Below are 57671 nucleotides of genomic sequence, written 5' to 3'. Positions count from 1 at the left end.
GAACCTTTGCGGAAAATACAAACCTTTATTTCTAGGTTAGAAGAAAAGGAGGGTGCTAAATTTTCAGATTCAGGACGTCTATATTTAGAGCGTATTAAATCAGCAGCTGCAAGGATGCGTTTATTAATAGATGATTTACTTCAGTTTTCAAGAACCAATAAGCCTGATAAGGAATTTGTAAGTGCAGATTTAAATGATCTTTTTGAAAATGCCAAACAGGATGTGGCCGAAATTATTTCAGAAAAAAAAACAAAAATTACATGTGACAACTTGCCAAAAGCTACGGTGATAGAATTTCAGATACAGCAATTATTCTCAAATTTATTAAGTAATTCTTTAAAATATAGTAAGGAAGAAACGGTACCAATTATTAAAATAAACTATACAAAAGTAAAAGCAAACGATACCCCTGATTTATTAAAAGCGTCTAAAAGTTTTTACCATAAAATTACTTTTACTGACAATGGCATTGGTTTTGACCAAAAGTATGCCGAAAAAATATTCGAATTATTTAATAGACTTCATAACAAAAAAGAATATTCAGGTACTGGTGTCGGGCTTTCAATTTGTAAAAAGATTGTTGATAATCACAAAGGGTATATTTTTGCCAAAGGCGAGATTAATGTGGGCTCTGTTTTTACTGTTTATCTTCCAGTTAATTAAAATTTTATACTTCACATCAATTTTTGAAAAGTCCTAAAGTCCTTAAACGTGGGCTTTTTTGAGGCATTTTATATTCTCAATCACAGAAAACAATTTTAAAACCAGCTTTGAATAGGAATTCTGTAAGAATCAACCAAAATACTGTAACATAAAACCCTTCTTTCAGCATCACCTTTGTAGTATTCTTATATTAAGATATAGGACCGAAAAATAATGAACAAATCAATTTTTGCATCAGACACTATAGCATCAAATAAGTTATATGCCAATACAATGAAAGCAAACTTAAAAAGCAATACCACCCAAGTTTATAAATGGACCATAGAAACAAAAATGGGAGTTTTTACAGGGACTAGTCTAAGTATAGAAGATGTAAATAAAGAAATAACCATGTTAACAAACAACGCTAGGATTATAAAAAAGAACATTATTCCAACGTCTTCAACAAATGAGAATGAAGAAGTTAAAATTTATACATGGAATGTGATAACCAATAGCGGTAAAGCATCAGGTATATCAACAAGTTTAAAAGAAGCACAAAGCGCATTAAATTCATTCGGAACTACAGAGGTAGTAAAATCAAATATTATTGAATCAATTAACATATCAAAATAATTATTAACCTTTAAAAACATAACAAAATGAGAAGCTTATTATACATAGTTGCTGTAATACTTGTAATTGGTTGGGCATTAGGATTTTTTGTCTACAGTGTCGGTGGAATAATACACATCTTATTAGTGCTGGCCGTTATAGCCATACTATTTAGATTGATAGGAGGCAGAGGAATCTAACTACAACAATAATTCAAAATTATCAATACCATTAAAATTTAAAAAAAGATGAAATCAAGTAACACAATACTAGGATTAGTTGCTGGCTTAGCAGTAGGAGCAACATTAGGAATATTATTAGCTCCAGATAAAGGAGAAAAAACCAGAAAAAAAATGGTCTCGAAAACCAAAGAAACAAAAGACAAACTAAAAGACAGTTTTGATGATTTTCTTGATACGGTTTCAAAAAAATACGGGTCAATAAAAGATCAAGGAGAAGAATTGCTGAAAAAGGAAAAAGAGGAAATAAAGGAAAGGATGAAAAAGGCCTAATTAAAAATAAATGGAAACTGCGGCAAAACACATAGAATTGCTTTATGAAAAAGTTAAAGAATATACTGAAACCAGTTTAGAGTTGTACAAACTGAATGCTATAGACATTACGGCTGATGTTGTATCGTCTTTAGTATCAAGAATAGCACTGGTTTTAGTATTTTCTTTATTCACGCTCTTTGTTAACATTGCCATTAGTTTATTAATTGGGAATTTAATTGGGAGTTATTACCTAGGGTTTTTAATAGTATCAGGTTTCTATTTAATTATTACCATACTCATTTATTTTTTCAGTAATAAATATATCAAAATACCTATAACAAACCTTGTGATTGCAAAATTGTTAAAATCCAGAAGAAATGAAAACATAGAATCTAAGTTCGGACAAGATGAAAAATTATAGAAATCAGAACCAAATTCTAGAAAGCAAAATCATTAATCTGGAGAATAAAAGAAGTGAGAATCTTAAGGAACTAAAAATTCAGTTTGACACTTCCTATCAAGAATTAAGACCTTCAAGATTATTAATAAGAGCTTTGAATGATATTAAAGAAGAGCCTGAAGTTAAAAGCAATTTATTTGAATCTTTAATAAGTTTAGCTGGAGGCTATCTATCAAAACAACTATTGGTAGGCAAATCAAAATCAATTATTAAAAACCTATTGGGGTTTACATTACAATATTTTACAACAAAAATTATTTCAAAAAACATTTAAAATTAAAATTATGAAAACATTAAAAATTTCAATCGTAATATGCACATTAGGCTTACTCTTTACATCATGTAAAGATGAAAAACAGGAGGCAGCCAAACTAAAAGTAGAAGAGTATGCAAGCTATGTGGATTCAATTTCCAATTTAGATCTTGCCGCAGCCAATTCAAATTGGAATAACATTGAAAATGGGTACACTACCTATAAATACACTGCCAATGAAAATATAAAAGACCTTAAAGAAAGTGAAGCTTTAAAAAATGACATAGATGATTCAACATTAAAGTTTGAAGATTACAAAGCACAGTTAGCTGAAAAAAGACACCAAGACATGCTAAATGCAAAAAATAATTTAAGATTAGCTCTTTTAGGAAAAAACTATATGAATGATGATATGAAATTTGAGTGGATAAACAAAGATAATATTTTAAGTGTTTACCAAAATTTCGTGGATACGGTAGAGAAAAATAAAGATTCATATTCAAGAGAAGACTGGGATGAGATTAAATTGATTTACGAAGCGATTGATACTCGAAAAAATACAGTAGAAAAAGAAGGCTTAACAAGCTCCGATAACAGAAAAATTGCAGGCTTGAAATTAAAATTTGCTCCCATGTACACATTAAATAGAATGGGCGCGAAATCTGAAGAAAATGCAGAAGCAAAAAAATAATATTAACTAGATAATTAAAAAATAAATAGATGAAAAAATTATTAATAACAGGTGTAATAGTATTAATTGCTAGTGTATCAATGAACGCTCAAGAAATTTCGAAGAATGCATTAGGATTGCGATTAGGTGATAATGATGGTTTTGGAGGAGAAATATCATATCAGGCACGTTTAAGTACAGACAATAGACTGGAGCTGGATTTAGGATGGAGAAATGGAAATAACTATGACGGTTTTAAACTTGCTGGTTTATACCAATGGGTTATGCCAATAGAAAACCGATTTAATTGGTATCTAGGTCTTGGTGGAGGTCTAGGGTCATATGGTTACCATGACAATAATATTAACAATGGAAACGATTATACCGACACTTTTGTATTTGCAGCGGGCGATATAGGTATAGAATATAATTTTGATATCCCACTTTTAATTTCATTGGACTTTAGACCAGAAATAGCTTTTGGTGATGAACGTTATAACAATGATGATTTAGGATTGGATATAGCATTGGGTTTAAGATATCAGTTTTAAGAATAAATAACTTTAAAAATTAAAAAAGATGAGAAAATTAATATATGTATTTTCACTATTGATGTTAGTTGGAACTATTGCAACTAGTTGCAGAGAGAAAAAAACGGCAGGAGAAAAGATTCAAGATGGTGTAGAAGAGGTAGGAGATGGTATTGGTGATGCGGTAGATAACACTGTTGACAAAGTTGATGATGCCGTAGAAGAATAATTTAGTTTAAAATACTTAATAAAAAAAAGATTGCTTGAAAAGGCAGTCTTTTTTTTATACATAAAACAATGTTATCTAAATATCTTTATTTCAGATGTAACATTTTTATCAAATTTTCTACTTATAAATAAAGCAGCTTTTTACGATTGTTAACTGATAATCTTGAGCTAATCTCAAATTAGTCTTTTATATTTTTTGTTGAACAATGATAAATTTAAGTTTATTAATTGTTCATGTGTCTACAAAATTTATGTATTGAAATCTTCAATACAGTATTAACTTAAAACTTAGAAATCATGGGAGGAGAAGGATCAATGATGGCTGCTAATAATTCATTAAAAAACAATAGAAATCTCGTAGCTAAAAGAAAAGAAAAAAGAGCTCTTTCTGGGAATTATTCAGCTGTTCAATTAGCAGAATTTCCAAAAGCAACTCCAGAACAATTGGATAGGATAAAAGAAAAGATTCAAAGAGAAAACAAGCAACTACGGATAAAGCAAATTATAATAGTTTCAATTCTAATTTGTATGATAGCTTTTGTATATATATCACTGAATTTTAGTAGCTTTTTAAAGAATGTATAGAGTCAAAGTTTAACATTAAACGTATTTTATAATTTACCTTTGTAAGGTAGTTAAAAATTCAGTTTAAATTATACCAAATTTTTTGGCTTCTTTTATTAAATTTGTATTGGTATTACTTTCAGGGATTAAAAGACTTTTTAATTTGCTTTTTCTTACTTCAATGGTTCTATGTGAAAATGGTACGAATTTACTTATATCTTTTGTTTTTTCACCCATAGATAAATGATACAATATTTGTCTATCAAAATTGTCAATTTTAATACCTTTAAAATTTAGTTTATTGGCATAAAACTCTATAGTTTTGCTTTTAAAATTTTTACTTTTCAAAACTAAATCTACAACATGTTTCAAATCTTTTGTATCAATTTCTGATTTCATAGCAAACCCTTCAGGATTTAAATTATTAACAATATTAGTAATTCTTAAAGAATCAGAAACATTAGTTAGAATAATAATTTTAGTATTTGGTGACGCTTTTCTTATTAAAAGGCCTAAATCTTCTCCATTTAAATAACGATTACTTTTTGAAACAGGAAGTTGTAAGTCCAACAATACTAACTGAAAGGTTTTATTGTGTATATGTGTTATAGCTTCATCACAATTGGTTGCGAAACTTATAATAAAGGAAGTTTTAGTCATGCTCTCTAAAATAATTTTATAAGCATCGGCTATAATACTGCAATCCTCTACGATAAGTAAGTTAATTTGCTTTTTAAGAAATGGCATTTTTGCGGTATTAATTACAAGGAAAGATAAACATTAAATATAAAATTTCTTAGTAAAATTTAAAAAATGTGGTAAAACCACATTACAAATTTAGAAAAATTGGTTTTCTTTGATTAAATAAGGAGTTAACCGAAAATCCTAAAAATAGAGTAGGTGTATAACTTAAAATTTATATTTTTATGGGAACATTAGAATTACAAAAAAAGGATATTGCTTGTAGCACACATGCATTATCTTTTTCAGAAATGGAAGAAATTATTGCAGGAAAAGAATGTGGGCAGTATGTTGTAGATTGTTTAGGAGATGCATATAGCAATCATGGGTGGGTTTCTGTATGGGCAATAGTTCAAAGTGCTTTTATTCCTGAAACAGCTGTAGCATTGGCAGTAGCTTGTTACATAGATTGTTAGTGAGGTGATTTTTTTAAAAACTTAATATTATGAAAAATTTATTAGTCTATTATTTTCAAATTTTATTGCCAATTCCTTTGTTATTTTTAAGTGTTAAAAGTAATAATTCTACCTTATTTATAACCTTATTGGTGTTTTATTATATATATAGAATTTTTACAGACTATTATAGACTACTTAAAAAAGATGTTGTTAAGAAAGAAGCTTTTTTGTTTTTCTTTATACCTATTTGGAGAATAAAATTTTTTAAGGAATTATATTTTGAAAAATAAATTTCTCTAATTCTTTTAAATTCTCTACAAAAACAAAAAATAATAATTGATTGAATAACTTTTTAAGGTTCTTTTTACTTTGTATTGGCACAATTTTAATGATAGAAATTGTTCAGTATAATTTGGATGTTAGGAATATAATTTACAACACTCTAGCTGAACAATTAACTGATAAACAAGTTCAAAGATATTTTGAGTTTCAAGACAATTTACTTTGGGTAAGGTATGCTATTATTTGTATAGTACTTCTTATAAAAACTATTGTAATAGCGGCAATTCTTGATATTGGTATTTTTTTTGCATTCAAAAATAAGCCCATAATTGGTTTTATCCAATTATGGGTTTTTGTGATAAATGCAGAGTTTGTGTTTTTGTTGACAGGTATTTTGAAAATTTGTTGGTTTTTCTTCTTTCAGACTAATTATAAATTAGAGGATATCATTAATTTCTATCCGTTATCTGCTTTAAATATTGTAGGTTATAAAGATTTAAATAATTGGTTTATATATCCTTTACAAACAATTAATTTATTTGAATTAGCTTATTGTCTTATTTTAAGTTATTCTATTTCTAAAGCTATTAAAGTTACAATGGATAAAGGTTTTATTATTGTTGTTAGTAGTTATGGCCTGAGCTTACTGATTTGGGTAGTAGCTGTTATGTTTTTTAATTTGAATATGAATTAATTGGTCTTTTAGCTATTAGAGATTGTTATATAGAGTTGGTAAATTATGAAAAAAATACTCAAAGTAATTATTATTGTATTTATTTTTTCTTTGTTAAGCTATTTAGTTTACAATGTTTATGACAAAATGCAATATAAGAACAATATTGAAAAGAGTTTGCAAATTATTCCAGAATTCAGTTTTAAAACTCTGGAAAATAAAGATTTTACTAAAGCAGATTTAGCTTTAAATATACCTACTATTTTTATTTATTTTAACACTGAGTGTGATTATTGTCAACACGAAGCACAAAATATTAATAAAAATATTGAATTTTTTAAAAATTGCCAAATTCTTTTTGTTTCAACAGAGGATATCAAAAGCATTAAAGAATTTGGAGATAACTATAATCTTTCACTTCATTCTAACATTACTTTTTTATATGATAGCAGTAACACTTTTTCGAATCGCTTTGATGCTACCTCTGTTCCTTACATTCTAGTTTATAATATGAATCAGGAATTAATAAAAAAACATAAAGGGCAGTTAAAAGTAGAAGTGCTTATTAAGCTTCTTGAAAATAAAAGTCATTTTCAACAATATAAATGAAAATTAGTAGAGCTAATCTTTCGCAAAAACAATTAAGAAGAACTTTTGTAATACAACACGACCAAAGCGATTGTGGAGTTGCTTGTTTACTATCCATAATACAATATTACAAGGGTTCAAATTCTTTAGAAAAGTTACGAGAGTTAAGCGGCACCACAAAACAAGGAACCACGCTTTTGGGTTTATTTCAGTCAGCCAATCAAATAGGTTTTACAGCACAAGGTAATAAAGCAGATATACAAGCTTTAATAGAATATAAAGAACCATTAATATTGCATGTGCTTATTGAAGATCGTTTACAACATTATGTGGTTTGTTATGGTTTTGAAAATGGTAAATTTATTATAGGCGACCCTTCAAAAGGCATTTCGTATTACTCAAAAGAAGAATTAGCTACAGTTTGGAAATCAAAAACCTACTTAACTATAAGTCCTAACGAAACTTTTAAAAAGGCAGATACTATAAAGGCAAATAAAAAACAATGGTTTTTAAGTTTGTTAAAAGACGATTATAAATTATTGTCATTTAGTGTGTTTCTTGGTTTTGGTATTGCATTTTTAGGTATGGCCATGGCTATTTTTTCTCAAAAGCTAATTGATGATATTTTACCTTCTAAGGATTTTAATAAACTTATTATGGGAATTATATTAGTTACTTTTTTACTGTTAGTACGAGTGTTATTTACAGCATTGCGTGATTATTTTTTAATTACTCAAACCAAAGATTTCAATAATAGAATCATTGATATTTTTTACACCTCCTTATTACATTTACCAAAACCTTTTTTTGATACTCGTAAAATAGGTGAATTAGTCGCAAGATTAAATGATACTCAGCGTGTTCAACGTGTTATAAGTATGGTTGCAAGTAATGTTATTATTAGTTTTTTGATTACTATTGTATCATTAGCATTTTTATTCTATTATTCTTGGCAAGCTGGTTTAATCGCATCTATAAGTTTGCCTTTTTACTTTCTATTACTCTATAGCTTTAATAAGCGAATTATATCTGCACAAAAGGAAGTGATGCAGGGTTATGCATTTAGCGAAAGTAATTATATAACGTCTATGCAAGGTATAGCAACAATTAAAAATAATAATAGGCAAGCTATTTTTAAAAAAATGAATCAGCTTATTTATGGAAACTATCAAGAGAAGACATTTAATCTTAGTAAAATAAATGTAAGGCTTTCCGTTTTTTCTGGAATTTTTAGTGTTCTATTTTTAATGGGTATTTTGGTGTATACTTCGATTCAAGTTTATAATGAAGTAATTCAATTAGGAGAACTTATGGCAATTTTAGGAATAGCGGGAAGTTTGTTGCCAGCTGTAGCTAGTTTAGCTTTAATTACTATTCCAATAAACGAAGCTAAAGTAGCATTTAATAGAATGTATGAGTTTGCTTCTATGGATAAAGAGCAGTTAGGCGAAAAGGAACTTAAAACCTTTTGGTCTTTAAAAATTGAAAACCTATCCTTTCGTTTTGCTGGAAGAAGTCAATTATTAAAAAATATAAATTTAGAAGTAAATAAAAATGAATGTATTGCTATTGTAGGTGAAAGTGGCTGTGGTAAAAGTACTTTAGGGCAAGTTCTTCAAAAATTTTATCCATTCGAAAAAGGAATGATAATTATCAACAATGAACTTCATTTAAAAGATCTCAATACAGAAGATTGGAGAAGTATTGTTGGTGTAATACCTCAAGATATTACAGTTTTTAATGGTAATATAGTTGATAATGTTTTGCTAGGTAAAGAAGATGATCCAGAAAACATAGTTAAGTTTTGTAAAGATTATGGTTTTGAAAAATTCATATGTGAGTTACCACAAAGATATGCAACTATTTTGGGAGAAGAAGGTGTTAATTTATCTGGAGGACAAAAACAATTACTTGCATTTATGCGTGTTTTGTATAAAAAACCTCAACTTTTATTGTTAGATGAATTTACGTCTGCTATGGACAGAAAAACTGAGCAATTTGTTTTAGATTTATTAATAAAATTAAAGAAAGAAATGAGTATCATTTTTATTTCCCATAGATTACATTCTTTAAAACATTTAGCAGATAGAATTTATATTATTGAAAATGGTAACTCTAATGTTTTTGGAACACACAATCAATTACTTGAAACAGAGAATTTCTACAGTCAATTCTGGAATAATTTATTTTCATTAAAAAGCCACTAACAACAAATGGCTTCTTTAATTTTATAAATCAGAAATTAGCTTAAAGCTTCTTTTATACGTTTAATGGCTTCAATAATTTGTTCTTGAGACGCAGCATAAGAAATTCGAATACAATCAGGATTTCCAAAAGCACCACCATCAACAGTGGCTACTAAAGCTTCTTCTAATAAATACATAGAAAAATCAGAGGCGTTGTTTATGGTTTTACCTCGAAGCGTTTTTCCAAAGAAATGAGAAATATTTGGGAACACGTAAAAAGCTCCTTCTGGAGTATTGGTTTTAAACCCTTCAATCTCATTTAACAAACTTAAAATTAAATCACGACGCACTTTAAACTCGTCAATCATGTATTTAACTTTAGACGGTTCTGCGTTTAAAGCTGTTATGGTTGCACGTTGTGCAATACAGTTAGCTCCACTTGTAATTTGTCCTTGCATTTTATTACAGGCTCTCGCTATTTTTTCTGGACCACCAATATATCCAATACGCCATCCTGTCATTGCAAAGGCTTTTGAAACACCATTAACCGTGATAGTACGATCATACATGTCTTCAAATTGTGCTATACTTTCATGACCTCCAACGTAATTAATGTGTTCGTAAATTTCGTCTGAAACCACATAAATATCTGGATATTTTACTAAAACATCGGCTAAACCTCTTAGTTCTTCTTTACTATAAATTGAACCACTTGGATTGCAAGGCGAACTAAACCAAATCATTTTAGTTTTTGGTGTTATAGCTGCTTCCAATTGTTCAGGAGTCATTTTAAAATCTGTAGCAATCGTTGTTGGTACTTCAACAGGAATTCCTTCATTTAGTTTTACAATATCAGCATAACTTACCCAATATGGACATGGCATAATAACTTCATCACCTTTGTTCACCATAACCGCGGCAACATTAGCTAAAGATTGTTTGGCTCCAGTAGAAACGACTATTTGAGTTGGTGTATAGGTTAAATTATTATCACGTTTAAACTTTGTGATAATGGCTTGTTTTAAATCTGCATAGCCATCAACAGGTGAGTATGAGTTGTAATTGTCATTAATGGCTTGAATTGCTGCATCTTTAATGAAATCGGGCGTGTTAAAATCGGGTTCGCCTAAACTTAACCCAATAATATCTTTTCCTTCAGTTCGTAATTCTCGTGCTTTTGCAGCCATGGCTAGCGTTGCAGAGGTAGCCATATTTAAAATTCTATCAGATAGTAATTGCATGTTGTTTGTAAAAGTATTTTATGGTTAGGCTAAACTAGGTTTTTGCCCTAGTTCTTTTAATTGGTTATAATGTTCAGTAACGGCTTTCCAGAATGTTTTGTATTCATTATACGGTAAGCTAAATTCGCGAGCAGTTTCCTTAACTATTTTAGCTATTTTACTGTAATGAACATGACTAATATTTGAAAATAAATGATGTTCAACTTGTCTGTTTAAACCACCTGTATAAAATTCAACAATCCAGCTTTCAGGTGAAAAATTTGAAGTAGTAAACAATTGATGAATAGCCCAAGTGTTTTTCATATTACCATCTTCATCTGGTACAGGCATTTCCGTATTAGGCATCACGTGTGCTAATTGAAAAATGACACTTAAAATAATTCCTGCCGTGTAGTGCATAATAAAGAAACCAATTAAAACCTCCCACCATGCAAATCCTAAAGACAATGGTAATACAATCCAAACGGAATAATAAATTATTTTTCCAATAATCAATTTAGTCCATTGTGTTGCTGGATTTGGAAATTTACCATAAGATAGCTTTCTCTTTAGGTATTGATACGTTTGAATAAAATCGGTAGTAATGGCCCAATTAGCCGTTAATAACCCATATAAAAAGAAGGCATAATATTTTTGATACTGATGAATTTTAAGCCATTTAGTATGCTTAGAAAATCTAATAATTCTACCAGCATCAATATCCTCATCGTGTCCTTGTATATTGGTATAGGTATGATGTAACACATTATGCTGTACTTTCCAATTATAATCGTTTCCAGCCAAGATGTATATACTACTGCCCATTAATTTGTTAATCCATTTTTTACTTGAAAAAGAGCCATGGTTTGCATCATGCATTACATTCATTCCAACGCCGGCCATTCCAATGCCGACAATAACCATAAATAGAATTTGTGTCCAAACAGGTAAATCTACAGTTAAAACCAAGACAACTGGAACAATAAATAAGGTAAACATTATAATTGTTTTAATATATAATTTCCAGTTACCTGTACGTTTAATATTATTCTCTTTAAAGTAATCGTTAACTCGTTTGTTGAGTGTTTTAAAAAATTTTGCTGAGTCCGTTCTAGAAAAGGATAGAGCTTGTTTTGTCATGCTATTAATTTAAAAGGTATTGTTAAATTTATTCGATTTATAATACACTTGGCAAAGATAACTATAAACCAAGTGAAGTAATAACGTTTTTTTGTAAAAATATGGATATAAAAACTATATTTTTGTTGAAAATTTAACACAAATGGAGCTGATTTTAAAATATTTCCCAAATATTACGGAAGATCAAATTTTAAAATTTAAAAAATTAGAATCTCTTTATCAAGATTGGAATTTAAAAATAAATGTTGTGTCTAGAAAGGATATCGATGAATTATATCTGCGCCATGTGTTGCATTCTCTAGGTATAGCAAAGGTAATAACTTTTAAGGAAGGTTCCAAGTTATTGGATGTTGGCACTGGTGGTGGATTTCCTGGTATTCCTTTGGCAATCCTATTCCCAAATTGCTCATTTCATTTAGTTGATAGTATTGCTAAAAAACTGAAAGTAGTTGATGAGGTTGTTGAAGGTTTAGGGCTAACCAATGTTAAAACAACCCATAGTCGCGTTGAAGAGATTCAGGGGACTTATGATTTTATAATTAGCAGAGCGGTTGCCGCTATGCCCACCTTTGTGCATTGGACTAAAGGAAAAATTGCCAAAAAGCAAAACCACTCGCTAAAAAATGGTATCTTATATTTAAAAGGAGGTGATTTGTCAGAGGAACTTAAAGATTATAAAACAACTACTATTTATAATTTAAGTGATTATTTTAATGAAGATTTTTTTGAAACTAAAAAAGTGGTGCATTTGCCTATAAAATATAAATAATCAAATTCTCTATAAATTATTTAAGGTTTCAAAATCTTTTTTGAGTGCATATTGTTGCTTTTGAAACCAATAGGTGTCTTTAAAAAGATTTATGCCGTCATCTTCATCTAAAGCAGATTCTTTAAGCAGGTTTTTAGCCTTTTGAAAGTACAGTTTTGTGTTGGGAAGATCTTTTAAATGATAATACGTTAATGCAAGTCCAATGGCGGCATCAATATCTGTAGCATCATATTTGTAAACTTGTGAAAAATAATTTAATGCTTGGTCAAATTCACCTAAAAAATAATAAGAGACCGCTGTAAAAAAGAAGGCAGGTACATTGGTGTTATCTAAAGACGCAGACATGGTAAAATCTTCATTGGCATTTTTATAGTAGTTTATTCCCATATAAAACTGACCACGAGCATAAAAAGTTTGGGTGTCAGGACTATTTAAAACAGCTGAAGTATAGCTTAGTAAAGCATTTTTAAAATCATCAAGAGCCTCATAAGATTGGCCCAGAAGCATAAGAATATTTGGCGTTTTAGGATTCATTTTTTTTAAGTCTAAAATAGCACCTTCATAATCTTCTAGATTAAACTTAGTGACGGCCAAACTGTATTTGGCTTGAATAAAGCTGGTATCTAGTTCTATCGCTTTTTCAAAATCTTCTTTGGCTCCAAAATAATCCATCAAACTGTATTTTGAATTACCTCTATTAAAGTAGACGTCTGCACTCGGACTAAAAAAAATCACCTTAGTATAATCCATTATAGCACCATTGTGATCTCCTATATTGTCTCTAGTCACACCTCTGTAAAAATAAGCATCAAGATTTTCTGGCTCTAATTTAATGGCTTCAGAAAAAAGGCTGATTTTCTCTTGAGGGTCTGTGGCTCTTTGACCTTTTCGTATGAATTTATTAGCTTGAGTAAAGCCAAATAAGGGTAGCAAAATTAGGACAAGAATAGTAAGTTTTTTCATTATAACCAGTGGGTTAAAAAATCTATGTTGCTTGAAATAAACAGTTGAATCATCAACATCTAAATTAAGCAATATTATTTAACCTCAAAATAGTTTTTTTAATAATGATTTTAAAATATTGGTAGATGATTGGTGTTTTAAGAAAAGTTTTTAATTCTCAGGATATATGAGATATTTTGCTCTTGTTTTGTTGAATTTAGTTAAATCTTTTTGCCAAGAAGCTCTTATTTCTTCCATGCTTAGCCCTTGTTCAATTTGTTGTTTAAGCAAGATGTTTCCTGCTAGTTTGTTGAAAGCTTTATCTCTAAAAAAGTCAGTTTTCATCGTTGTTGAGCGATAAGCATCTATGAGCCAACTAAAATTTATACTTTGTAGGTTGTCTGCTTCTGATAAATCCAGTCCATAACATTTTTCATTTTCATGTTTTGGGTTTTTTGAACCGAAATTTGGTTTAGGTACAAACGAAAAGTTATAGATATTACTAGGGAGATAAGGCGATCCAAATATTTGAAATTGCATTTCTGTACCTCTTCCACAACTAACGTTGGTTCCTTCGAAAAGGCATAAACTTGGATATAAGTTTATTGATTTATCATTGGGAAGATTAGGGGAAGGCCTTAACGGTAAGCTATATGTGGACTTATGTGTGTAATTTTTTAATCGGATTACTTTAAGGTTGCATTGAATACCATTATTTAGCCATTTTTCGCCATTTGTCATTAAAGCATATTCGCCAATGGTCATTCCATATACTATTGGTATGGGGCCGAGTCCAGCATAACTTTTTGTGTTTTCTTCTAAAACAGGCCCATCAACGTAATGACCATTTGGGTTTGGTCTATCTAAAACAATAAGAGGGATGTTATTTTCGGCACAGGCTTCCATAACATTATGAAGTGTTGATATATAGGTGTAAAACCGTACTCCAACATCTTGGATGTCAAACACAATAGCGTCGATGTTATTTAATTGTTCAGGCGTCGGTTTTCTGTAATTATATATTTGTTTTTTTGTTGGATTTTTATTTTCCCCATACAGCGATATTATTTGTAATCCTGTTTTAGAATCTATGGTATCGGTTAAATCTTCTCCTGCATCAGCTGTCCCTCTAAAACCGTGTTCTGGTGCAAAAACTTTTGTGATATGAATCCCCAGTGATAATAAAGAATCAACCAGATGGGTATAACGTGCGGTGTCGTTTTTAAAAATAACAGACGTGTTGTTTGCTACAACAGCTATGTTTTTACCTTTTAAAAGGTTTATATAGTTTTCCGTTTGATTAGCTCCAACAACAATGTTCTTCTTTTCTTTTATAGATAAATCTTTTTTGTCTTTATTTGGTGTAAAGCAACTAAGGGTTAATAATAACAATATTAACGATGAAATAAGGGTAATACGCTTTATCATTTCTTAATATTTTATTAGGATTATTTTTTTAAAAAGCTTCTGATATTAATTGATATTATTGTCATATTAATATGTTTTCTTTAGCAAAATAGTACTTAATTGACTCTTGTACAGCTTGCAGCGAACTATATCTTGGATTGTAATTCAGTAATTTCTTTGCTTTTACAATACTGCCATTAGGGCTATGGCTAATGTGATCCCATGTTAATTCAGCATCTTTTTTGCTAACTATTTTTTTCCATTCATTATATGGTAAAAAGCTAAGCTTAGTTTCTTGTCCAAACCATTTAGCCATGGCATTAGCATACCCTCTTAAAGTAATTGCTTGTTCTGAGACAACATGAAAACTTTCTCCTATTGAATTTTGCCTGTTTTCAATACTATTAACGAATGCCTGCGCAACATCATCTGCATGTACATGATGGACAGTTTCCATTCCAAGATTTGGTAAAATTATTTCTTTGCCTTTAGCTAATTTTATAAATGTTTCTGGATTTTGGTTGCCTACGGGATTAATGGGTAGCCAACCAGGTCCAGTAATATGTCCGGGATGTAATATAGTAACTGGAAATCCTTTTTGTTGGGACATTGAAATTAAATATGATTCAATATTCGCTTTATTAATACCATATTCACCGAAAGGGCTGCGCTCTTGACTTTCATATGTAGGGACTTGAGAGCTATGTCCATGTACCCACATAGAGCCGCAGTGTATAAAATGTTGAATATTTCCTGCAAGAGCTTTTACAAGCATGGATGCACTTTCTGGTGTAAAACAAATGAGGTCTATTAATATGTCGGCTTTTAAGTCTTTAATTTGCGAGCCAAAGATACCTTGTCGTTCTGCTTTGTTTCTATCAATAGCCATTTGTTTCACAAATTTCCATACGGGAAGCATGTCATATGGCTGTCTCTTTTTCCGACTTATACAGACAACTTCGTGTCCCTTCATTACTAAACGAGGAATCAAATAAGTGCCAATGTGTCCAGTTCCACCTATGATTACGATTTTCATTATGTCATCATGGGTACATTAAATACTTTTTTCTTATTGTTTTAAAAGCTTCTAAATCTTTTTGCCAAGATGCTCTTATTTCTTCCATGGTTAGCCCTTGTTCAATTTGATTTTTAAGTTTTTCTGAACCAGCTAGTTTGTTAAAAAATTTATTAAAGAATACATCTTTCTGAGACGTTGCATGATATGCGTCAATAAGCCAAGAAAAATTTAAATGGTCTAAATCCTTAGTCTTAGACAAGTCTAAACCATAACATTCCTGTCCCATGTGTTTTGGTTTTTTTGATCCAAAATTAGGTTCAGGAGTAAAGGTGAATTTATATGAGTCTTTTGGTAAACTTGGAGAACCAAATATTTGAAATTGCATTTCGGTACCTCTTCCACAACTAACGTTAGTTCCTTCAAACAGGCATAAACTAGGATATAGATTTATAGATTTATCATTAGGAAGATTAGGTGAGGGTCTTAATGGTAGGCTATAAGTGGAGTTATGTGTGTAATTTTTTAGAGGAATTACGGTAAGATCACAATGAATACCATTGTCTAACCATTTTTCGCCGTTTATCATTTTAGCATATTCGCCAATAGTCATCCCATAAGCTATTGGAACAGGATGCATTCCTACAAAACTTTTAAAGTCACTTTCTACAATAGGGCCATCAACATAATGACCGTTTGGGTTTGGTCTGTCTAAAACAATGACTGGAATTCCGTTTTCCGCACAAGCTTCCATAACATAATGTAAAGTAGATATATAAGTGTAAAACCTTACACCGACATCTTGAATATCAAAAACTACCATATTAACGTTTTTTAAAACTTCAGATGATGGTTTTTCGTTTGCTCCGTATAATGAATATACAGGTAATTTAGTTTTACTGTCTATTGAATTGGTAACAACTTCGCCTGCATCGGCCTTTCCCCTAAAGCCATGTTCTGGTGCAAAAACCTTAGTAATATTAATGTGTAATGTTAACAAAGAGTCAACTAAGTGTTCGTATTTAGATGAGTCATTTTTAAAAATGACTGAGGTGTTATTGGCAACAACTGCAACATTTTTATTTTTTAATAAACCTAAATATGCTTCAGTTTCATTGGCTCCAACAATAATGTTTTTATGTTCATTTAAGGCTGGTTTTTGAGTTTTATTTTTTTTCTGACAGCTTACCGAAATGGACATTAAAAATAATAATGAAAGAAGGAAACTACTTTTAAAAATTTTTTTGTGTATCATTTTTTTTGTTTTTTAAACGAAGTACTTTAATAATAAACGGTCCTTCGTTGAGTTGTTATATTATAATAAGTTTACACCTGCAGAAATATAGTCTTTAAGTTTTGGATCATCTGAATTTAAATCAGTTACTACGGTGTCAATCTCGTTAAGATTACAAACATCATAATTATGTCTTAAGTTTAATTTGTTTGAGGTAGCTAAATAAACAATATGTTCGGCGGCATTTATCATCGCTTTTTTTATTAGGGACACTTCATAACCCTCGTCTGTAATACCTTGTTCTAAACTTAAGCCACTAACCCCCATAAAACAAATATTCACTCTAATATTAGATAAATATTGAATAACGTCAATACCAGTGGTAACCATAGAACTTCTGTGTATTTTGCCTCCAATAAAAATAGTTTCAATTAAAGGATGTTCGGTTAATTGCATAGCTATAGGTAGGCTGTAAGTATATACAGTTGCTTTTAAATCTTTTGGAAGTAATTTAGCGAGCATTAAATTAGTGGTTCCTCCACTAATAATAATAACCATACCATCTTCAATTAAAGAAATAGCTTTTTGTGCAATACTAATTTTATTTTCTCTATTATATATAACGTCCTCGTTATAATGATAGAGTTTCTGAATAGTTGAAATAGCGCCTCCGTGTACTTTAGTAATTAAACCTTTAGCATCTAGCTGTTTAATATCTCTTCGTATAGTGTCTTCAGAAACGTTTAATTTTTCAGATAGAAAACTTGAGCTAACTTTTCTGTTAATGCTTACTTCGTCAATTACTTTTTGTTGTCGCTCCTTCTTTTTCATAAAGTTGATTTAATCAAAAATAAGATTTTATTGCTTATAAACATAATTTTTTTTCTGTAAAATGCATTTTTATGCGGTTTTTATACCTAAAAATAAGCAAATAAAAATAAAACAAGCAATATTATTGCAAAAAAATGCGTGTTTTAATTTATTTTTTATATTTTTATCTCAAATAACTTAAACACTATACTCGTATGAAAAATTATTATTGTCAATTAATCACCTTTATGGTGTTGTTTTTTGCTCAAAGTTCTTTTGCGCAATCAGTCACTATATCGGGTGTTGTTACAGAAAAAGGAACGGATATGCCTTTAATAGGTGTAAATGTGACTATTGAAGGTACATCAAAAGGGGCTGTTACAGACTTTGATGGTAACTATTCTATTCAGGCTGATGATGTTAAAGATAAGTCTCTTGTCTTCAGTTTTCTTGGTTTTAAAACCGTTTCAGTTGTACTGAAAGGAGGAAATCAAGTTGTCAATCTTGCCTTAGAAGAGGATGCAACCAGCTTAGATGAAGTGGTTGTAACGGCCTTAGGAATTAAAAGAGAAGCTAAGGCTTTGGGATATTCATTAACTGAAGTTAATGGTGATGAGATGTCCCAGGTTAAAACAACAAGCGCTGTTAATTCATTGCAAGGACGAGTAGCAGGGGTGAACATTTCTACAAGTAGTTCAGGTGCAGCTGGTTCAAGCAGGGTCATTATTCGTGGTGCAAGTTCATTGACAGGTAATAATCAGCCTCTTTACGTAGTTGATGGTATTCCTATTATTAACAATACCAATGGTTCTGTTGTGGGGCCTACAAATGATGGGACCGGAGATGGTGGAGACGATATTTCGACTATCAATCCAGATGATATTGAATCTGTATCCATATTAAAAGGAAGTTCGGCAGCAGCCCTTTATGGGTCTTTAGCTTCTAATGGAGTTATTATGATAACTACAAAATCGGGCAAAGGTAAAGAAGGTTTTGGTGTAGAATATTCTAGTTCTTATACATTTGATAAAATTAATACTGACCTTCAAGATTTTCAAACTACATATGGACAAGGGCGCAATGGGTTAAAACCAGGATACGAATATGATTCTGGAGGGAATCCTGTAGAGATAGCCGATACAGAAAGTGCAATTAGTGATGCTTTTAATAGTACACTGCAATCTTGGGGAGCTCTAATGGATGGATCTTCTGTTTATAACTGGGATGGTGTTAAAAGACCATATTCTTATACTGGAAATAACTTAGATAAATTTTATAAAACAGGAACTACTGCTGTTAATTCTGTAGCAGTATCTAAAGGAGCAGATGGTTATAATTACCGTTTATCTTTTTCTAATTTAGAAAATAAAGATATATTCCCAAAATCTACAATAGGCAGAAAGTCATTTGCAATAAATGCTTTGGCAAAAATAAATCCTAAGTTAACATCAACTATCAATGCAAAGTATGTTATAGAAAAGACGCATAACCGCATTAATATTGGAGATACTCCAGGAAATGCAAATGCAACGGCATACAGATTGCCAAGCAGTTTGAATATTTATGATTTAAAACCTGGGTCTAATGATGAAGGAACCGAGCTTTTATTCCAACCAAGTCAATTTAACACAAATCCTTACTGGGTAGTTAACGATTTTAATAATGACGATAAGAGAAATAGATTGACAGCATCAACCACATTACGATACGATATAACAGATTGGTTGTATGCTACAGGTAGAGCTGGTTATGATACCTATGATTTATCTAGAAGAAGAGTAACGCCTTATGGAACTGCATATCGCCCTGCAGGTGAATTTTCTCAAAGTAAGTCTACTTATTCATCATTTGATGCCGATTTTATGCTTGGTGTAGAAAAAGCTATAACAGACAAAATTTCTACGAATACTATAATTGGTGCCAACACCAGATCCAATACATTCGAATCGCTTAGTGCAACAGGTAGAGGGTTCATTGTAATAGGCTTAGAAGACATTAATAATACTACTTTACCAGAACCAAGAAATAGTTATTTTAAAACAAAAACAAATTCATTATATGGTTCGGTTGAGGTTGACTATAACCAATTCTTTTATCTAACCTTTACAGGAAGAAACGACTGGTTCTCAACATTGTCTTTCCCTGGTAAAACAACACCAAACAATGATTTTTACTGGTCGTTAAGTGGAAGTTTATTGTTAAGCCAAGCTTTTGAACTGCCTAAAGCTATTAATTATGCCAAATTAAGAGCTAGTTATGCACAAGTAGCTGGTGGTGCTCAAGATGCTTATGCATTAAATTTAGACTATGCAGTTACTGGATCATTTCAAGGACAATCCTATGGACAGTTAAATGCTAATACTATTCCTAATCCAAATTTAACGCCATTTCAAAAAAATGAATATGAAATTGGACTTGAAGGCAGATTTTTAAATAATCGGTTAAATCTTGATATGGCATATTATTCAAACAGCACAACAAATGATATAGTTAATGCTGCAGCTTCACTACCATCGGGCTATACGTCATCAATATTGAATATTGGTGAATTGCAAAACAAAGGGATTGAATTATTGATTGGTGGTACGCCAATCAAAAATGAAAAATTCTCTTGGAATACGTCATTTAATTTAGGATTTAACGATAGTAAAATTATAGCTACTGATGATCAAGATACGCCTATTAATGTTGATGGAAGTCAAAGTCGAGACAGAACTGCGATTATCTCCCACATAGTTGGCGAACATTATGGTGTAATTTGGGGATCGTCTTATAAAAGAGATGAAAACGGAAATATATTGTATGATTTATCAAGTTCAGTTCCAAAACCTATTCAAGGAGAAAACAAGATATTAGGACAAGGTGTTGCGCCATACACTATGGGATTTTCCAATACGTTCAAATATAAAAACGTAGCGTTAAGTTTTTTAATAGATGCAAAATTTGGCGGATCAGTATATTCAGGTACAAACCACGATATGACGGTTTCTGGATTAACCAAAAAAACGTTGGAAGGACGTGATTCAGGTTTAGTTGTAACAGGAATTGATAATGCAACAGGACAACCCTTTACAACAACAGTTTCACCATCAAGCATAGGAAATTATTGGGGTGTAATAGGAGCAGAAACTACAGGAATAGCAGAAGAATTTGTTTATAGTACAGATTTTATAAAGTTTAGAGAGTTAAGCTTATCGTATAATTTACCAAAAAATATTTTAGAAAATATTTTCATTAGTGATTTAAGAATCTCTTTAATTGGTAGAAACTTATTCTTTATATCCAAAAAGATTGACAATGTTGACCCAGAAGCAGCTCTAAATAATCTTAATTCACAAGGAATTGAGAGATTTGGACCTCCATCAACTAGAAGCTATGGTTTTTCTGTAAATGTTAAATTTTAAAAAAATTGAAAATGAAAAAAATACTTATTTTACTATCAATAGCATTAATATTAGGATCTTGTGATAATGGCTTTGAGGAAATTAATGTAAACCCTACAAAACCAACACAACTGGACCCATCAACAAAATTGACGTATGTTCAATTATATACAGCAGGAAGTGGTTATGCTTCATATTTGTTTTGGAATGTGATTCATTTAATGCAAAATGTTCAACAATTAAATGAAACCTCTTATGGTAACGCTTTCTTGTATCAAACGAATAATACGCATTGGCTGTTTGAAGAACAATTTAAAACTACAGTTAAAAATATTGTGGATTTAGAGACACAACTAGAAACAAGTGAAGACCCAACCGCAGCTGTAGACTTGGCTATAGCTAGAGTGCAAAAGGTTCTTATTTTTAGCAGAATAACCGATGTTTATGGAGATATCCCTTATAGTGAAGCTGGCAAAGGGTTCTTAGAAGGAATTCGTTTTCCTAAATACGATAAGCAAAGTGATATATATGCCGATATGTTGGCAACCTTAGAAAGCGCTGCAGCAACATTAAGTTCAGGAGGGGCTAGCTCTTATGGTTCTGCAGATTTATTATTTGCTGGGGATACTGCAAAATGGGAAAAATTTGCCAATTCATTAATGTTGCGTTTGGCAATGCGTATGGTAAAGGTAGATAATGCTGGAGCACAAGCATGGGCAACTAAAGCTATTTCTGGTGGTGTTATGACGAGTAATGATGATATTGCCTATGTGCAATATGAAAACAATGCAAATGATGGAGGTCCCAATGTAAATCCACTTACAAAATGTTTTACATCAAGATCAGCAAATCAAAATAAAATTTCTAAAACCTTTATGGATTTCATGAAAGATAGAAATGATCCTCGTGTTTCTGTTTTATGTTCTACTACTGCTGGAGAAACAGACTTTGCATTACAATCTGGTCAAGATATAAACGACTTTACCCAAAGTTCTGCAAACTCTAAACCAAATGTCAATATTTTTGGAGGAGCATTAAGTGATGGGTCTAGAATTATTATTTATGACGCTCCTTTTTTCTACCAGACCTATGCTGAAGTAGAATTCATGTTGGCAGAAGCTGCCGAACGTTGGGGATTAGCAGGTGGTGATGTAGAAGCTCATTATAATGCAGGTGTTACTGCTGCTATGCAATATTTATCAATGTATGGTCATGGTGTAAATATTACCCAAACACAAATTGACGATTATTTAACGGCTAACCCGTTTGTTCCTGCAGAAGCATTAAAAATGATAAATGAACAATATTGGGTTGCAACTTTTGGAAATGCTAATGAAACCTTTGCAAACTGGAGACGTTCTGGATATCCTGTATTGATACCAGCAGATCTTGCAGATGTTTATACAGGTGGAGAAATACCAAGAAGATTGAATTACCCAGGATCTGAAAAATTGAATAATCCTGACAATGTAGAAGAAGCCATTTCTAGACAGGGAGGAGATCTTTTAACTACAAGAATGTGGTGGGATGCAAATTAATAAAAAGATATAAGTAATTATAGGGTGAAGTTTTTCACCCTATAATATAATAGTTAATTGTTTAGTTTAATTAAGTTGAGTTAGTTTTTTTTGAGGTAAGAGGAACAAAAACAAGTACTCTTACCTCAAATTTTTAACTTTTTGTTTTTAAATTTAAAGAGTTTATTTTGAGAAAAGTAAGTACAGGTCTAGATGTGTTGGTCAAGGATGTTAATCTACAAGAGGCATTTAACGGGAATATTGGTCTATTGTGCCATAATGCATCGGTTGATTCTGCCTGTGTCCATGCTACATTAAGATTTAAAGAACTATTTGGGGATAGGTTTATGAAACTATTTGGTCCGCAACATGGTTTTACTACAGATGCTCAAGATAATATGATAGAAACCAATCACTATAAGCATCCGTATTTTAAGATGCCGGTATATTCACTGTATTCTGAAACACGCATTCCAACAGATGAAATGTTAGAAGGTATTGATCATTTATTTGTCGATTTACAAGATGTTGGGTGTAGAATGTATACCTATATTTATACGCTTACTCTTTTGTTAGAGAAATGCAGTAATAAAGCTATCGAAATAATTGTTTTAGATCGTCCTAATCCTATAAATGGAATTGATATAGAAGGAAATGTATTGGATTTAGAATTTAAATCTTTTATAGGAAGACATGCTATTCCTGTGCGTCATGGAATGACTATAGGAGAAGTAGCATTAATGCATCAAAAATTTTGGGTTAAAGATAAAGCTAATTTAAGAGTCATTAAAATGCAACATTGGGAACGATATATGTGTTTTCAAGATACTAAGTTGCCATGGCTGCTACCATCTCCAAACCTTGCTAGAGCAGAAAGTACTTTTACATTTCCTGCCACTGTTTTATTTGAAGGAACTATTTTAAGTGAAGGTCGCGGCACTTCTCAACCTTTAGAAATTATTGGTCATCCAAAAATAGAGCCTTTTTCTTTTTATGAAAACTATTTATCTGAAGCCATAAAAAAATCAAAATTAGAAGGGTTTAAGTTGAGACCTATTACATTTCTTCCAACGTTTCATAAACAAGCTGACAAAGTTTGCGGTGGTATTCAAATTCATGTAACTGATAAGTCAACGTATAAACCTTGGCGTGTGGGTCAATTGTTGATGCGCGAATTATATCATTATTTAGAAAAAGATTTTGATTGGATACAACCTCCTTATGAGTATAATTATGATCAAATGCCAATTGATATTATTAATGGAACAGATAAGTTGAGACGATGGGTAGTAAATAATGACTCTGTAGAAATGTTAAATGATTTTGAAAATTTAAGCGATTACAAATTACAACTTGATGATATAAAAATTTATTTATGAAAAAATAGATAAAGTCTTGATATCAACTATATTTATAATCTAGAGGATAATTGAAAAAATGATAAAATAAATGAACGCAACACTAATTTTACTAATTGTAGCATCCTATTTTGGGGTATTATTGCTAATATCTCATTTTGTTTCTAAAAATACGAGTGATGAATCTTTTTATACAGGCGATAGAAAATCACCATGGCAAGTCGTTGCTTTTGGAATGATTGGAGCTGTATTATCAGGAGTTACGTTTGTATCAATTCCAGGGATGGTTGGTAATAATTATTTTTATTATTTACAGTTTGTTTTTGGTAATGTTGTTGGGTACGTTTTTATAACCTATGTGCTTCTTCCTATTTATTATGATTTAAAACTGATTTCAATCTATACGTATTTAGAATCGCGTTTCGGCATCAAAACGTATAAAACAGGTTCGCTATTTTTTCTAATATCACAATCATTTGGAGCAGCTCTTCGCTTGTTGCTTGCTGCAAAAATATTACAGTATGCTGTATTTGATGCATTTCATGTTCCATTTTTTTTAACGGTTATTATCATTCTAGCTCTTATCTGGTTGTACACTAATAAATCGGGTATTAAAACAATTGTGTGGACAGATATGCTTCAAACATTTTTCTTAATATCAGCTGCAATAATATCTATTTATGTTGTTAAGAGTTCCTTAGGTTTAAGTTTTTCAGAAACTATTACATCTGTTACAGAACATGAATATTTTAAAGTTTTTAATTGGGATATGCATTCAGGGAGTAACTTTTTCAAACAATTTATTTCAGGGGTTTTAATTGCTATTGCTATGATTGGTTTGGATCAAAATATGATGCAAAAAACATTGACCTGTAAAAACAAAAAGGAGGCACAACAAAACATCTTAACCTTTAGCTTGATTTTAGCCGTTACGCAATTCCTGTTCTTAGGTTTGGGAGTTATGTTGTATTTATATGCTGAAAAATTTGGTATTCATTTAGATGTCGAAAACGGAAAATTTATTAATACAGATAATTTATTTCCTATGCTTTCTTTAAATCATTTCGGAACTATTGCTAGTATAAGTTTTATTTTAGGAATAACTGCAGCGTCTTTTTCGAGTGCAGATTCCGCTTTAACAGCATTAACAACCTCTTTTACACATGATTTTTTAGATATTCAACACAAAACTTCAAAAGAAAAAAAGAAATTAAAAAATTATGTTTTATTTGGTTTTTCAGCAGTCATATTTACAATTATTATGCTGTTTTCTCATAGTAAAGGCGATGTGATTTCAACTATTTTTAAGGTAGCAGGTTATACATATGGACCGCTATTAGGACTTTATATGTTTGGAATTTTTACTAAGATAAAAATAAAAGATTGGGCGGTTCCATTTATATGCATACTCACACCAATAGCAACCTATGCTTTAAATTATTACTTTATTGTATGGTTTAAATTTGACTTTGGTTTTATGAACATTTTTGTAAATGCGCTTCTTACAGTTATTTGTCTTGTTCTTTTTAAGAGAAGAACATTAGTGTTAGATAATGCAACAGCAGAGTAATTTTTAGAAAAAAATAATTAAGATGAAAACCATAAAAAATAGAATTTATATAGTGCTGTGTAGTTGCATGCTATTTTACTGTTTTTTGGGGTGTGATAATATTAAAATACGGCAGAGTGCAACTGTAGAAAACGGTAAAATTGAACTAAGTTTTGATAAAAACTCAGGAGCTTTCCAATCATTTAAAACAGTTAGTAATAGTTATGATTTTTTTGATTTAATTAAACCTACAGAATCACTTTGGAAGATTGATTTTTTGCAAACACCGGGTGTTAAATCAATTGAAATGGCAGCGGCATCAGGCTTTCATTTTTTAAAACAGGATGCCCACACTCTAGTGTTAACTTGGGATGATTTTAAAGGTATTGAGAACAAAAAATTTAAAGTTATAGCTACTGTTAAACTTATAGAAAACAAACCTTTGTCTTCTTGGAAAATTTCAGTTGAAGGAATCGAGGGTGAAAAAATTAGCCGAGTTGTTTTTCCTATAATTTCAGGAATAAAAGATCTCGGTGATGAAAATTTGGCAGTACCTTATTGGATGGGAGTAAAAACTAAAAACCCACGAAATAGCCTTTCAAAGATCGAAGTAAAAGAAAAAAAATATGAATGGCAGTATCCAGGTAGAATGTCATTGCAATGTATAGCCTTATACAATGATTCTGAGAAATTTGGACTTTATACTGCTTGTAACGATTCGCTGGCTTACAGAAAAGATTTTTCTTATACGCTAGACGGTTCTAATAACCTTACCTATAAAGTTAGCAATTATCCGTCTATCGATCAAAAATCAGATATTTATTCGCCAAAATATGAAGCCATTATAGGTTCGTTTAAAGGAGATTGGATTACTGCTGCAGAGCAATACAGAGAATGGGGGTCTAAACAAAAATGGTCTTCTGAAAGTAGATTTAAAAATGGATTAACTCCAAAAAGTTTAGAGGAGACAGCTTTATGGGAATGGAATAGAGGAAAATCAATTAATGTTCTTGAGCCCGCCAAAAATCTAAAGCAAAAACTAAACTTGCCAGTTAATGTATTTTGGCACTGGTGGCATGGGTGTTCATATGATGATGGATTCCCTGAATATTTTCCACCTAGAGAGGGCAAGGAATCTTTTATAACAGCAATGAGGTCTACTCAAAAAGAAGGTATAAAATCTATTGTTTATATGAATCAAATGCAATGGGGAACAGAGACTGAGAGTTGGCAAAAAGAAAATGCTTTGGCCTATGCCGTGAAAGATATTAATGGTAATACAAACACCCATACCTACAACATATTTACCAATAAATCTTTAACAACAATGTGCATGGGTACACAGTTTTGGAAAGATAAATATACATCCTTATCAGATGAGGCTATAAATACTTATCAAACCAATGGAGTTTATATGGATCAAGCTTGTTTTAGTTTTTTATGTTACGACAAGACTCATGGGCATCCTGTTGGAGGAGGTAACTATTGGCTTAAAAATTTCGGAAAACTCACAGAACAAATCCGTTCAAAATTCCCTGAAAACAAAGATGTATTTCTCGCAGGAGAAGGCGTAAGTGAAGCTTGGTTACCGTATTTAGATGCTTTTCTCACATTGCAGGTTAGTATGGAAAGATATGCAGGCGATAATGGGTGGGAACCAATTCCGTTTTTTCAAGCTGTATATCATCAATACGCAATTACTTATGGCAATTATTCATCTCTAATTGTACCTCCATATGATGAATTATGGCCTAAAGAATATGCGCCAAAGAATCCATTAGCACTTTTAGATGAAAGTTATAGCAAGCAATTTTTAATGGAACAAGCTAGATCATTCGTTTGGGGATTACAGCCTACAATTTCTAATTATCAAAATTTTTTAGTTTCAAAAAGAACGAAAGAAATAGATTATTTATTAAATCTTGCTAGGGTGCGGAATAATGGATTAAAATATCTGTTACGTGGAAAGTTTTTTCGTTCTCCTAAAATGATTACAAAAGAAGAAACTCTTGATATGTCTAGGCTATCAATATATGCTGGTAAAACGGGAAATACAGTTACAGCTTTTAAAAAAACAGCCGATTTAATTTATTCTGGAGCATGGAAGTCTGATGATAATCAATTAGGAATAGCTTTAGCAAGTATAAGCGATGATTCATACCAGATTGATTTAAGTATTAGTTCTGATGATTATGGGCTGAATCCCAATGGTAGAGTTAATATTATAAATGAAGACGGTGCGAAGTTTATGACCACATATGAAGAAGGTAAGATTGATATAAATTTTACACTTCAACCCAGACAGATATGTATTATAGAAATAATAAATGAATAAAAATAGAATGAAAAACAAACTAACAACTGAAGAACCTTCTGTTTATGATGATTTAGAAAAAATGAGCACATTTGATCTGCTATCAAATATGAACGCAGAAGATAAAACAGTTCCTTATGCTATTGAAAAAGCAATTCCTTCATTACAGAAACTGGTAGATGTTATTTATGAAAAAATGAGTACCGGAGGACGATTGTTTTATATAGGAGCTGGAACTAGCGGACGATTAGGTGTTCTCGATGCCTCAGAATGTCCACCTACCTACGGTGTAGATGATAATTGGGTGATAGGTTTAATTGCTGGAGGCGACACCGCACTCAGAAAGGCCGTTGAAAATGCCGAAGATGATACAACATTGGCATGGAGAGATTTAAAAAAGTTTAATATCAATGAAGATGATGTTCTTATTGGTATAGCAGCTTCAGGTACAACACCCTATGTTATAGGAGGTGTAAAAAAAGCAAAACAGAAGAATATTGTTACGGGATGTATAACCTGTAATGAAAATTCACCATTATCAATGGCAGTAGATTATCCAATAGAATTAGTAGTTGGGCCAGAATTTGTTACAGGAAGTACCAGAATGAAAGCTGGAACAGCTCAAAAGTTAGCTTTGAATATGATTTCAACTACCGTTATGATAAAGTTGGGACGTGTAAAGGGTAATAAAATGATTGACATGCAACTTTCAAATAAAAAGCTTGTAAATAGAGGTGTAAGAATGATAATGAACGAACTTAATGTTGACGAAATAACAGCTACAGATTTGTTACTGGAACATAAAAGCGTTAGAAAAGCTATTGATGCATTTAATTTATTAAAAAATGAGTAAAATTTTAGGAACAGTTTTTTTAGGAGTCGTTTTTTTAGCATCTTTTTTTAGTCCTCACAATAAAGACTTCAAGACCAAAGACAATAAAACAAAATGGGTTGATAGTATTTATGGAGGCATGACCCTTCAAGAAAAGGTCGGTCAGCTATTTATGGTTGCTACCTATTCAAATAGAGATAAAAATCATACCGATTCTATTGAAAATCTTATTAAAAATTATAACATAGGTGGTCTTATATTTTTTCAAGGAGGGCCGGTACGACAAGCTAAACTAACAAACACGTATCAATCTATTGCCAAAGTCCCTTTGTTAATTGGTATGGATGCAGAATGGGGTTTAAATATGCGATTAGATAGTACCGCAAGGTTTCCTTACAATATGACACTTGGTGCTATTAAAAATGATGATTTAATCAAACAAATAGGAAGTCAAATTGGGAAACATTGCAAGCGTTTAGGTGTTCATCTAAATTATGCTCCCGTGGTTGATATTAATACCAATTCTAAAAATCCAATCATTGGAGTCCGCTCTTTTGGTGAAGATAAATACAATGTAAGCAATAAGGCTATTGCGTTTACTCAAGGCATGCAAAATGAAGGTGTCATGGCGTGTGCAAAACATTTCCCCGGACATGGCGATACCGATCAAGATTCTCATAAAACGTTACCAACCGTATCGTTTTCAAAAGAACGTATTGATTCTGTTGAATTATACCCGTATAAAGAATTATTTAAAAAAGGTGTTGCCGGTGTTATGGTGGCACATTTAAACGTTCCTAGTTTAGAACCTAAAGAAGGTTTACCATCATCTTTATCATACAATATTGTTACAAACATTTTAAAAGGCGAACTTGACTATAAAGGATTAATTTTTACAGACGCTTTAAATATGAAAGGCGCCGCCAATTATGAGGAACCTGGCGATATAGATTTAGCTGCATTCAAGGCCGGTAATGATGTGTTGTTATTTACAGAAAATGCACCAAAAGCAATTTCAAAAATTATTGAAGCTTATGATAACAAAGAGATAACAGAAGAACGCTTAGCACACTCTGTAAAAAAGATTTTAGGGGCTAAATACGATGTTAATTTGAATCATTTTAAACCAATTGATACGGTAAATTTAGTAAATGATTTGAATGATATTAAAAATACTGTGTTAAATGAAGAAGCTATTAGCAGTGCCATAACAACCTTAAAGAATGTTAAGGATATTTTTCCAATTAAGGAAAATAAAAAAGAGAACATTGCTTTTATAAAATTGGGAGATGGTGAATATATCGACTTCATTTTAGAATTAAAATCAGGAATGAATGTTCATGATATTTCGGGGCTTTCTCTTAAAAAGACTTTAAAAATTCTCAAGAAATATGATAAAGTAATCATTGGTTATCATCGTTTAAATTATAGATTGACTAAAAGAATAGCAGATACGGATAGAGTTTTTGTTGAAACCATTTCAAAACGGCATAAAGTAATTTTAGATGTATTTGCAAGCCAGTATTCTTTAGAAAAATTATCATTTAAAAATATTGAAGGTGTTTTGATTTCTTATGAAAATTCAGAGCTGGCTCAAAAAGTATCGGCTCAGGTTATTTTAGGAAAGATGAAAACAATTGGCAGGTTGCCAGCATCTTTAAACAGTAAATATTCTGTTGGTTATGGAATTGAAACAAGATAATTTCATTAGTTCAATAAATATAAAAATTTTACATTTTAAAGCCTTATTTATGCTGACTTTTTTGGTGTCTCAAGTTTTAGTATCTCAAGAAGTCATTAGAAAAGGAGCACATGAATTACAAAAAGAAGAGTTTGGTAAACTTGAAACTGTCCAAAAAGACTCTAATACTAATAAAGATGAAATTATCTCTTTAAGGCAAGGTCAAGTAAATACTTTAAATAAAATGGTCTTTGGTTTTCTGCCTTATTGGGAGCAAAGTAATAATGCACATAGCAACATTCAGTATAACTTACTGTCTCATTTAGCTTGTTTTGATTTTTTAGCTCAGTTAGACGCATCGATAGATACACCCGCAGGGTGGCCTTGGGTTAATGAGATTAATGCTGCACATGCAGCAGGGACAAAAGTAATTATGACTGTTGTTAATTTTGGAGGAGCAGATGGGGCTGATGCTGTTGCATGGGAATTATTTACAAATACCACCAAAAGGGATATTTTTTTTGCTAATGTAAAAAGTAGAATTCAAGCTGATAATTTAGATGGTGTTAATATAGATTTTGAAGGTTTGTCGAGTGCGCATAGAGGAGCTGAATTAAATACATTTATGGCTGATTTAACCTCATATATTCATGCTGAATTACCTGGTAAAGAAGTTTCTTTTGACGGACCAGCGGTTAATTGGGGTGGTTGGTTAATTGATGGTTTAGTTAATAGTGTAGATTACTTAGTAGTCATGGCATATGACTATACAGGTGCGAACGACGGGTTTTCTGGTCCGGTGTCTCCTTTAACTCATCACACACCTACAAAACGTTTTGTTACAAGAACTATAGAAACAGGGACTTATGCTATTCCTACTGCAAACAACCCTGAAAAGTTAATTTTGGCAGTACCTTATTATGGGCAATATTGGAAAACGACATCGAATGCTTCTGAGTCAGCAACTACTGCCTATGTGGGGTCCACCAGATTTAAAAACACTATAATTGAAGCTGATAGTTACGGTGGTTTTATTTGGAATTCGGATTTTGAATATCCTTGGTATACCTGGAACGACGGTACTAGCTGGCATCAAGTTTGGACAGATAACGAGTTAAGCATATCTAAAAAATTTGATTTGGCTATAGCCGATAATTTAGGAGGTGTTGGAATGTGGGCATTAAATTATGATGGAAATAGACCGGAATTATGGGATTTAATAAATACAAAATTTGGAGCAACGGCATCATTGAGTGATGATTACATAAAAGATAATATTAAAGTGTATCCTAACCCAACCAATGGGGTAATACTAATAGCAAATAGTGATAATTTAAAAACGAGCAAAGTAGAGCTCTTCAATTTTTTAGGACAATCAATAATGAAAATCAACCCAAAAAGTAAGTCTGTCGATGTAAGTCATTTAGATAATGGTATGTACTTTTTGAATATTGAAAATAATGAAGGCAATAAAAGAACATTTAAAATCTTAAAATCAAATTGAGTTTCTAGGTTTAATGAGAAAAGACAATGATGATTTAATAATAGTATGAAAGTTGAAATAACACAAGCTTTAAAAAGTTTATCAATCACCTTGGAAGGAGAGGTTTTTTATGATTTGCTTCATAAAAGCATCTATGCTACTGATGCTTCTGTTTATAGAAAAATACCATTGGGTGTTGTGTATCCAAAAAGCAATCAAGATATAAAAACGCTCATTCTTTTTGCAAAAGAAAATAAAATTACACTTATTCCAAGAGCTGCAGGAACATCTTTAGCTGGACAGTGTGTGGGCGATGGTTTGGTGGTTGATACTTCAAAATATTTCACTAAAATTTTAGATTTTAATGAGCAAAATAAAACAATTAAGATACAGCCGGGTGTAATAAGAGATGAATTAAACGATTATTTAAAACCGTACGGATTGTTTTTTGCGCCCAACACATCAACCAGTAACAGATGTATGATAGGAGGTATGGTTGGCAATAATTCATCAGGAACAACATCCATTAAGTTTGGAGTTACTCGTGATAAAATTGTAGAATTGAAAACGATTTTAAGTGATGGCTCTGAAGCTACTTTTAGTGATTTAACAAGTGAAGAGTTTTTATTGAAAATGATTGGTGACAACTTAGAAAGCGATATTTATAAATCGGTTTATAACGAACTTTCTAACACTGAACATCAATTGGAAATTAAAAAGGAGTTTCCTAAAAGTTCCATTCACAGAAGAAATAATGGCTATGCTATTGATGAATTGTTAAATTCTAAAGTATTTGGTGGAGCTGATACACATGTTAATCTCTCAAAATTGTTAGCAGGAAGTGAAGGAACCTTGGCTTTTACCACAGAAATTACGCTTAAATTAGACACGTTACCGCCTCCAAAAAACATCATGGTTGCTGCTCATTTTAGCAGTATTCAAGAAAGTATGGAAGCTGTTGTAGTGGCTATGCGACATAATTTGTTCACTTGCGAGTTAATGGATAAAACCATTCTAGATTGTACAAAAAACAATAGAGAACAATTAAAAAACAGATTTTTTGTTGAAGGTGATCCAAAAGCCATTTTGATGCTTGAAATCTGTACAGAGGATGATGAAGAATCAAAAGCTTTAACCAATGCGTTGATTGCTGATTTAAAAACGAATAACTTAGGATATGCATTTCCTAAATTGATAGGTAGTGAAATTAACCAGGCACTAGAACTTCGAAAAGCAGGTTTAGGGTTGCTTGGAAATATAGTAGGTGATGATAAAGCGGTTGCTTGTATTGAAGATACAGCCGTTGACTTGAAAGACTTGCCAAATTATATTTCAGAATTTTCTAAAATGATGGAAGACTTTGGTCAAGATGCGGTCTATTATGCGCATGCAGGAGCTGGCGAATTACACTTACGTCCGATTTTAAATTTAAAGAAACAAGAGGATGTTGTGTTGTTTAGAGAAATAACCTCAAAGACGGCAGCGCTAGTTAAAAAATATGGGGGTTCTTTTAGTGGTGAACATGGCGATGGTATTGTTAGAGCAGAATTCATTCCCAAAATGATTGGAGAAAAAAATTATGCGCTTATAAAACGAATCAAGAATACCTTCGACCCCAATAATATTTTTAATCAAGGAAAGATTGTGGATGCCTTTCCAATGGATAAAAATTTAAGATACGAGGTTGATAGAAAAGAACCAGAAATTAATACTATTCAAGATTTCTCTGATAGTCAAGGAATTCTTAGAGCTGCTGAAAAATGTAATGGTTCTGGAGATTGCAGAAAGCTTCCAGAAGCTGGTGGCACCATGTGTCCAAGTTACAGAGCAACCAGAAATGAAAAAGATACCACACGAGCACGGGCTAATGTGTTAAGAGAGTTTTTGACAAATTCAGAAAAGAAAAACAAATTCAATCACAAAGAGTTATACGATGTTTTTGATTTGTGCTTAAGCTGTAAAGCTTGCGCGAGTGAATGTCCAAGTAATGTTGATGTGGCATCTTTAAAAGCCGAGTTTTTACATCAGTATTATAAAGAAAATGGTATTCCATTCAGAACAAAAATTTTCGCCAATAATGTTAAGTTAAATAAACTAGGCATGATAATGCCTTCAGTAACAAATGCTGTTTTAAATACTAAAATAACCAAGAAGTTATTAGGTGTTGCAGTTCAAAGAAGTATTCCCGAATTAGCTCATAAAACCTTTTATAGTTGGTATAAAACCAATAAAAAAAGACTTCTAAGTAAACCGGTAAAACATAAAGAGCTTTTTCTATTTATGGATGAGTTTACAAATTATTATGACGTTACTATAGGAATAGATTGTATGGAACTTTTAACCGATTTAGGTTATAAAGTGAACATTACCAATCATGAAGAAAGCGGAAGGAGTTTTATTTCAAAAGGCGTTTTAGATAAAGCAAAACGGATAGCCGATTTTAATGTGACTTTTTTTAAAGATAAGATTTCGAGTGAAACACCCTTATTGGGAATTGAACCATCGGCAATTTTAACCTTTAGAGATGAATATTTAAGATTGGCTGACGACAAAGAATCAGCAAATCATATAGCTAAAAACACCTTCACTATAGAAGAGTTTATTAAGCAAGAGTTTGATAATAAACACATCCTTTCAGAAAGTTTTACAACCAAAAGTGAAGTATTAAAAATACATGGTCATTGTCAACAAAAATCATTAAGCAGTACAGAACCAACATTCAGGATGTTATCAATTCCAAAAAATTATAAAGTCACCATTATAAATTCGGGTTGTTGCGGAATGGCAGGGTCTTTTGGTTATGAAAAAGAGCATTATCAAGTAAGTATGCAGGTTGGTGAAGATACTTTGTTTCCAAAAGTTAGAAATGCAGAAGGCGAGGTTATTATTGTAGCTGCAGGAACAAGTTGCAGACATCAAATTAAGGATGGAACCAGTAGAACTTCTATACATCCTATAAGTGTTTTAAGAAAAGCTTTTATTAATAGATAATTAAAATAATACCAAATAGATATGTTAAAAAGTAGTATAGATAAGGCGACAGGATTTGAAAAACGGTTTGAAAATATAGGAACCGTCGTTTTTGAAAATTCTGTTTTAGCATCCAAAGCAGTCGCTAAAGAAATAGCAGATTTAATTCGAGTAAAACAAGCTCAAAAGCAACCTTGCATATTAGGGTTGGCAACAGGATCTTCCCCCAAAGGATTGTACGCGGAGTTGGTAAGGCTGCATAAAGAAGAAGGCTTAAGTTTTAAAAATGTGGTATCATTTAATTTAGATGAATACTATCCCATGGAGCCAGATTCAGTGAACAGTTATGTCAGGTTTATGAAGGAACTGTTATTCAACCATGTGGATATCTTACCAGAGAACTATAATATTCCAGACGGAACTCTATCAAAAGAAGAAATAGCTGATTATTGTAATGCCTATGAATCAAAAATAGAAGCATTGGGTGGTATCGATTTACAAATTCTTGGTATTGGAGGTAATGGTCATATTGGGTTTAACGAATCCGGATCTCTACAAAACTCAAAAACTAGATTAGTAGCTTTAGACCATATTACCAGAGTCGCAGCGAGCCATGATTTTTCCGGATTAAATAATACACCCAGAACGGCCATTACCTTAGGTGTTAAAAAGATTATGGAAGCCAAAAGAGTCATATTAATGGCATGGGGAGAACGAAAATCAAATATTATTCAAGCATCAGTTGAAGGCCCCGTAACCAACCAAGTACCTGCCTCTTTTTTACAAGAACATAACAACGCGACCTTTGTTTTAGATCAAGCGGCATCCTCAAAATTAACCAGAATTAATACGCCTTGGTTAGTTGAAAAAGTGACTTGGACAGATAAACTTATCAGAAAAGCGGTTTTAGGTTTAGCCATTGATTTAAAGAAACCAATCTTAATGCTCACGGATGCCGATTATATTGAAAACGGGATGAGTGATTTACTTGCAGATTCCGGTCCGGCTTACGACATTAATATTAAAATATTCAATAAACTACAAAATACAATAACCGGTTGGCCAGGAGGAAAACCTAATGCCGATGATAGCAAACGTCCCGAAAGAGCCGAACCAGCTAGTAAGCGTGTTCTTATTTTTAGTCCGCATCCAGATGATGATATTATAAGTATGGGAGGTACCTTCAAGCGGTTACAAGAGCAGGGTCATGAAGTGCATGTTGGATATCAAACCTCAGGAAACATTGCAGTAGCAGATGATGAAGCCCTACGATTTGCAAGCTTTGTCTGTGATTACAATGAAAAATTCGGAATTGATAATAAAGAGGCACAATCTATTTTCAAAAAAGCTAAAACTTTTCTTAAAAACAAAAAGACGAGTGAAATAGATAGTTCTGATGTTAGATATATTAAAGGATTAATAAGAAAAGGAGAAGCAAGATCTACTTGTCATTATGTAGGTGTTCCGGATAGTCAAATTCATTTTATGGAATTACCATTTTACGAAACTGGTAGTATTGAGAAGAAGCCATTGGGAGAGATAGATATACAAATAACCATGGATTTGATAGAGAAAATAAAACCTCATCAAATATATGCAGCAGGAGATTTAGCAGACCCGCACGGAACCCATAAAGTATGTTTAGATGCTGTTTTTGAAGCAGTCAAAAGACTAAAACCTAAGAAGTTCATGAATGATTGTTGGTTGTGGCTATACCGAGGCGCATGGCAAGAATGGAGCATTGATGAGATTGAGATGGCCGTTCCAATGGGGCCAGACCAAGTATTGGAAAAACGAAAAGGGATTTTTAAACATCAATCACAAAAAGATGGTGTGGTCTTTCAGGGAGCAGATAGCAGAGAATTTTGGCAACGCGCAGAAGATAGAAATAAAGAAACAGCTGATATTTACCATCAGTTAGGCTTATCTCATTATGCAGCTATGGAAGCTTTTGTTAGGTGGATGTATTAATTTTTTATAAATTTCAAAGAAACGATGTAAAGAATATTTTAATTTAAATAATTTAATAGCAATAGTATGAGTACTACAAATCGTATTTTATCAGTAGATATTTTTAGAGGCATCACAGTTGCAGCTATGATTTTGGTTAATAATCCTGGATCATGGGGTCATGTATATGCGCCTTTTTTGCATGCAGAATGGCATGGTTTAACCCCTACAGATTTGATATTTCCTTTTTTCTTGTTCATAGTGGGAATGTCAATTACATTGGCATATACCAAAAAGAAAGCTGCAGGGGTTGATGGTACCGTATATAAGAAAATAGTTTCTAGAACTATTAAGTTGATAGTTTTAGGTCTCATACTTGCAGGATTTACACTGAGTTTTCCGTTTTTTAAAGATTTTTCTACTTTAAGACTTCCTGGTGTGTTGCAGCGAATAGGAGTTGTGTTTTTTATAGCTTCAATATTGTTTTTAAATGTTAATTGGAAAGTGTTAATAGCTATTTTTATATCTATTTTAATAGGATATTGGTATGTTATGACTCAAATCCCTATTAATGGACAACCTCCTTTATTAGATAAAGTTTCAAATTTGGCAACAGTAATAGATACTCAAGTGCTTACTAGAGCGCATATGTGGAAAATTTATGATCCTGAAGGATTATTGAGTACCATTCCAGCTGTTGCAACTTCGATATTTGGAATGTTATTTGGAAAAATATTAATAAGCCAAAATAGATCTAGTCAAGAAAAGTTGGTATTTTTTATTGTTACAGGAATTATTGCTTTAGTATCAGGATATGTATTTAGTATTATTTTTCCTTTAAATAAAGCACTATGGACAAGTAGTTTTGTTTTAGTAACGGGAGGTTGGGCTTGTTTAGTTTATGCACTTATTTATTTTATTACTGATGTTCTCAAGCAAACTAAATGGGGTACACCAGCCATTATTTTCGGATCTAATGCCATTACCGTTTTCTTTTTATCAGGTGTTATAGGAAGATTATTCGGGATGATTAAAGTTGCAGATAACACTTCGATTCATGGATTTCTATACGGACACCTTTCATCAATAATCACTAATTTAAAGTTAAGCTCATTAATTTATGCCATACTGGTTATTGCGTTTTATTATTTAGTAGCATTGGTGTTATATAAAAAGAAAATTTTCATAAAAGTTTAAGTAAACTTCATACAATATGAAACGTATAGCATTAATAATTGTAGCATCATTTTTTTTAGTTGTTGGCTGTAGAAAAAAAACAACAACTCAAGAAACTGCTCAAATTGAAGTAAATAAAGGTGATATTGTTAACACCATTATTAATGATAAAGAAAGTTTTTATTATGTAGATTTTAAGAATTATCCAAATAATGACAAGAGTTTACCAATAGGAGTTTTTGATTCTGGAACAGGAGGATTAACGGTTCTAAAGGCTATTGTTAATTACGATCAAAATAAAAATGAAACACAAGAGACTGGTAGTGATGGTATTTTAGATTTTAATAAAGAGTCATTTATTTATCTTGGAGATCAGGCCAACATGCCTTACGGAAATTATTCGGGAGTGGGTAAGGTAGATTTGCTAGATGAGCATATTATTAAGGATGCACAGTTTTTATTAAGCAACAAGTATTATTCTGACGCTAATGATTCTATAGCAAACATAGATAAACAATCTATAAAAGTAATAGTTATCGCATGTAATACAGCTACGGCATATGGAAAAGAGGATATAGAAGCGTTTTTAAAAAAGGCAAATTCAGATATTAAAGTAATAGGCGTTATTGATGCTGGTGTTAGAGGTGTTCTAGAAAGGATGCAACCGGACGAAGATGGTAATATAGGAGTTTTAGCAACCGCCGGAACCGTATCCTCTAAAGGATATCATAATACTATTTTGAAATTCAAAAATGAATTAGGTTATACTGGAAATATTGAAGTCTTTTCTCAAGGAGGTGTTGGAATAGCAGAAGCTGTAGATGAAGATGCTAATTATTTTAATAGAAACTTAAAAAAGCCTAGACAAGATTATAAGGGACCTGGACTGCTGGATGCAGATATAAAAATTGATAAGACCTTATTTGATATTTATAATTTTAATTTCAGTAATTATAAAATGCTTTGTGATACCAAAAATGCAGATGATTGCTCAATTTTACAAATAAATGATGCTGAAAATTATGTGCGTTATCATCTGGTAACGCTTATGGAAAACATCAGAAAATCGAATACAAAAAATAAACTAAAATCTATTATTTTAGGTTGCACGCATTATCCCTATTTAACAGAAGAAATTAAAACAGTTCTCAACGAATTGTACAATTATAAAGCAAAAGATGGTTCTTTTCTTTATCGTGGTTTTATGACTGAAAACATCCAATTAATAGATCCTGCTGTAAATACAGCCAAAGAATTATATGATTATCTAAATAAGAAATCATTATTCAATCCAGATGGAGATATTAATGCAAGTGAATTTTATATAAGTGTACCGAATAAAGATAATAAGAGTATCAAAGTAGATGAAGAAGGACGTTTTACTTACGACTACAAGTACGGCAGAAATGCTGGCGAAATACAAGAGTATGTTAAAGTAGTGCCATTTAGTAGAGATAATGTTTCAAACGATATCCTATTACGTTTTCAAAAACAAATTCCCTACGTTTACCAATTGATTCACAACTTTAATTCTAATAATAAAAAGACGGTGGATTTATCATTCGCAAGTAAAATTTAGAATATTTTTAATACTTAGTATTAATAAAAAAAAACAGCAACGAAAATTTCATTGCTGTTTTTTTTACACATATCAATTATAAATTAGCTTTTTACTTTAAAAACTTTTTCTAAAATAGTGTCCATTAAACACCACTTAGTTAAAGATGATTGTAATAAATTAGCGCCTACAAAAGCAGTAAACCATAACCAGTTTATATTTACATAAATGGCAAGTAATAAACTTGCTAGTATAAATGTTCCGGCTATACCTCTAACAATTCTGTTTTTCATAATATTATAGTTTTAGTTGGTTTTTTCTATATTTAATACAGCCACATGAATATGTGACATTGTTTTTTGCTCATCATTAAACTTGTTGACTAAGCCAAATAATAAATCGACGTTTTCTTTTTTTACAAAGGCGTAAAATAAAATAGATTCTGTTTGATTCATTTCACTTGAAAACCAATTTGATTCTACAGCATCTTCAGTGCTGTCTCTATATCCTGTAACTTCTCTAAATGAGAACGTTTTTACTTGCGCTTTTTTTAGCTGCAATTTGATGTCTTTTTCAAATTCTTTAATGGCAGTAATAATAACTAGTTTCATGTCTTTGTTTTTTTGTTTCTCAATGATTATGATTCATCTTCACTTAGCAAAAATTATAACACCCATATTTATAAACTACTCCTAAATATGGGTGCTTCATATTATTGTTCAGTTGTATCTTCTTTGTTTTCTTCAACAATATCTTTCTTTTCCCATTTTTTACGCTCTGTGATATAATAGATTAACGGAACCACAATTAACGTAAGTATAGTAGATACAATGGCTCCAGCTACTAATGAAATGGCTAAACCTTGGAAAATTGGATCAAACAAAATAATGGATGCTCCAATGACTACGGCGCCTGTTGTTAATAAGATTGGTGTTGTTCTTACAGCACCAGCATCGATAATTGCTTGTTTTATAGGAATACCATCATTTAATCTAATCTCTATGAAATCAATTAATAGCACCGAATTTCTAACCATAACTCCAGCTAAAGCAATCATACCAATAAAAGAAGTTGCCGTAAAGAAGGCGCCTAAAAGCCAGTGCCCAAGTACAATACCAACTAACGATAGAGGTATAGCGACCATCATGACCATTGGGGTTTTAAAGTTTTGGAACCAGCCTACAATCAACATATAAATAATAACAATAACTATTAAAAAGGCTGTTCCTAAATCACGGAACACTTCAAGAGTTATTTGCCACTCACCATCCCATTTTACGGTAAAATCTGTTTCTTCGTTGGGGGACCCCATATACAATTCGTTGATTTTATATCCTTTAGGAAGTTTTATTTTTTGAAGTTTTTCATTCATTCCTAAAATAGCGTATACTGGACTTTCAAGTTGGCCAGCCATATCAGCAAGAACATAAACAACACGTTTTTGGTCTTTTCGGTAAATAGTATGTTCTAAGGTTTGCTTTTTAACTGATACTAAATCGCTAACAGAGACTAGTTTACCATTATTACCCTTAATTTTTAAATTTTGAATATCATTTAGCGATGTTTTGTCTTTATCATCTAATGATAATACAATACCAACATTGTCATTTGATGTTTCATCATATAAATTAGCAATGGGATATTCTCGCAGCAAATAAGTTAAATTACCAACGACTTGCTGTGGAGCAATGCCATGAAGCATAGCTTTCTCTTTATCTACTTCTAATTTATATTCTACTTGATTAGCTTCTACCATCCAATCAGTATCCACAACATCAACCGTATTTTCTAAGATGTTTTTTACTTGATCTGCAACTTTAATTTGAGCATCGTAATCAGGTCCACCGTAAACTTCAGCTACCAATGTAGAAAGCACAGGAGGTCCTGGTGGAACTTCAACAATTTTTACATTAGCGCCGTATTTTTTGGCTATTTTTTGAATGTTAGGACGCACAATTTTTGCTACATCATGACTTTGTAAATCTCTATCAGCCTTATGTAAAAGATTTACTTGAATATCAGCCATATTACTACCACCACGCAAATCGTAGTGCCTTACCAAACCATTAAACGTAATAGGGGCAGAGGCGCCAATGTAGTTTTGATAATCTGTTATTTCAGGAATGCTTGTTAAGTATTGAGAAATCTCTTTGGTAACAACAGCAGTTCGTTCTAAAGTAGTGCCTTCAGGCATATCAATTACTACTTGAAACTCGTTTTTGTTATCAAACGGTAACATTTTTACGGCAACAGATTTAGTAAAAAACATCATCACAGATCCTAAAAGAAGGACTAGGGTAATTATAAACATAATGTTACGCTTCCTAGAATTATCTAAAAACGGCTGCTCAATCTTTTTGTAAATTTTATAAATTTTACTGGTTTCTAAACCTTCCTCTTCTTTGTGTGCTTGTGTGTCTTTTTCTTGTAGCAAATGGTAACCTAAATAAGGGGTTACTGTTAAGGCAACAAATAACGATAATATCATGGCGATAGATGCTCCAATTGGCATCGGACTCATATATGGTCCCATCATACCAGATACAAAGGCCATAGGTAATATGGCAGCAATAACAGTAAAAGTTGCTAATATCGTGGGATTTCCTACTTCATTAATGGCATAAATAGCAGCTTGTTTAAATGGCAAGCGCTTCATTTTAAAATGCCTGTGCATATTTTCGGCAATAATAATACTGTCATCTACCACAATACCAACTACAAATACCAATGCAAATAGTGTAATTCTGTTTAAGGTATACCCTAGCATATAATAAGCAAATAAAGTTAGGGCAAAGGTTAATGGTACCGAGAAAAACACTACTAATCCACCACGCCATCCCATAGCTAGCATCACTAAAATAGTTACAGCTAAAATGGCAACTCCTAAGTGTAATAATAATTCGCCAACCTTATCAGATGCTGTTTCTCCATAATTTCTAGTCACATCAATATGAACATCACTTGGTATTAAAGTTGTTTTTAACCTATCAATATGCTGTAATATCTTTTCAGATATTTTCATAGCATCTGCGCCTTTTATTTTTGAAACCGAAATTGTAACCGCTGGATAATCAGATTTATAATCTTTAAAAGATTGATTGGCTTTACCATAACCAAAAGACACATAAGTTTTTGGTGATGATGGTCCGTCTTGAATAGTTGCTACTTGCTTGAGGTAAACAGGCATATTATTATTAACACCAACTACTAAATTTTCAACATCTTCAGCCGTTTCTAAAAAACGCCCAGTTGTAATTAAATATTCGGTATCATTGTTTACAAAGCTTCCAGATTGCGAGCTACTGTTGTTGGCTTTAATCATTTGCATAATTCCTAAAGCATCAACACCATTTCCAGCCATTTTATCCTTGTCAAGAATTACTTTTAATTCTCTATTTCTTCCACCAATTACTTTGGTGATAGATACATCTTTTACTTTTTCAATTTCAGATGTTAACTCCTCAGCTATTTGCCGTAATTGATAATCATCATAATTTTCGCTCCAAAGCGTTAATCCAAGCATGGGCACATCATCAATAGAACGTGTTTTTACAATAGGTTTGTAAACACCTTCTGGAAACATGTTTTCGTGCTTCATCAACTCGTCATATAACTTTACATAAGAGCGTTCGGTATCTTCACCAACATAAAACTGAACTACCATAACGGCTTGACCATTCATAGCCATACTATGTATGTGTTCAACACCTTTAATATTCGAAATAATTTTTTCTAAAGGCTTTACAACTCTATTTTCAACTTCGGCTGGGTTAGCACCTGGATAGCCAACCATTACGTCGGCCATAGGGACATTTATTTGTGGTTCTTCTTCTCTTGGTATGAGAAATGAACTATACACACCAATAACCATCAAAGCAATCATCAATAAAATGGTTAGTTTTGAATTGATGAAAAAATGGGCAATTTTACCTGAAATTCCTTCTTGCATGGGTTTCTATTTTTTGGGCGTTTTAACAGGTTTTCACCAGTCGCTTTTTTTGTTTTTTCACAAAAAAGAGCTCCAACAATGGCTCAATCCATAACGCGTTTTTTTAATTATTGAATACTTACTTTAGCACCATTATATAATTTGCCATCAGCAGAAATAATATATGATTCATCTGATGATAGACCAGATAATACTTCTACTTGGTTACCATAGGTTCTTCCTATACGTAACCAACGCAACAATGCGGTATTACTTTCACTAACCGTATACACACCATAAAGTTGTCCTTTAGTTACAAGGGCTTCTTTGGGTATTAAAATAATTTCTGTTTTTTGTTGTTTTTCTATAGGAAATTGAATGGTTACAAACATGCCCGATAAAATTGAGGCATCTGTTTTTTCTAAAGATACTTTTGCTAAATATTGTCCGCCAGTATTTTTAGCAGATGTACTTATTTCGGTTACTTTACCTTTTATAATTTTATTAATTGATTTTACAACCACATCTACAGATGTGCCAGATGTTATTTTTGAAATTTCGCTTTCAGGCACCATAGCCATAACCTCAAAACTTCCTGGTGATTCCATAGAAACTAGAGGCATACCTGGATTTGCCATATCACCATCTTTAATGTACTTACCAGTAACAATACCATCAAAAGGAGCACGAATATTAGCATAAGCAAATTGTGCATCAACTTCATTTTTCATTTGTTTAGCACCCTCTAATCTTGCTTTAGCCATATTATAATGTGCCGTCATATCATCAAGTTCTTTTTGAGAAGCGCTATTTTCGGCAAACAGATTTTTAAAACGATTATAATCTTTTTCTGCATTTGTAAATGCTGCTGTTGCTTCAGTAATACCAGCATTAACCTGAGCTAATTTAGCTTGTAAATCTGCGTTATTAATAGAAACTAACAGTTGTCCTTTCTTTACTTTATCTCCTACTTCAACAGGCATTTTAGTAATAAAGCCCATCATACGAGTACTTAAATTAGCACTGTTAACAGCTTGTATGGTTCCACTTGCAGTTATAAAAGGGTTATTGTCATTTTCATTTACAGCTTTTACCTTCACAGAAATTGGTGCTGTATCTGTTATTGTTTTTTTCTCATCACTACCACAGCTAGTTGCTAAAAATGTTAGTGCTAAAAAGGCTATTGTATATCTAGTTTTCATCTATATTAATTTTATGTTTTTTTAGTTTTATTTAGGTCTTGACTGCGCTCGACCTGACATTTTTGGTCTCCTCAAGCATAGTCGAGAGTTTTTTAAGCTTTAGTTAAAAATTGTAAGTATGCTTGTGCATAGTTATATTCAAAAATAGTTTGATAATATTCTAATTGTTTTTGTGCAAATTGTGTTTCGGCTATCAATAAATCGGATGTTTTTTCTAAACCTTCTTCAAAGCGATTGGTTCTCATTCTTAAAGACTCATGAGATTGTTCCATAGCAAGTTTAGAAAGCTTTAATTTGTTTTCGGCATCAATAAACATTCGTTTAGCTTTATTGAGTTCTAACTGACTTTGCGATACGTATTGCTCGTATTGCAGTTTTGATTTTTCATACTCAGCTTTACTTTTTTGAGCTTTTCCAAAACGTTTGGTACCATCTAAAATAGTCCAGCTTAATTGTGCGCCAACTAAATAACCGTTAGCATCACCTTGAAATACTTGATCGTCATATAGCTCGTAACTACCAAAGGCATTCAACGTAGGGAGAAAGGTCATTTTATCTGCTTTATTCATGCTTTCATAAGCATTAGAAGCCAATTGCATCGCTTTAATATCTGAACGATCCTCAGAAACTTGTGACGCAGTTATTAAATCAAGTTTGTTAATGGTTAAACTATCTGATGGTTTTAATATGGTATTACTATGGTCGTTCATTAAAAATGATACGTAGTTTGATGCGTTTTCAACATTGCTTTTAGCCATTTGTAGTTGATTCTTTACTTCGGTAACTCTTACATCTACAGCTAACACATCGGCTTTTTGTAGATAGCCTTGTTTAAAACTGTTTTCGGCTAATTGTTTATTAGATTCTGCTGCTTTAAGGGCGGTTTCAATAACACCTAAGGCTTTATAAGCTAACTGCAATTGCATGTAAGCCTTATCAACTTCAAATACCAAATAGTCATTGGTTCTTTCAGTTTTTAAACTCATAGCTTCCATTTTGGTTTTAGCAGCTTTACGCTGATAAAAACCATCGACATTGATAAGTGGTTGCTTAATTTCAATGCGTGTTGAAAAATTTTGAGTCTGATTTGGATCATTCAACAAGGCAGGATTAAAATCATTGGCAGTTAATATCTCCTGATTTAATTTAGACCCAAATGCCATTAATGGATTAGTCGTTGAAATTCCTGTGTAAGAAATAGCAATGTTTGGTAAAAAAATGGCATTAGTTTGTCTAAAATCAGCTTTTGCCTCGTTAAAATCTTCTTCTGAGATTTTAATAGTCTGGTTATTTTCTTTAACCTTGTTTAATACCTCTGTTTTAGATATTGGCACAATATTTTGTGCGTTCAGTAACGAAACAAAGCTTAAAAAACTAAAGGTTAATATGCTTAAAGTATTTTTCATAGATTAAATTTATTTAACAGTGCAAATGTATAGGTGTTTATACAGTTTTTTAGTAACCTTTGTTACCGAGTGTTCTAGAAATAATGCATTGTAGGTATAACGTTAAGTGTAAGGGAAACTGCACCGTTTATATAATGATGTTGTATTTATAGTATTCGTAATAGTCTAAATCTTTTGATAATTCAAAAACTTAGACTTCGTATCTTAACAACCTTAAGGCATTTAATACGACCAGTATAGTTGAACCTTCATGACCTACTACTGCTGGTCCAATTGCTATGGTTCCCATAATTGTCATTGGAACCAAAATGGCGACCATCCCCAAACTGATTACTAAGTTTTGTTTGATGATTTGTTTCGCTTTTCTACTTAAGCCAATTGCAAATGGAAGATTGTTCAGCTTGTCCGCCATCAAAGCTATATCTGCTGTTTCCAGAGCAACGTCTGATCCTGCTGCACCCATAGCAATACCTACTGTGCTTTTTGCCATGGCAGGAGCATCATTAACACCGTCTCCAACCATTGCAACATTTCCTACTTGTTGTTTTAATTGTTCTATGGCATTCACTTTATCTTCGGGTAATAAACTACCCATTGGATCGGTAATTCCAATATGTTTAGCGATTGCATTAGCTACTTTTTGATTATCCCCGGTTAGCATAATCATACGTTTAATTCCCATTTTTTTTAAGGTAGCAAGAGTAGAAATGGATTCCGGACGAGCAATATCCATAGCAGAAACAATACCTAGGTAATTGTTGTCTTGATAAATAATCATGGCTGTGTGACCACCTGATTCGAGTTCTGACATTTTTAAGTCTATTTCTTCAGGAATATTTTTATTTGTCAACTCCTCAAAAAGTCTTCGATTGCCAATATAAACTAAACTACCCTTATAATTGGCTTGAATGCCCCTTGCAGTTATTGCTTTTAGGTTTTCAGCTTTAGGAATTGTAATATTACCTAATTCTTTCTTTCCGCCTTCAACTATTGCGTCAGCTAGGGGGTGGTCACTTAAAGCTTCCACAGCAACAGCAATTTTTAATAGTTGTGATTTGGTGGTGTTTCCAAACGGAATGGCATGAGTCAAGGTTGGTCTTCCTGTGGTGAGTGTTCCTGTTTTATCAAAAGCTATGGCTTTTAAACCTCCTAAATCTTCTAAGGGACGACCTCCTTTAATTAACACACCATGACGGGCTGCAGTGGCAATTCCAGCCAATACCGCACTTGGAGTAGAGATAGCCAACGCACAAGGCGATGCAGCTATTAAGACAGACATTGCCCGGTAAAAACTCCTTTGGAAGGTTTCGTCAATCACAAGGAAACTGAATATTAGAAAAACCACTAAAACTAATACGAAAGGAACATAATATTTTTCAAACTTGTCTGTAAGATGCTGTGTTGGTGATTTCTGAGTCTCGGCTTCTTTTACCATTGTAATAAGTCTTGAAAGTGTACTATCCTTTGCTTCCTTTAATACTTTAATTTCCAATACACCATTCCCGTTTATAGTACCAGCGAAAACTCGGTGTTCTGGAAGAAGTTTATTGATTTCTTTTTCATTTTGCCAATTGTTGTTGGGATGTTTATCTACAGGGATACTTTCTCCAGTGATAGAGGCTTGATTCACGGAACTTGTTCCTTTTGTAACCACACCATCTGCAGCAATTTTTGAATTAGGTTTTACCACAATAATATCTCCCAATTTGAGCTGTTCAATATGCACTTCAATTAATTCGTCATTGCGCTTGACCAAAGCCATAGGTGGAGTTAAATCAGAAAGAGCTGTAATAGATTTCTTTGCTCGCTTCATGGCATAATGCTCTAGGGCATGCCCCAAACTAAATAAAAAAAGTAATAAAGCTGCTTCTCCCCATTTCCCCAATATGGCGGCGCCAGCTGCAGCAAAGAGCATTAGAAAATCTATTTCAAATTTTCCCTTAAGTAAATCTTCAACCGCAGTGAGTAAAGTGAAAACACCTCCGAAAACGCCTCCAATACTATAAAGAATGGTAGAAACATTATCAGGAATGCTAGACATAAAAGAAAAAATAACACCTGATATCCAGAATATACCACTAAGTATTGCAAAATAAAGTTCGGTGTTTTCTCCTAAAATTTGAAGATTGGAAGATATCTGTTTACTTTGTTGCTCGCTAAGTTGCTTCTTAGTATTCTTTGGCTGGTTAGTAGTTAAACCTAATTTTTCAATTGATTCAATAATCTCAGATTGATTTGTCTCATTCCCATCCCATTCCAATTGTACAATCCCTAGCTTTGAAACAGAAACATGATTAACACCCTTTTTCTCATGCAAAATTTGCTCAATTTTTCGAGCATTTCGAGTATGTTTAATTTCGCTTATTTCTAAATGTAGGGTGTTCATTTTTATTATAATGAATGCTTTGAGTCTCTTTTAAATTTGTTTTTTAATCAGATGGTGGAAAGCAACAATATAGATATTGAACAGGAAAATAAACATGATTTTTGTTAGCTATTAAAAACATTCTTTTACCCAGTAGATAAAAGATGTTTCTAAAAAAGTAAAGCAACCTTTATATTACTAAAGATTGCTTTATTTAAAAACCAAACAACAAAAAAATCAACCATTATGAAGGTCAATTAACTTTTCTTGTGCCGCCATGTCCGCCGGCAACAATAACCATTACTTTTATACTTAAAATAAAGAATTTAAAGAGTTGTATTATAGGATTCATCATTTTGAATCGTTGTATCGGTGAAATTCTTCTCATAATTTTTCGTTTTTATTTTTTGAATTAACTTTCTTTTTTGATAATTAATTCTTTTAAATTTTAATCCAATCAAATAAATTGATTCCTTTATTCAGGAATCAACCACCAGAAGGGTTTCATTTTGGCTTTGTAAATAAAAGCGTAATGTAACGCTAGTTTTAACCAATGTCCGGCTAGTCCTATAGACCCAAACGTTTTACCTAAATGGCGTCCTTGGGTTTTTGAAAACTTTTTATAATCAGGTATTATAGGAAATGTTGTAATGCTTATACCGCTACCGTCTAGCAGACCATAGCCAGCAGAAGCAATACAGGCTGCTCCCATATTACCCATAGAGCCTTTATGTTTTAATGATTCTTTTCCACTTTTGACGGAGTCAATAATATTATCTGCCACTAATTTTGCAGTTATTCCTGAAGGCATTCCAGTTCTTGGAGGCGCAGGAAATATATCTGTTCCATTTCTGCTTTTTCTTGGTTTTGAAATGGTATGAGGTGGTGCAAATGCAATACCTGGTGCAAAAATATTTTTATAACTAGGATTTTGATATGTTTCTGGCCAATCTTGAACGGTCCACTCCTCGTAAGGTCTTGGCGTATAGTCGGCATCAACAATCATAAATCCTTTGAATAGTTTATCCGTGATTTCTTGATTGTTTTTATCAAAAGCCTTAAAACCATGACCAGAAAATGACGGAATCAACATAGCGAAATCAAAAGGTTCTGATTTATTGTCTCCTTCTAAATTTTCGTAATGTGCAACACCATCTTCAATTTTATTAACACCTGCTCCAAGAATCCATTTAATATCTCTATCCTCAAAAATCATTTCTACCATTTCGCTTGACTTCATGGTAATCGATCCATAACTCATCAGCATACCATCCATTCCAAAATCACCTAGTTTGTATTCATTGGAAATCCAAGTAATTTCAGCCATATCGCGAACTTTGTGTTTGCGTAATTCTTGTTCAACATTTAATATATATTCAAAAGCGGCACCTTGACACGTCGCTTTTGCATGACCTGTTCCAATAAGAATTTTAGCTTTTTTACCTTGTTTCATTTCTTGAATGACGTTATTCAAGCCATCCCAAGCGTGTTCTGCATGCGTGTAGGTACAAACAGAATAGGTTTTGTTTGTGCCAGGATTTAATCCATTGGTAGCTTCAAAATTTAATTTTGGCCCGGTAGCATTAATTAGATAATCATAGGTTACTTTTTCTTGAGTTCCTTGTTTGTCTCCAGTAACATATTCAGCCATGACGTAAGGCTTACTCTCTTCAAGATCTCCTTCTGGATGAAACGTTACCGCTTTGGCTTGTTTAAAATCAATACCTTTCTTTTTATATAATGGTGCTAATGGGAATAATATTTTTTTAGATGGCATTCTTCCAATTCCAACCCAAATATTAGAGGGAATCCATTGATAATTACTATTAGGAGACACAACAACAACTTCATGTTCTTTAGTTAGCTTTCTTCGTAGATGTGAAGCAGCTACATGACCAGAAATTCCAGCTCCTAAAACTACTATTTTTGACATATTTATTGGTTTAGTTCGTCAAATGTAATCTGATATTATAAGTTATCTGGTTACAATTGTTACATAAGAAAAAATTAATAACTGGTATCATCTAATTTTACTTTTCCGTAAAAGGTTTTGTAAAGAAAAATAAAATATCCAGCCAATAAAGGTGTGCCAATAAGTACTATGGTTAACATGATTCCCAATGATTTTTGTGAGGATGCGGCATTATAAATGGTTACACTATGTTCTGGATGAATTGTAGATGGTAACAATACAGGATATAATTGAAACGCAACCAACATAAGCAAAAAGGCCATGGTTAATGATGAAAAAACTAGTGCGTACGAATACTTCTTTTTTGATACTAATCTAGGAACATTAGCCACTGCTAAAAAGGCTAGTATTGGTAAAACAAAAAATATAGGAGTTTCTTTAAAATTATCGGCTACACCAGGAATAAATATTAGTGTATATAAAGATGTTATAGAGAAACTTATTATAAAAAAGATCATTCCTTTTTTTAATAAAAATGTTATTCTTGCATATAAGCGACCTTCCGTTTTTAGTAATAGGAAAATGGCGCCCTGAGTCATAAAAATAGATAAGGTTGTAAATCCAACCATAATGGCGTACGGACTTAAAAAGGAAAAGAATATGCCTCCTTGATATGTAAAGTTTGGACCAATTTCAAAACCTTGTAAAACATTTCCTAAAACCACTCCTAATAAAAAAGCAATTAATGTATTTGATACAAAATAGATTATATCCCATGTTTTTCTCCACCAAAGCATCTCTTCTGCACTCCTAAATTTTATGGCGGAAGATCGCAAAACTAAAAGGATTAAAAATAGCATAAAAGGAATATACATAGCAGAAAGCATTGTAGCATACATAACAGGGAATCCTGCAAATAAAGCGCCACCTCCAATAATTAGCCATACTTGGTTAGCATCCCAAATAGGCCCAATAGCATTAATGGCTATTCGTCTGCTTAAATCTTTCTTTAAAAATAAATGCCATGCGCCTGCTCCATAGTCAAAGCCCTCTAAAATAGCATAGCCTGAAAATAATAATCCTACAACTAAATACCATAGTGTTGGATAATCTATACCTAAAAATGTTTCCATTTGTTTTTTTTTAAATAATTTCTAATTCATTTTTTGCTTCGTCGTATGGCCCATTTTTTATTTTCTTATTCAAAGAATATAGAAATAAAATTAATAACAGGGTATAAACCACTGTGAACAGAACTAATGAAAACACAATTTGATTGGATGAAACTTCTTGTGAAAAGCCTTCACTAGTTCGTAAATGTCCGTAAACAATCCAAGGTTGTCTTCCCATTTCGGCAGCAAACCATCCTACTTGATTAGCTATTTGAGGTAAAATAACAGAAAACGCAAAAATTTTCATAAGCCATTTGGTTTCAAATAATTTTCCTCTCCACCATAAAAAACTAGCATAAAAGGTTAGAGCTATTAAAAATAGTCCAATTGAAATCATAATATGATAAAATTGAAAAACCGCATTAACTTGTCCAGGTCTTTCATCTTCAGGAAACGCATTTAAGCCTGTAATAGGTGCGTTAAAATCTTGATGAACTAAAAATGATAAGCCTCCGGGAATCCCCAGTCCTGTGACTTTTTGATTTTCGTCATCTACCCAACCAAAAGCATATAAATCGGCTGGTGCAGATTTATCATAATGGCCTTCCATTGCAGCTAATTTTGCTGGTTGGTTTACGGCAACACCATCGGCAGAACTGTGTCCTGATAGTAGTTGTGTAAACGATACTACTGTAGCAACTGCTAATGCAATTTTAAAAGCCTTTTTAGAGATTTCAACATATCTTCCTTTTAATATATAATAGGCATGAACACTTAAAACTAAAAACGCTCCTGCTAAAAAGGCGCCTTGCCATGTATGAATAATTCTATCGACGCTTGAAGGGTTAAAAACCATAGCCCAAAAATCGGTAACTTCGGCTCTGGCACTTAAACCTTCACCAACAATATGATAGCCTGCAGGAGTTTGTTGCCAACTGTTAGCAACTACAATCCAAACGGCAGAAAACATGGAACCGAAAAATACGCCTATAGTAGAAATAAAATGAACTTTAGGAGACACTCTATTCCAACCAAAAATTAAAATACCTAAAAAAGTACTTTCTAAACCAAAAGCAAATAACCCTTCTGCAGCTAAAGCACTACCGAAAATATCTCCAACATATTTTGAATATACAGCCCAATTGGTACCAAATTCAAATTCCATAATAATTCCAGTTGCAACACCAATACCAAATGTTATTGCAAATATTTTTAACCAAAAACGGGTAAGCACTTCATAGGCTTTTTTTCCTGTTTTTAAATATAAGCCTTCCATAATAACCATGATAAGTCCAATACCAATACTTAAAGGCGGATAGATATAATGAAAGGCAATTGTAAAAGCAAATTGTATTCTTGCTAAAATTTCTGTATCCATAATAATTTTTTTTGCAAAGTTATGTTAGTTAAAAATAGTATGGAGCAACTATTGTTACTCAGTTTAAAAAGTTATTAAGATTATATAAAGGTTAAAAATTAGGGATTAAAATTATAGTGTTAAACAGATATTTTTAACTGTAAGGTTTTCAGTTTTTTACACAATTATTGATTTTGAAATTTAGATAGATTTCTGCTAAAAGCTCGTAAATGGTTGTTCGAAGCAAAAATTAATTTAGAATACACATCTTTAATTTGAGAATTAGTGGTGAGTTTTTTTGCCTTTTCTAAATCATAAATATCTGTAACTTCAATAGTTTTACCTACTTCTAACGCATCGTATTTTGATTTTAATCCTTTTTCAGTTAAATCATTATATAATTTTTGTAACTCTTTATTATAAAAAACACCTCGCTTATCACTAAACTGATAACTTATTTTATTACTATTTAGCAAGTTTTCCATCATATCCATATGGCGTTGTTCACTTTGCTTGATATTATTAAAGACTCTTAAATTCCATTTTTTATCTAATAATTCATAAACATCACGAGCTACTTTCTCTTCTTCAAGCATGTATTTCATGTCTTTAATTTCTTGGGATGAAAGATTAGCTGTTTGGCTAAAAGAGTTATAACTTATTACAGTAAAAAGAACAAAAAATAATTTAGAGGTTACCTGTTTCATTGTTTTTAGAAATTATTTGGTTAAATGCATTTTCAATTAAAATTGGTTACTATTAATGTATCCTGAATTTTTAATAGGAAACATCAAATTTTTTATCAAAGGTAGAATAGTTTAAAATGCTGAATAGTAACCAATGTTACCCAATTTATGAGATAGTTTTGATTTGTTATTTATTTAAGATGACAGATTAAAAGTTTTAAATTGATGTAACAAATGTATCATTGTTCTGCGTAAAAGTTTTAATTTTGCAAACTTGAAAATTGTTACAACCATATTATCCTTTCTGCTTACTTTAACTATTTTATTTAATAGTTTAAGGGTGTCTTATGTGTATGCCTACTATTATTTGGATACAGCTGATTTTATTGAAAATCTTTGTGTAAATAAGGATAAGCCCGAAATGCATTGTAATGGAAAATGTCATTTAAAGAAGGTTGCGCAAGAAAACAGTGCAAAAGATGATAAGGTACCGTTTAAGGATATTAATTTTAAAGAAATAATTCTGTATGTTGTTGCCCAAACAAGCTACAACTTTATAAATACTACAGTAAAGAAGAAAGAAATAAGCTCATATACTAATCTATATGCTTTTTTAGTAACTTCAAGCTTAGATCACCCTCCACAAGTTTAGTTCTCATATCATAAATTTAAACAATACAGAAGGTTTAGTAATCTTCTGGCAAATTATTTATTTCAATTTTTAAATATTAAAAAATGAGAACATTTTATAGTGTGCTTTGTTGCACGCTTATTTATGCTATGTCTTTTTCTCAAGAAACAAAAGACAAGGCGCAAGATTCTATTAGTCAAAAAACAGTCAAGCTTGATGAGGTTTTAATAACAGGAAACAAGATGACTGATCCTGTTTTGACTCAAGTATCCAATGACTATCAAAAAAATATTGTTCAACCTAAAAATGTAGCCGATTTGTTTAATAACATTAATGGTTTTTCGGTTATAAAACGAGGAAATTATGCTACAGATCCATCATTTAGAGCATCACAATACGAACAATTAAACATTCAATATGATGGTGGAACCAAAGCTATGAATGCTTGTCCCAACAGAATGGATCCTATTACGACACACATTATTCCAGAAGAAGTTTCAAAAATAGAAATTATAAAAGGGCCATATACAGTGCGTTATGGAGCTACTTTTGGAGGTGTTATTAATATTGTGACCGATAAAATAAATTCAGAAGACAAAGGTTTTCATGGGAAAGTGTCTGGAGGTTACGAGTCTAATGGAAATTCCTTTGTTACCATGTTGCAGTTACAACAAGTTACCGATAAGTATGATATAGTAGGTAATGTTGGTTATAGAGATTTTGGAAGTTATGAAGATGGCAGCCAAGTTGAAATTCCTTCATCATTTCGCAGTACAGATTACGGATTGAAATTTGGGTATAACTTAACTGAAAACCAGCGTTTGCAAGCACATTGGAGACAATCATTTGGTAGAGATGTTCTGCATGCGGGCTTACCAATGGACACCGATTATGATAATAGCAGCATTTTGTCTTTAGATTACAAATGGTCTAATATTGGAGATGTTATAAAGTCTTTTACAGCAAAAGCTTATTATAGTTATGTAGATCATTTAATGACAAATACGCTACGTCCGTCGTTTATGATGACTGAAGCATCTTCTGCAGTTGACGCTACGACTATAGGCGGCAAGCTAGAATTAAACTGGAAACCGACGAGTAAACTTAATGTTTTTAGTGGTATAGATTTGTTTCATATTGCTAGAGATGGAGGAAGAGATAGATTGGTTAAAGTTATGAATGGTATGACGTTACCAACGCCAAGGTTATTTAAAGATAAAGTATGGCAAGATTCTTATATTGATGATATTGGTTTGTTTACAGAGGCTAAATGGTCTGTTAATTCGTCTACCATTGTGACGGCTGGTATGCGTACCGATATTTTAACATCAGATATTAGAGACCCAGAAGCAGATTTTGATGCGATGTACAGATTAAAAAAACGCACAGAACAAAATGTAAGCGGAACAGTTTCTGTTAAAAAAACAGTCTCAGATAATTTTATTTTAGAAGCTGCTTTTGGTCGTGGTGTACGTTCAGCAAATATGATAGAGCGTTATATTAATCACTTTACTGTTGGACAAGACTCTTATGAGTATATTGGAAATCCTAATTTAAAAGCTGAGGTTAACAATCAATTTGAAATTGGTTTTAAAGGACATGAAGATTTAAAGGGAATTTTTAATTCGTTTAAATACGAAACATCTTTTTATTATTCATTTTTCGATAATTACATTGTAGCGGTTGTAGATCCTAATTTAACTAGAAAATATATGCCAACAATGCAACCGGTTAATCCTAAAGTATTTCAGAATTTAGACAATGCCTATAAAACAGGTTTCGAGGTTATGGGTCAACTAGATTTTTTAAACGATTATTATATGAAGGCAGCAGGAGCTTATGTGTATGCTAAAAATAAGGATTTTTCTGAATCTTTACCGCTTACGCCTCCGTTTAAGCTAATGCTTTCAACTGGTTTTGAAAAGGAAAAACTTTGGGCTAATGCACAATATAATGTTACAAGTGCACAAAATAATATTTCTAAAACGTTTGGAGAAACCAAAACAGAGGGCTACCAAACTTTAGATCTTCGTTTGGGAGTAAAACCATTTAAAAATGTGTCTTTAGGTGTGGCTGTTTTAAATGTATTTGATCAAACCTATCATGATCATCTAAACTTTTCTTTTAATAATCAAGCAGATTTTGGAGCAGTTCCTATTACTGAGCCAGGTAGAAATATAACTGTCTTTTTTCAAAAGAAATTTTAATAAAAATTAAAGATTGTAAAAAGAAAAGAGCCTCAATATTGAGGCTCTTTTTTAATTAAATAGATACTATTTATTTTTTAAGTATTTCTTTTAAAACGGTATCTTTATCAAGTTTTTTGGTACAGAAAAACCAATCCTCACATTTTAAATCGTCAGTATTAGTCATTCTTTCTTCAGCAACACCACAAGATCCAGCTGGCGAAATAATAACATCATCTCCTGGATACCAATCGGCCGGTGTGGCTACGTTAAACTTATCAGAAGCTTGCATGGCTATCAAAGCTCTGTAAATTTCATCAAAATTTCTTCCTAAGCTTAAAGGGTAGTAAATAATAGCCCTCACAATACTTTTTGGATCTATAAAAAACACAGCTCTAACGGCTTGAGTTTTACTTTCTCCTGGTTGAATCATACCATATTTTTTGGCAACTTCCATAGAGATATCTTCAATTAAAGGAAATTTAACTTCAATGTCTTTCATGCCATTAAATTTAATTTTTTCCTTTATGGTTCTTAACCATGCAATGTGGCTATATAGACCATCAATAGAAAGGCCTACTAATTTACAGTTTGCATTATTAAATTTTTCTTCTAAATGCGCAAACGTCATAAATTCAGAGGTGCAAACAGGTGTAAAATCTGCTGGATGACTAAAAAGAATTGTCCATTCACCTTCAAAATCAGAAGGGAAATTTATATCACCTTGTGTTGTTACTGCTTTAAACTCTGGTGCTTTGTCGCCAATTCTTGGCATTGAAAATTGTTGTTGTTCTTGTTCTAACTCCATAATACTATAGTTTTTATTTATTATTTTTAAAATTTCTGTAAATATAATCTATAACAAGTTATTCAATAGCAACTTTTGTTACATACATAGATTAAATTTTAGGAAAAAATCTCCCTGTTGTTTTTCTATATGTATTGTAGTTTGTAAATTTTTTTAATAGCTGTTTTTCTTCGTAATCCGATTTTAAATAAAAAAGGATAAGTAGTAGAGTTGATACTAAAACCTTATAGGCGGAGCCATAATATATGGCATATCCAAAAAATGATAATACTATTCCGGTGTAAATAGGATGCCGAATATAATTATATACACTACGCGTTACCAAAACTGAATTTGATTTTGGTGAAGGGAAAGGCGATAAATTTTTATTAAGTAACACAAGCGAAACCGTACTTAACAAGATTCCTATTACTACTAAACCAATAGCGATTATACTAATTGTATAG

General features: G+C 32.0%; 51 protein-coding genes (2 of these 51 running past the window's edge). 30 read left to right on the top strand and 21 right to left on the bottom strand.

The genetic code is table 11. The annotated features are described in order from the left end of the window. From G5V56_RS13970 to G5V56_RS13925, 10 genes are all read left to right on the top strand, one after another. Positions 1 to 663: the final stretch of an ATP-binding protein gene (locus tag G5V56_RS13970; RefSeq protein ID WP_166966083.1), read on the top strand. The gene continues 1125 nt to the left of window position 1, outside the view; only the last 663 of its 1788 coding nucleotides appear in the window; its start codon lies beyond the left edge, outside the window; it ends in the stop codon at positions 661 to 663. 213 nt (positions 664 to 876) lie between these two features. Then, a complete protein-coding gene (locus tag G5V56_RS13965; protein ID WP_166966081.1) occupies positions 877 to 1278 on the top strand; it encodes a hypothetical protein in 402 nt (133 codons plus the stop codon). Positions 1279 to 1304: 26 nt separating this feature from the next. Next, positions 1305 to 1457 (top strand): lmo0937 family membrane protein, encoded by a 153-nt coding sequence (locus tag G5V56_RS13960; protein ID WP_166966079.1) that lies wholly within the window; start codon positions 1305 to 1307, stop codon positions 1455 to 1457. Positions 1458 to 1505: 48 nt separating this feature from the next. After that, entirely contained in the window at positions 1506 to 1769 is a 264-nt protein-coding gene (locus G5V56_RS13955; RefSeq protein WP_166966077.1) for a YtxH domain-containing protein, read from the top strand. A 10-nt stretch (positions 1770 to 1779) separates the two neighbouring features. Continuing rightward, positions 1780 to 2172 (top strand): hypothetical protein, encoded by a 393-nt coding sequence (locus tag G5V56_RS13950; RefSeq protein WP_166966074.1) that lies wholly within the window; start codon positions 1780 to 1782, stop codon positions 2170 to 2172. Then, positions 2159 to 2485 (top strand): hypothetical protein, encoded by a 327-nt coding sequence (locus G5V56_RS13945; protein WP_166966072.1) that lies wholly within the window; start codon positions 2159 to 2161, stop codon positions 2483 to 2485. Before G5V56_RS13950 ends, G5V56_RS13945 begins: the two co-directional genes overlap by 14 nt. A gap of 10 nt (positions 2486 to 2495) precedes the next feature. Then, positions 2496 to 3155, top strand: a complete 660-nt coding sequence (locus G5V56_RS13940) for a DUF6565 domain-containing protein (RefSeq protein ID WP_166966070.1) — start codon at positions 2496 to 2498, stop codon at positions 3153 to 3155. Between the two features lie 29 nt (positions 3156 to 3184). Continuing rightward, on the top strand, positions 3185 to 3685 hold the full coding sequence (locus G5V56_RS13935) for a hypothetical protein (RefSeq protein ID WP_166966068.1): 501 nt from the start codon (positions 3185 to 3187) through the stop codon (positions 3683 to 3685). A gap of 28 nt (positions 3686 to 3713) precedes the next feature. Continuing rightward, the gene (locus G5V56_RS13930; protein WP_166966066.1) at positions 3714 to 3893 is read left to right on the top strand and encodes a hypothetical protein; all 180 of its coding nucleotides are present in this window, start codon (positions 3714 to 3716) and stop codon (positions 3891 to 3893) included. A 296-nt stretch (positions 3894 to 4189) separates the two neighbouring features. Then, positions 4190 to 4477, top strand: coding sequence for a hypothetical protein (locus G5V56_RS13925; protein WP_166966063.1), 288 nt, complete (start codon positions 4190 to 4192; stop codon positions 4475 to 4477). Between the two features lie 63 nt (positions 4478 to 4540). Here the strand turns inward: G5V56_RS13925 and G5V56_RS13920 are convergent, their stop codons facing one another. After that, positions 4541 to 5203, bottom strand: a complete 663-nt coding sequence (locus G5V56_RS13920) for a response regulator (RefSeq protein WP_166966061.1) — start codon at positions 5201 to 5203, stop codon at positions 4541 to 4543. A 179-nt stretch (positions 5204 to 5382) separates the two neighbouring features. On the opposite strand from G5V56_RS13920, the gene G5V56_RS13915 reads away from it, so the two are divergent. From G5V56_RS13915 to G5V56_RS13895, 5 genes are read left to right on the top strand one after another with little or no spacing between them, the layout of a single operon-like run. Further along, a complete protein-coding gene (locus G5V56_RS13915) occupies positions 5383 to 5613 on the top strand; it encodes a hypothetical protein (RefSeq protein WP_166966059.1) in 231 nt (76 codons plus the stop codon). Positions 5614 to 5642: 29 nt separating this feature from the next. Next, positions 5643 to 5885, top strand: a complete 243-nt coding sequence (locus G5V56_RS13910) for a hypothetical protein (RefSeq protein WP_166966057.1) — start codon at positions 5643 to 5645, stop codon at positions 5883 to 5885. A gap of 50 nt (positions 5886 to 5935) precedes the next feature. Further along, complete coding sequence (locus G5V56_RS13905) at positions 5936 to 6571, top strand: hypothetical protein (protein ID WP_166966054.1); 636 nt, start codon at positions 5936 to 5938, stop codon at positions 6569 to 6571. 45 nt (positions 6572 to 6616) lie between these two features. Further along, the gene (locus G5V56_RS13900; protein WP_166966052.1) at positions 6617 to 7159 is read left to right on the top strand and encodes a peroxiredoxin family protein; all 543 of its coding nucleotides are present in this window, start codon (positions 6617 to 6619) and stop codon (positions 7157 to 7159) included. After that, positions 7156 to 9345 (top strand): peptidase domain-containing ABC transporter, encoded by a 2190-nt coding sequence (locus G5V56_RS13895; protein ID WP_166966050.1) that lies wholly within the window; start codon positions 7156 to 7158, stop codon positions 9343 to 9345. The genes G5V56_RS13900 and G5V56_RS13895 overlap by 4 nt, the downstream gene beginning before the upstream one ends. A gap of 35 nt (positions 9346 to 9380) precedes the next feature. On the opposite strand, the gene G5V56_RS13890 is transcribed toward G5V56_RS13895, so the two are convergent. Next, entirely contained in the window at positions 9381 to 10565 is a 1185-nt protein-coding gene (locus tag G5V56_RS13890; RefSeq protein WP_166966048.1) for a pyridoxal phosphate-dependent aminotransferase, read from the bottom strand. A 24-nt stretch (positions 10566 to 10589) separates the two neighbouring features. Next, positions 10590 to 11684, bottom strand: coding sequence for a fatty acid desaturase family protein (locus G5V56_RS13885; RefSeq protein WP_166966046.1), 1095 nt, complete (start codon positions 11682 to 11684; stop codon positions 10590 to 10592). Between the two features lie 142 nt (positions 11685 to 11826). Here G5V56_RS13885 and rsmG point away from each other — a divergent pair, with 142 nt between their 5' ends. Continuing rightward, positions 11827 to 12453 (top strand): 16S rRNA (guanine(527)-N(7))-methyltransferase RsmG, encoded by a 627-nt coding sequence (gene rsmG / locus G5V56_RS13880; RefSeq protein WP_166966044.1) that lies wholly within the window; start codon positions 11827 to 11829, stop codon positions 12451 to 12453. A 9-nt stretch (positions 12454 to 12462) separates the two neighbouring features. On the opposite strand, the gene G5V56_RS13875 is transcribed toward rsmG, so the two are convergent. The 5 genes from G5V56_RS13875 to G5V56_RS13855 all read right to left on the bottom strand — a co-directional run bounded on the left by G5V56_RS13875 (position 12463) and on the right by G5V56_RS13855 (position 17882). Beyond that, entirely contained in the window at positions 12463 to 13416 is a 954-nt protein-coding gene (locus tag G5V56_RS13875; RefSeq protein WP_166966042.1) for a tetratricopeptide repeat protein, read from the bottom strand. Between the two features lie 150 nt (positions 13417 to 13566). Continuing rightward, positions 13567 to 14823, bottom strand: a complete 1257-nt coding sequence (locus G5V56_RS13870; protein WP_166966040.1) for an exo-beta-N-acetylmuramidase NamZ family protein — start codon at positions 14821 to 14823, stop codon at positions 13567 to 13569. A 61-nt stretch (positions 14824 to 14884) separates the two neighbouring features. Then, the gene (locus G5V56_RS13865) at positions 14885 to 15838 is read right to left on the bottom strand and encodes an NAD-dependent epimerase/dehydratase family protein (protein ID WP_166966038.1); all 954 of its coding nucleotides are present in this window, start codon (positions 15836 to 15838) and stop codon (positions 14885 to 14887) included. Between the two features lie 7 nt (positions 15839 to 15845). Beyond that, positions 15846 to 17072, bottom strand: a complete 1227-nt coding sequence (locus G5V56_RS13860) for an exo-beta-N-acetylmuramidase NamZ family protein (RefSeq protein ID WP_166966036.1) — start codon at positions 17070 to 17072, stop codon at positions 15846 to 15848. 60 nt (positions 17073 to 17132) lie between these two features. Then, positions 17133 to 17882 carry a DeoR/GlpR family DNA-binding transcription regulator gene (locus tag G5V56_RS13855; RefSeq protein ID WP_166966034.1) on the bottom strand — a complete coding sequence of 250 codons (750 nt, stop codon included), beginning with the start codon at positions 17880 to 17882 and terminating at the stop codon, positions 17133 to 17135. A gap of 194 nt (positions 17883 to 18076) precedes the next feature. Between G5V56_RS13855 and G5V56_RS13850 the strand changes: the two genes are divergently transcribed. The 12 genes from G5V56_RS13850 (at position 18077) to G5V56_RS13795 (ending at position 39653) form a co-directional block, all read left to right on the top strand. Further along, positions 18077 to 21265 (top strand): SusC/RagA family TonB-linked outer membrane protein, encoded by a 3189-nt coding sequence (locus tag G5V56_RS13850; protein ID WP_166966032.1) that lies wholly within the window; start codon positions 18077 to 18079, stop codon positions 21263 to 21265. An 11-nt stretch (positions 21266 to 21276) separates the two neighbouring features. After that, entirely contained in the window at positions 21277 to 22782 is a 1506-nt protein-coding gene (locus G5V56_RS13845; RefSeq protein ID WP_166966030.1) for a SusD/RagB family nutrient-binding outer membrane lipoprotein, read from the top strand. A 167-nt stretch (positions 22783 to 22949) separates the two neighbouring features. Then, positions 22950 to 24140 (top strand): DUF1343 domain-containing protein, encoded by a 1191-nt coding sequence (locus G5V56_RS13840; protein WP_166966028.1) that lies wholly within the window; start codon positions 22950 to 22952, stop codon positions 24138 to 24140. Between the two features lie 70 nt (positions 24141 to 24210). Next, positions 24211 to 25689: a sodium:solute symporter gene (locus G5V56_RS13835; RefSeq protein ID WP_166966026.1), complete on the top strand. Its 1479-nt coding sequence runs from the start codon at positions 24211 to 24213 to the stop codon at positions 25687 to 25689. A 22-nt stretch (positions 25690 to 25711) separates the two neighbouring features. Further along, positions 25712 to 28003 (top strand): DUF6259 domain-containing protein, encoded by a 2292-nt coding sequence (locus G5V56_RS13830; protein WP_166966024.1) that lies wholly within the window; start codon positions 25712 to 25714, stop codon positions 28001 to 28003. A 7-nt stretch (positions 28004 to 28010) separates the two neighbouring features. Beyond that, positions 28011 to 28835 (top strand): N-acetylmuramic acid 6-phosphate etherase, encoded by an 825-nt coding sequence (gene murQ, locus G5V56_RS13825; RefSeq protein ID WP_166966022.1) that lies wholly within the window; start codon positions 28011 to 28013, stop codon positions 28833 to 28835. Next, positions 28828 to 30516, top strand: coding sequence for a glycoside hydrolase family 3 protein (locus G5V56_RS13820; RefSeq protein ID WP_166966020.1), 1689 nt, complete (start codon positions 28828 to 28830; stop codon positions 30514 to 30516). Before murQ ends, G5V56_RS13820 begins: the two co-directional genes overlap by 8 nt. Further along, complete coding sequence (locus G5V56_RS13815) at positions 30497 to 31999, top strand: glycosyl hydrolase family 18 protein (protein WP_166966018.1); 1503 nt, start codon at positions 30497 to 30499, stop codon at positions 31997 to 31999. Before G5V56_RS13820 ends, G5V56_RS13815 begins: the two co-directional genes overlap by 20 nt. A 45-nt stretch (positions 32000 to 32044) precedes the next feature. Next, on the top strand, positions 32045 to 34969 hold the full coding sequence (locus G5V56_RS13810; protein WP_166966016.1) for an FAD-binding and (Fe-S)-binding domain-containing protein: 2925 nt from the start codon (positions 32045 to 32047) through the stop codon (positions 34967 to 34969). A gap of 21 nt (positions 34970 to 34990) precedes the next feature. Beyond that, positions 34991 to 36919 carry a glucosamine-6-phosphate deaminase gene (gene nagB, locus G5V56_RS13805; protein WP_166966014.1) on the top strand — a complete coding sequence of 643 codons (1929 nt, stop codon included), beginning with the start codon at positions 34991 to 34993 and terminating at the stop codon, positions 36917 to 36919. A 66-nt stretch (positions 36920 to 36985) separates the two neighbouring features. Next, on the top strand, positions 36986 to 38095 hold the full coding sequence (locus G5V56_RS13800; RefSeq protein ID WP_166966011.1) for an acyltransferase family protein: 1110 nt from the start codon (positions 36986 to 36988) through the stop codon (positions 38093 to 38095). Positions 38096 to 38111: 16 nt separating this feature from the next. Then, the gene (locus G5V56_RS13795; protein WP_166966009.1) at positions 38112 to 39653 is read left to right on the top strand and encodes a glutamate racemase; all 1542 of its coding nucleotides are present in this window, start codon (positions 38112 to 38114) and stop codon (positions 39651 to 39653) included. An 83-nt stretch (positions 39654 to 39736) separates the two neighbouring features. Here G5V56_RS13795 and G5V56_RS13790 read toward each other — a convergent pair whose 3' ends face one another. The 11 genes from G5V56_RS13790 to G5V56_RS13745 form a co-directional block, all read right to left on the bottom strand. Then, positions 39737 to 39925: a YgaP family membrane protein gene (locus tag G5V56_RS13790; RefSeq protein ID WP_166966007.1), complete on the bottom strand. Its 189-nt coding sequence runs from the start codon at positions 39923 to 39925 to the stop codon at positions 39737 to 39739. 12 nt (positions 39926 to 39937) lie between these two features. Further along, complete coding sequence (locus G5V56_RS13785) at positions 39938 to 40243, bottom strand: hypothetical protein (RefSeq protein ID WP_166966005.1); 306 nt, start codon at positions 40241 to 40243, stop codon at positions 39938 to 39940. Positions 40244 to 40344: 101 nt separating this feature from the next. After that, positions 40345 to 43581 (bottom strand): efflux RND transporter permease subunit, encoded by a 3237-nt coding sequence (locus tag G5V56_RS13780; RefSeq protein WP_166966003.1) that lies wholly within the window; start codon positions 43579 to 43581, stop codon positions 40345 to 40347. 107 nt (positions 43582 to 43688) lie between these two features. Continuing rightward, positions 43689 to 44762, bottom strand: coding sequence for an efflux RND transporter periplasmic adaptor subunit (locus G5V56_RS13775; RefSeq protein ID WP_166966001.1), 1074 nt, complete (start codon positions 44760 to 44762; stop codon positions 43689 to 43691). Positions 44763 to 44854: 92 nt separating this feature from the next. After that, on the bottom strand, positions 44855 to 46168 hold the full coding sequence (locus G5V56_RS13770) for a TolC family protein (RefSeq protein WP_166965999.1): 1314 nt from the start codon (positions 46166 to 46168) through the stop codon (positions 44855 to 44857). Between the two features lie 190 nt (positions 46169 to 46358). Beyond that, complete coding sequence (locus G5V56_RS13765) at positions 46359 to 48554, bottom strand: heavy metal translocating P-type ATPase (RefSeq protein WP_166965997.1); 2196 nt, start codon at positions 48552 to 48554, stop codon at positions 46359 to 46361. Between the two features lie 232 nt (positions 48555 to 48786). Next, positions 48787 to 48921 carry a hypothetical protein gene (locus G5V56_RS19145; RefSeq protein ID WP_262886928.1) on the bottom strand — a complete coding sequence of 45 codons (135 nt, stop codon included), beginning with the start codon at positions 48919 to 48921 and terminating at the stop codon, positions 48787 to 48789. 87 nt (positions 48922 to 49008) lie between these two features. Next, positions 49009 to 50466 (bottom strand): NAD(P)/FAD-dependent oxidoreductase, encoded by a 1458-nt coding sequence (locus G5V56_RS13760; RefSeq protein WP_166965995.1) that lies wholly within the window; start codon positions 50464 to 50466, stop codon positions 49009 to 49011. A gap of 74 nt (positions 50467 to 50540) precedes the next feature. Continuing rightward, positions 50541 to 51578, bottom strand: coding sequence for a cytochrome d ubiquinol oxidase subunit II (gene cydB / locus G5V56_RS13755; RefSeq protein WP_166965993.1), 1038 nt, complete (start codon positions 51576 to 51578; stop codon positions 50541 to 50543). Positions 51579 to 51588: 10 nt separating this feature from the next. Then, positions 51589 to 52935, bottom strand: a complete 1347-nt coding sequence (locus G5V56_RS13750; protein ID WP_166965991.1) for a cytochrome ubiquinol oxidase subunit I — start codon at positions 52933 to 52935, stop codon at positions 51589 to 51591. A gap of 164 nt (positions 52936 to 53099) precedes the next feature. Further along, a complete protein-coding gene (locus tag G5V56_RS13745) occupies positions 53100 to 53621 on the bottom strand; it encodes a ferritin-like domain-containing protein (protein ID WP_166965989.1) in 522 nt (173 codons plus the stop codon). Between the two features lie 253 nt (positions 53622 to 53874). Here G5V56_RS13745 and G5V56_RS13740 point away from each other — a divergent pair, with 253 nt between their 5' ends. Beyond that, the gene (locus tag G5V56_RS13740; RefSeq protein WP_166965987.1) at positions 53875 to 54252 is read left to right on the top strand and encodes a hypothetical protein; all 378 of its coding nucleotides are present in this window, start codon (positions 53875 to 53877) and stop codon (positions 54250 to 54252) included. 83 nt (positions 54253 to 54335) lie between these two features. Further along, on the top strand, positions 54336 to 56438 hold the full coding sequence (locus G5V56_RS13735) for a TonB-dependent receptor (RefSeq protein ID WP_166965985.1): 2103 nt from the start codon (positions 54336 to 54338) through the stop codon (positions 56436 to 56438). Between the two features lie 70 nt (positions 56439 to 56508). Here G5V56_RS13735 and G5V56_RS13730 read toward each other — a convergent pair whose 3' ends face one another. Next, on the bottom strand, positions 56509 to 57225 hold the full coding sequence (locus G5V56_RS13730; RefSeq protein WP_166965983.1) for a peroxiredoxin: 717 nt from the start codon (positions 57223 to 57225) through the stop codon (positions 56509 to 56511). A gap of 91 nt (positions 57226 to 57316) precedes the next feature. After that, a protein-coding gene (locus tag G5V56_RS19210) for a methyltransferase family protein (RefSeq protein WP_166965981.1) crosses the window boundary here: on the bottom strand, positions 57317 to 57671 show its 3' portion. Its footprint extends 98 nt past the window's final position; 355 of the gene's 453 nt are visible here — the last part of the coding sequence; the start codon falls outside the window, past its right edge — the gene reads right to left on this strand; it ends in the stop codon at positions 57317 to 57319.

Origin of the sequence: Yeosuana marina (assembly GCF_011762485.1) — a bacterium.
Classification (GTDB): domain Bacteria; phylum Bacteroidota; class Bacteroidia; order Flavobacteriales; family Flavobacteriaceae; genus Yeosuana; species Yeosuana marina.
The sequence above is the reverse complement of the archived record's forward strand: the minus strand, read 5'-3'. Positions and strand labels throughout refer to the sequence as shown.

Excerpts from the sequence above, each read along its gene's own strand:
- G5V56_RS13965 (WP_166966081.1), top strand. The coding sequence starts at position 877 with ATGAACAAATCAATTTTTGCATCAGACACTATAGCATCAAATAAGTTA.
- G5V56_RS13960 (WP_166966079.1), top strand. The coding sequence starts at position 1,305 with ATGAGAAGCTTATTATACATAGTTGCTGTAATACTTGTAATTGGTTGG.
- G5V56_RS13955 (WP_166966077.1), top strand. The coding sequence starts at position 1,506 with ATGAAATCAAGTAACACAATACTAGGATTAGTTGCTGGCTTAGCAGTA.
- G5V56_RS13950 (WP_166966074.1), top strand. The coding sequence starts at position 1,780 with ATGGAAACTGCGGCAAAACACATAGAATTGCTTTATGAAAAAGTTAAA.
- G5V56_RS13945 (WP_166966072.1), top strand. The coding sequence starts at position 2,159 with ATGAAAAATTATAGAAATCAGAACCAAATTCTAGAAAGCAAAATCATT.
- G5V56_RS13940 (WP_166966070.1), top strand. The coding sequence starts at position 2,496 with ATGAAAACATTAAAAATTTCAATCGTAATATGCACATTAGGCTTACTC.
- G5V56_RS13935 (WP_166966068.1), top strand. The coding sequence starts at position 3,185 with ATGAAAAAATTATTAATAACAGGTGTAATAGTATTAATTGCTAGTGTA.
- G5V56_RS13930 (WP_166966066.1), top strand. The coding sequence starts at position 3,714 with ATGAGAAAATTAATATATGTATTTTCACTATTGATGTTAGTTGGAACT.
- G5V56_RS13925 (WP_166966063.1), top strand. The coding sequence starts at position 4,190 with ATGGGAGGAGAAGGATCAATGATGGCTGCTAATAATTCATTAAAAAAC.
- G5V56_RS13920 (WP_166966061.1), bottom strand. The coding sequence starts at position 5,203 with ATGCCATTTCTTAAAAAGCAAATTAACTTACTTATCGTAGAGGATTGC.
- G5V56_RS13915 (WP_166966059.1), top strand. The coding sequence starts at position 5,383 with ATGGGAACATTAGAATTACAAAAAAAGGATATTGCTTGTAGCACACAT.
- G5V56_RS13910 (WP_166966057.1), top strand. The coding sequence starts at position 5,643 with ATGAAAAATTTATTAGTCTATTATTTTCAAATTTTATTGCCAATTCCT.
- G5V56_RS13900 (WP_166966052.1), top strand. The coding sequence starts at position 6,617 with ATGAAAAAAATACTCAAAGTAATTATTATTGTATTTATTTTTTCTTTG.
- G5V56_RS13895 (WP_166966050.1), top strand. The coding sequence starts at position 7,156 with ATGAAAATTAGTAGAGCTAATCTTTCGCAAAAACAATTAAGAAGAACT.
- G5V56_RS13890 (WP_166966048.1), bottom strand. The coding sequence starts at position 10,565 with ATGCAATTACTATCTGATAGAATTTTAAATATGGCTACCTCTGCAACG.
- G5V56_RS13885 (WP_166966046.1), bottom strand. The coding sequence starts at position 11,684 with ATGACAAAACAAGCTCTATCCTTTTCTAGAACGGACTCAGCAAAATTT.
- rsmG (WP_166966044.1), top strand. The coding sequence starts at position 11,827 with ATGGAGCTGATTTTAAAATATTTCCCAAATATTACGGAAGATCAAATT.
- G5V56_RS13875 (WP_166966042.1), bottom strand. The coding sequence starts at position 13,416 with ATGAAAAAACTTACTATTCTTGTCCTAATTTTGCTACCCTTATTTGGC.
- G5V56_RS13870 (WP_166966040.1), bottom strand. The coding sequence starts at position 14,823 with ATGATAAAGCGTATTACCCTTATTTCATCGTTAATATTGTTATTATTA.
- G5V56_RS13865 (WP_166966038.1), bottom strand. The coding sequence starts at position 15,838 with ATGAAAATCGTAATCATAGGTGGAACTGGACACATTGGCACTTATTTG.
- G5V56_RS13860 (WP_166966036.1), bottom strand. The coding sequence starts at position 17,072 with ATGATACACAAAAAAATTTTTAAAAGTAGTTTCCTTCTTTCATTATTA.
- G5V56_RS13855 (WP_166966034.1), bottom strand. The coding sequence starts at position 17,882 with ATGAAAAAGAAGGAGCGACAACAAAAAGTAATTGACGAAGTAAGCATT.
- G5V56_RS13850 (WP_166966032.1), top strand. The coding sequence starts at position 18,077 with ATGAAAAATTATTATTGTCAATTAATCACCTTTATGGTGTTGTTTTTT.
- G5V56_RS13845 (WP_166966030.1), top strand. The coding sequence starts at position 21,277 with ATGAAAAAAATACTTATTTTACTATCAATAGCATTAATATTAGGATCT.
- G5V56_RS13835 (WP_166966026.1), top strand. The coding sequence starts at position 24,211 with ATGAACGCAACACTAATTTTACTAATTGTAGCATCCTATTTTGGGGTA.
- G5V56_RS13830 (WP_166966024.1), top strand. The coding sequence starts at position 25,712 with ATGAAAACCATAAAAAATAGAATTTATATAGTGCTGTGTAGTTGCATG.
- murQ (WP_166966022.1), top strand. The coding sequence starts at position 28,011 with ATGAAAAACAAACTAACAACTGAAGAACCTTCTGTTTATGATGATTTA.
- G5V56_RS13820 (WP_166966020.1), top strand. The coding sequence starts at position 28,828 with ATGAGTAAAATTTTAGGAACAGTTTTTTTAGGAGTCGTTTTTTTAGCA.
- G5V56_RS13815 (WP_166966018.1), top strand. The coding sequence starts at position 30,497 with ATGGAATTGAAACAAGATAATTTCATTAGTTCAATAAATATAAAAATT.
- G5V56_RS13810 (WP_166966016.1), top strand. The coding sequence starts at position 32,045 with ATGAAAGTTGAAATAACACAAGCTTTAAAAAGTTTATCAATCACCTTG.
- nagB (WP_166966014.1), top strand. The coding sequence starts at position 34,991 with ATGTTAAAAAGTAGTATAGATAAGGCGACAGGATTTGAAAAACGGTTT.
- G5V56_RS13800 (WP_166966011.1), top strand. The coding sequence starts at position 36,986 with ATGAGTACTACAAATCGTATTTTATCAGTAGATATTTTTAGAGGCATC.
- G5V56_RS13795 (WP_166966009.1), top strand. The coding sequence starts at position 38,112 with ATGAAACGTATAGCATTAATAATTGTAGCATCATTTTTTTTAGTTGTT.
- G5V56_RS13790 (WP_166966007.1), bottom strand. The coding sequence starts at position 39,925 with ATGAAAAACAGAATTGTTAGAGGTATAGCCGGAACATTTATACTAGCA.
- G5V56_RS13785 (WP_166966005.1), bottom strand. The coding sequence starts at position 40,243 with ATGAAACTAGTTATTATTACTGCCATTAAAGAATTTGAAAAAGACATC.
- G5V56_RS13780 (WP_166966003.1), bottom strand. The coding sequence starts at position 43,581 with ATGCAAGAAGGAATTTCAGGTAAAATTGCCCATTTTTTCATCAATTCA.
- G5V56_RS13775 (WP_166966001.1), bottom strand. The coding sequence starts at position 44,762 with ATGAAAACTAGATATACAATAGCCTTTTTAGCACTAACATTTTTAGCA.
- G5V56_RS13770 (WP_166965999.1), bottom strand. The coding sequence starts at position 46,168 with ATGAAAAATACTTTAAGCATATTAACCTTTAGTTTTTTAAGCTTTGTT.
- G5V56_RS13765 (WP_166965997.1), bottom strand. The coding sequence starts at position 48,554 with ATGAACACCCTACATTTAGAAATAAGCGAAATTAAACATACTCGAAAT.
- G5V56_RS19145 (WP_262886928.1), bottom strand. The coding sequence starts at position 48,921 with ATGAGAAGAATTTCACCGATACAACGATTCAAAATGATGAATCCTATA.
- G5V56_RS13760 (WP_166965995.1), bottom strand. The coding sequence starts at position 50,466 with ATGTCAAAAATAGTAGTTTTAGGAGCTGGAATTTCTGGTCATGTAGCT.
- cydB (WP_166965993.1), bottom strand. The coding sequence starts at position 51,578 with ATGGAAACATTTTTAGGTATAGATTATCCAACACTATGGTATTTAGTT.
- G5V56_RS13750 (WP_166965991.1), bottom strand. The coding sequence starts at position 52,935 with ATGGATACAGAAATTTTAGCAAGAATACAATTTGCTTTTACAATTGCC.
- G5V56_RS13745 (WP_166965989.1), bottom strand. The coding sequence starts at position 53,621 with ATGAAACAGGTAACCTCTAAATTATTTTTTGTTCTTTTTACTGTAATA.
- G5V56_RS13735 (WP_166965985.1), top strand. The coding sequence starts at position 54,336 with ATGAGAACATTTTATAGTGTGCTTTGTTGCACGCTTATTTATGCTATG.
- G5V56_RS13730 (WP_166965983.1), bottom strand. The coding sequence starts at position 57,225 with ATGGAGTTAGAACAAGAACAACAACAATTTTCAATGCCAAGAATTGGC.